This window comes from Clostridium aciditolerans, assembly GCF_016316925.1.
GTDB classification, from domain to species: Bacteria; Bacillota; Clostridia; order Clostridiales; family Clostridiaceae; genus Clostridium_AM; species Clostridium_AM aciditolerans.
This window is the reverse complement of the sequence record NZ_JAEEGB010000039.1, coordinates 1-57,671: the sequence shown is the minus strand read 5'-3', so window position 1 is coordinate 57,671 and position 57,671 is coordinate 1. Positions and strand designations below refer to the sequence as shown.

The window sequence follows — 57,671 nt, the reverse complement described above, 5'->3', positions numbered from 1 at the left end:
CTAAACCTGATGGAAGTCCCTTATCCTCTGACATAATATCAAAAGCCATCGTAGCTAATGTAGACTGAATAGAAATGTACCCGAATCCTAAAAAAATTGCAGCTATTAAAGCAACTTGCCAATAATGAAAAAAATATAAAAGCAAAGTTGTAATTAAAGCAAATACTTGCCCTGCTAATATTACATTTTTTTGACCAAACCTCTTACTAAACTTACCAACTTGTGAACCTCCAATTAAACAAGCGAATCCATAGAACATAATTATAATCCCACATTGGGAATAATCTAAGCCTATATTTTCATGCAAAAATGAGCCTAAATAAGAATATAACCCTAATAATAAAAAACCAGTACTTAAAGCAAACGGGAAAACTATCTTTCCCCCAGATGAATTTAATGCTAACTTAGCTTGAGTAAAAAAATTTTGTTTTTTGCTTTCTATAATTTTAGAGTCTCTAGGTAAACTTCTAAACAGAATTGCCTCTGAACATATAGCCACTAAACTAAAGAAAATAAATGCCCCACGCCAACTGAGGTGTTGGGTAATTAACCCTCCTAAGCCTGCGCTTAAACCTTGCCCTAAAAAAACTATCCCCATAAATCTACCAACATAAGCCTGCCTATTTGAAGCAGGAACAGTATCACCAATCAAAGCTAGAGATACTGCTATAATACCCGCAGCGAAGAATCCTGTAATAACACGAAAAATACATAATATTAATAATGAACTAGCAACTGCACTTCCTATTGTTCCTAAGGCAAGTCCACATACTATAAGCTTTAATACATTAGCCTTACTCCAGCGGTCGCTAAAAAAGCCATAAATAGGTTGCATAATTCCATATGGTATCATATACGCAGTTAATACAGAGCCAGCAATAGAAACTGATACACTAAACTCTGAAGCAATTGGAGAAAGAGACGGTGAAACAAACCAATTATCCGCTGCTGAAACAAATCCAGCTAATCCTAATATCAAAACTAAAGTATTATATTTATGAGTATTATTAATAGTATCAATCATAATTATTTGATAACTCCTTTTTAATATATACTTCTATAATTATAGCCTCAAAACCTTCATAGAAATTTTCTTTTGTAATTTTTATTGATTTTTTCCCTTCAAAATAAATATCTCCTTTAAATTCACGCAACAAAAAAAGTGCTGCATTTCCTAACTTTTCACAACACTAATAAACCCAAAAGATCAATATCATCTATATATTTTAAATAATCAAATTTATACAAAAAAATTAATAGATGGTAAAATTCAATTTTGCCATCTATCACTTTACCAGTTCATTTAATAGCTATAGTTCTTTAAGTAGTTATTGTTTTTAAAACTTTATCTAACGGATCTTCTGGATATTCTACCTCAATGTCTGGTTGTAGTACTCTTTCACTATCCTTACTTTTATCTGGTCTAGCCCATTTTTTAAATGAAGTATGAACTTCTAATTTAGAATTATCCAATTGAAATTTTAATACATCTCCAAATGAAGACGGCATATTACTGCTTGGTTGACCAACTATAGTACCTAAGTTTCCATCCTTAACCAGTGTAGCAAGCAATTGAGCTGAACTAAAACTTTCTTCATTTGTGATGACATATAAGTTTATATCTTTATTTTTTACAACCTCATTACTTCTATCATAAGCCATATATCCACTTTTTCTTAAGAATCCATGTTGTTCTTGTGCTAATGGAGAAAACCTTATTATAGCTCCAAAATGCCCTGTCTTTATTTTAAGTACATCCAGTATCATATCACAGGCTTGGTAGGTTCCTCCTTGATTGTCCCTAACATCTACTATTACATTCTTTACGTTATTACTAATGCCTTCTTTTAAGTCTGCTACAACTTTATTTAAGTTTTCATTAACTTCACAAACACCTAATTTTACATATATTGTTTTATCATTAATTTTTTTGCTTGAAATTTCGTTGTTTACATTTTGAAATCTATCATATATGTCAAATTCTACTTTGATATTTTCTTCTCCTGCTTCACTTTTTACTGTTACAAACATATCCTTTGAACAATCAACACCGGAATTCATAAGCACCATCTTTCCCTTTGAATAGGTGGAATTATTAATGACTTCAGCTGCATAATTTTCTGCTGGAAATAGATCTTTAATTGTATCCATAACCTTATTTATTTCTACACCATTAATTTTTTTCACTATTTTATTTGTTGGTTTATTATTTTTATCAAGTAAAACCAAGTTGCCCTTTAAATATCTCCAATTAATATTTAAGTACTGATCCTCTTCAAACCAAACTCTAGTATGTCCATCTTGTATTGATGATAAATATCTACTAACAGCAAGTTGAAACTCAGCAGTAGTCATATCCCTATCTGTCTCTTTTAAAAATCTTTCCTTTGCTTTTTTATATTTTTCTGTTTTTCCTTCCAAAAAAATTGGATGTGTACTTTCAATTGTATTTACCAGCTTTTCTACATCTTCTTTTACCTCTAATTTAGCCAATTTTTTATCTAATACTACATTGCCAGTAGACACATAAGTTTTTCCTTCATGTATAGTTATAGGACACTTAGCATATACATAAACACATCCCCCTAATAATAAAATAGCTATACATCCTAATATTATCCCAATAACTTTAAGTTTTTTTCTCCCCATAACTTCCCCTTCTTTATTACTTCAATAGTAGAGACTTACTCTTAATAATTTATCTTATTATTGAATATTTCATAGTATTTTAATTGCAATCCAAAGTATTCCTTAATTCCAACAAATTTAAGCCCAATCTTTTCTATAACATTACTTGATTTTATGTTAAGAGGCTTTGCTAAGGCGATTATCCTATCTAACTTTGCTTTTTCAAATGCATATTCAAGAGCCGCTCTTGCAGATTCTGTTGCATAACCATAATTCCAAAACTTAGGATCAAAAGCATATAATATTTCAATCTCTGAGGTTTCCTTAAGAAAGTTCAAGCCACAATGTCCTAGCAATTCCCCTGACTTTTTATCTACCACTGCCCATACTCCATAACCCTTTTCTTCCCACTGCTTTGAGAATTTATCAATTAATAACTTTGTCTCCTCATAGGTTTTTCCTCTGGAAGTCCCAAGCCATTTACCTACTTCATCTTTTTTCATAATTTCAAAATAATCATGTAAATCCTCCTCCCTTAATTTTCTCATGTAAAGTCTTTCAGTGTAAATCTCACAATCTTTAATGTAATTCATTTAAAACCCTCCAAACTATCTAAAATTGATTTTTATAAACAGAATTCTTGGCTTCAGGTGGAGTTTGTCTACGACCACTGGGCAATTCTGCCCATTAAATGCCATTTAGGCATTTAACCTCNNAAATCTTTGATTTGGTGCGAATCGCTTTCACAGAGTGCAAGCAGAGAGCCCAAATCTTCGATTTGGTGCGAATCGCTTTCACAGAGTGCGATGGGAGTATTAGAGCGGATAAGTCATCGGATAAACTTATTACTGGAGCTTTCATAATCATTACTAAATTTTAATATATCAATATAATAATGATTATTCTATAACTGTATTAATAACATTATTTTTCCATTTACATAACTGATTATAACTTATCATATCTATTGTTTATGGGCAACTACTACATATCCCACACTTTGATAATATTAAGGAATTATTCATATTAGGCTAAATTTACTTCTATTTTAACAAAAAAATTGAAATATATAGAAACTTCATTATATTGATAGTATACTAAAAACATAAAATTCAATTGTTTTTGGGGGGTATACTAATGAAAAGAGTTGATGAAAGAGATGCAATGTTTTCTAGATCAAATTATCAAAAAGGTACTGATGCTTATGAAGATTATTATAAAAGAAATCCTGATAAAAAAGCTATCGATGACAGCATAAGAACTAGACCTCGTCTCTGCGATGAAGACACTATGACTTATAGTCCATTAAACTCTCCTATGGCAAGCTGTGCCTTTGATTTTTTAGGTGATATAAGACATCTGTGTGAAGGTGATGTTAATCCAGTAAAAGTTGAAGGTAATAAAAAAATTATAACTAAAAGAATAAAAGGTTTTGCTAAGCACTATGGAGCAAAATTAGTGGGGATTACAGAGCTTAAGGATTATCATTTTTACACTCATAGAGGTAGACATGCTGAAGTTTATGGTGAAAAAGTGAAATCGGACCATAAATATGGTATAGTTTTTGCAGTTGAAATGGATAAAGATATGATAAATAGAGGGCCAATGATTGCAGAGGTTATAGAAACATCTAAATGCTATGTAGATGCAGCTGTAATAGGTATGGTTCTTGGCTATTACATAAGAAGTTTAGGCTATGAAGCCAGAAACCATATGGATGCAAACTATTTACTTATGCCTGTTCTAGTAGCTAAAGATGCTGGGCTTGGGGAAATAGGAAGAAACAGTCTGCTTACAAATAAAGAACTCGGCTCTAGACTTAGACTAGGAGTTGTAACTACAAATTTAGAACTCGAAGTAGATAAACCTACGTCCTTTGGTCTTGAAGACTTTTGTGAACTATGTAAAAATTGTTCATTAACCTGTCCTTCTCACTCTATATCAACTGAAACTAAAAAAGAATCTAATGGTAATTTCAATTGGAAAACAGAACAGGAAACTTGTTACATTAAGTGGACATACACCGGCACTGATTGTGGCATGTGTATATCGAGTTGTCCTTTCAGTCAAAACATGGAGGTTATAAAAGATATAGATACTTTTAAAGACAAGCCTGAGCTTATAGCAAATGTTCTTGGCGAGTTTAGGAAAAAGTATGGTAATAAACCTTTCGTACCAGGTAATCCTGATTGGCTCCGTTAGATTTAATAGACTTGTGTAAAGTAAAAATGCTAGGTGTAATTCCTAGCATTCTTTATCTGATGACTACCAGCCCTTGGCTACCTTAAGCACTTCGTCTGGAATATCTCCCCTTAAATATTCCACTATTGAATTCTCAATAATATTAAGTGCTTTATCAATTTGCTCTTTAGTTATTACAAGTGGCGGTTGAACGCGTAATACATTATTTGCAAAAAAGGTAAGCAATACTCCCTTTTCCCAGCATCTATAACAAATTTTTGCTGCAGCTTCTTGTGCTCTTTCTTTTGTATTTCTATCTTTAACTAGGTCAACACCTATATTCAGTCCTATACCTCTAACATCTCCGATTAGAGAATATTTATCCTTCATCTTATTAAAACGTTCTTTGGTATATTCACCTAGATTTTTAGAATGTTCTAGAAGCTTTTCTTCTTTTATTACATTAATTGTAGCAAGGGCAGCTTTGCAGCATATAGGGTTTGCCATAGTTGTAAAGGCATGTGCAGGAGGTCCTACTGCATCCATAATCTCCGCTCTTGCAACTATTGCACTCATCGGCATACCAGAGGCTATTGATTTTCCCATAACAATTATGTCTGGCTCAATTCCAAAGTTTTCTATACTAAACCACTTGCCTGTTCTTCCAAAGCCCTGCTGTACCTCGTCAACAGCAAATAAAATCCCATTTTTCTTGCACAAATCATATAGTTTTTTAACATACTTTTGTGGAGGCACAATAAGTCCTGCATCTCCTTGTATAGGCTCCATTATTACTGCAGCTACTTCTTCTGGTGGCAAGTAACTCTTAAATTTATCTTCAAAATCTTGAAGGCATTCTAAGTTGCAGCTTTCTTCCTTTTTACCAAATTTACAACGATAGCAATGAGGATAGTTTATATGATAAATATCTGGAACTAGTGGCCCAATTTTTCTGCGCATATTTAAACTTATAGCAGAAAGTGAAATTGAACCGTATGTGGAGCCATGATAAGCACCTATAAAGGAAATTATTTTACTTCTTCCTGTATAAGCTCTGGCTAATTTAATCATTCCATCATTTGAATCTGATCCTGTAAGACCAAATACTACTTTCTTTTTAAAGTTTCCCGGTGTAATTTCTGTTAGCTCTTTTGCCAATTTAACTAAAGGTTCATGGTATGTGTAGACTGGTGTATAGTGAATAACTTCTCTTGCTTGCTCTATAATTGCATCTACAACCTTAGGATGTGAATGTCCAACATTAGTTGCTGCTGCACTAGATAGCATATCTATATATTCATTTCCATCAGCATCTTCAATTATCGCCCCTCGTCCAGATTTTACAACTAATGGATAATAAGGTACTCTACAAGCAGCCCCAACTACTTCACCATCTTGGGCAACAATATTTTCACAACGTTTTGCATTTACAGCCAATACGCTCCCCTCCCCAAACCAAATAATTATTTATTAATTTTTTAAGTATTTATTAACCTACTTCTTATTAACATTCTATTATACATTAAAAGCAAATTCAACCATTTTTTAATTATTTATTAAAAAATTAAGTTATACTTATTTAATTGTGTGTAAATGTAATAATTTATCAATCTTCAAATGCTTATTTTTCTCGAAAATAGGTCTAAATTAAACACAGTTGTTATTTCCAGTGATGAAATTAGAAAAGAACTCATGGACACTTATGAGTTCTTTGAAAAAACTAACAATTTAGTATTTGACAATGCCAAATATATGATAAAAAATGCTCTCTTAGAAGGGGTTGATGTAGTTTTTGATGCTACTAATACCAATAGCAAAAATAGAAAGTCCACTTTAAAAATAGCAAAAGAAATTGGTTGTAAAACTGCAGCTATAGTGTTTTTAACACAAATGCAGATATGTATAAATAAAAATTTAAGAAGAGGTAAAGAACGACAATTACCTTTAGAAATGATTTTAAGAATGGCAAAATTTAATTCTGATAAAATTAACATGGAAGGTTTCGATGAAGTGAAATATACGAAATTGCAGAGATGCTAAAAAAACAAGAGGATGTTACATTAATTGAAGAGAAGTAGAGAAACTAAAATAAATTTAATGGAGGTTTATTCTTATATCAATAATATACTAACAGAAAAAATATCAATAAATTAAACTAATAATTAGTAGTTAAGTTAAAGAATGTATTCTTCATTTATGGAGGCAATGAGCCTTGCCTCCATAAATGAAACCCACAAATATATAATGATCGTATTGGAGAAATTTATCTACTAACACCTTATATACATTTAATTTACATAAATTCATGTATAATCTAATTAAAATTTATTTCATTTTATAAAAAAATACTATATTAATAAAATCATTAGGATATTGGTCGTATAATTGCTGTAATAAATTTAAATTAGCATTTCCACTATTTGCAATAGTCCACATGACATCATAAGCTTCAGATTGTTTTTCCATTAAAATAGTTCCAAGGTAAGTGTTATTAAGATACGCTCTTTTTAAGTTTTTTTGAACTTTAGTCATATAGAAAGATTTATCATGATTTTGATTAGCTTGTCCTTTAGCAAAATCAATTCTTTCATCTAGCCATTTTGTATGAGCAGCTTCAATCTCAGCTTTTCTTTCTTCTTCTTGTCTTTTTATTTCTGCACTTATTTTTTCAGCTTCGGCAGCTATTTGCTGTTGTGTAACTAATTTTTGCTGATCTTTTAAGAATTTTTCATATTCCTCCATAGAATTAAAGCCTTTATCTTCTAAAAATTGACGTTCTGCAGCCTTTGCTGCTTCCACATCTTGATCTACCTTGTATTGAAGAGTTGAATTCTTTTGTTCTAAATTTGTAAGTTCAGCTTTTAATTCATCTAATTTTGTTTTAAATGTACTAAATTTTTCTTTGAAAATTTTATCGCTGCCTTTATCTCCAGTCATAACATCAATGTTATATCTTTCTAATGCATTATAAGCTTCTTTAGCAGAATTAGCTGCGACCACTATTTTACTTACAATGGTTTGATTAGAAGTAAAACCATCGAAATAACCAGGCTTAGTAATGTTTTTATTTGCTGATTCCAATAAATCATATTGAACTTTGCCTTTTTCAAGACCTTTATATGCTGAATCTAAATCATCATAGCACTTCATTAAATTCTCTGTATATTTTTTCGTAAATTCGTACAGATCTGAATTAGCCATATTTACTTCTGTAGCATTAAATCCGTTATTTTGTGTTATAAAAGAATAATTATAACAGTTTGAAAAATATTCTGTAAAAGTTTTTATTGCATCATCCAATTCTGTAGTAGCTTTTTTAATTTCTTCTATTTCACCAGCTTTAACACATTTATAAAAGCTGTACCATCCTAATTTTTCTGCTACAGTACTTAATTGAGTACAACTTTTCTCTAAATATAATTTGCTATTACCAGATTTTTCTCCAAGTGAAATTTCAGATATTTCTTTATTCATTTCAGAAATCTGATATTTTAATGCATCTACATCATCATTAATTAATTTGCTGGGATCTGCATCAACCATTGCTCTTAGAAGTGTAATTTTTTTGTTATACTCAGCAATTTTATCAACGTATTTTTTATAGGTTCTATTATATTTTTGGTCAGCGCTATAAGAGTCCCAAAGCTTACGTTCTTTTTGTGCTTCTTTATCTCGAATGTTTAGGGTAGCTTGGTTTATAATCCAATCGTCATATTTAGGCGGCTCTGCTGCTAATACAGTTATAGGAGTAGCTAATAAAGAGCCACCTAAAATTACTACAGATAAGTTTTTCATAAACCTATTCATTTTATTACCTCCAATGGAATTTTTTATTATAGTATACCATATAAAAATTATATTTCAAAATGAAAGACTAGTACTTTAATTGTAAGTATGGAACCTACAGGCCACTATTGGTTTTATTTAGCAAAATTTCTCATACAAAATAGAATTAAGATAGATATTCTTAATTCTATGCATGTTAAGAAGAGTAAAGAGCTTGATGATAACTCTCCATCTAAAATTGTTAGTTCAAATACAGATGAAGGAATTATAGGAATTGGTGAAGTAGAAGTATGGGGATTTCTTGATGCTGCTGAAGAAGTACTAAAAAAATTAAAAAGTTATTTAATTTGGAAAGGATCCCTTTCAATAAAACATTACTGTCAGGATCTGTAATTATGAGTGCAATATCTGCAATAAGATATAGAATTATGAGATATTAAAGGTAAAGCACTTGGTGTACCAGTAATATGAGTTACTAGGAGGAAAATCCTCCACAATTGTTAACTCTTAATTCTTAACTAATATATAGGTGGACATATATTGCTTATACCAATAACTTTTTCGGAAGTTGGGTTATAAAACCTATGTGGAATGTTTTCTTGTATGTAAATGCTATCACCTTTATTTAAGGTATGCTTTTCTTCCGATAGATATACTTCAACAGTACCTTCAATTATAAATATACATTCGTCTGCCGGATGTATCATTAATTCATCATTGCTCCAGCTGCAGGGGTCCAATTGAAAATATATAATCTCCATTTTAGAATTTACTTCTTTATCTGAAGCCATAGGAGTAACAAATTCGTATACAATACTGGAATTAGGAAGCTCAAGCTTTTTTCGTTTATCTGCTTGAATAACCACATTTTGCTTCCTTTCATCAGTTAAAAATGTATAAATAGGTACTTCTAACTCAACAGAAATTTTCCTTAGCGATGAGATGGAAGGATCAATAAGATTACGCTCAATTTGTGAAAGGTAACTAGCCGTTAATCCTGTTTTATCAGCTAATTCATTTAATTTTAACCCTTTCTCCTGTCTTATCTCTCTAATTTTAGGTCCTAGCAAAAGTAACACATCCTTATCACCATATAAAATATTATAATGTCTAAATTATCTTAATTATTATTTTACATTATTTATCTATAATGTCAATTTTCAAATCTAGCCCTATTTCCATGGGATAAAAAAATTCACATTTATGGTATAATTAAAAATGCTGACACAAAAATTATATATATAGTACTAGTAACAAAAGAAAGCGGTGATTATTATAAATAGCAAACAGGAATTAAAAGCTAATGAATATGAAGTAAAGGGAGATACTGCATATATAAAACTAAGAAAAAAAGATGGTAAAATTATTGATACTAAAATAGATACTGATGATTTAAAAATGGTATTAGACAAAGGTCTGTGGTTTCCAGAGTGGAACAAAGATTTTAATAGCTATCTGGTGCAGAGCCTAGTTTATTCCCCTGGTGGTAAAAAGTCTAAAGAGAAACAATCTTTACATTCATTTATTTTAGGTGTACACACTAAAACTCCTATTAGACATATTAATGGAGATACTTTAGACAACAGAAGATGTAATATAGAAGTATATAATCAAAATGCAGTAGTTAATGATTATGAAGATGTGGACTCGGAAACTATCGCTATAATACTTAGAGATAAACATGGAATAAAAAAAGAGAAAACCTTAATTGATAAGGAAGATTTAGATAAAGTAATAAACAGTGGTTATTCTTGGGTTTATTATGTAAGTGGCGGAAAACATCATGCTGTAGCCAATTCTCCAGAAGGCAGAATTTTTTTAGAAAAGTTCTTAATGAATCCATCTGAAGATATGATTACAAAACATATAAATCATAACACTTTAGATAACAGAAAATCTAATTTAAATAATGTATTGATAGTTGAGGAACCAGAGGAATTACAAGATAGTGGTTTGGATATTACCGAATAAATCTATATGCAATAAATTCAATCCAAAAGTGGCAAAGGAATCATTCCTTTGCCACTCTGATTTGCTGAGGATTAAATTGTCTCATAACAATAAAACCAATGATAACTTTAGGTTAACTTTTCTTTTTTATTTCTACAAAAGTATCATAATAAGCTATTTGTTTGCCCATATCAGAAACTGCCCCTTCTGTTAAGAAGTTTGGATTTGAGCTTTTTTCCCACCAGCCTATTTCCATGTGAACTATGTTATCCATAAGTTTATTATTTATATTTATCTGCACATCTATTTCTCCATTGACAGACTTTAATGTAACAATTTCTCCGTTAAGTAAATTATAATTTTTAGCGGTATTCTGACTTATATTAGCTACAGCCATTGTGTCTATATCTTTAAAGCTTTGAGACATTAAAGATCTTTTAGGATGAGTAGTTATAAGTCTAAGCTTAGAGCTTTTCTCATTAATATAAATTGGTATTGGACTTACATTATTCTTTTTTGCACTTTCAGAATACATCTCTATTTTCTTTGATGGTGTTTTAAATATTAAATCCTTCCATGCAACATCATCTTCTTGTATAGTTACATACTCATTTTTTATCTTTTCAAGAGTTATTCCCTTCTCTTCCAAAGGCTTTATAATTTGTGCTAAATATTCCTTCTTAGGTACATAAGGATATTCTTTCATTTCCATCTTTTTTGCAAGTTCCCTGAAGAAATAGTATTCGTCCATTAATTTGTGCTTTGGCTCTACACATTTTTCATTATATATTATATATGGATTGCTCATTGAGGTGTATAACAAATCCTCGGTTTCTAAGGTATTTGTACATGGAATAACCAAATCACAATGCTTTGCTGTATCAGTTAAAAACATGTCTATGCATACCTTAAATTCTATGCTTTTAAATGCCTTTGTAAATTCATTTAAATTGGGCCACTGATTAAGAGGATTTGCCTTGCTTATAAATATAGCCTTTAGGTTATCCTTTGCAAAACCTGGAAACTCATTTAAATCAACTTCTCTTTCCTTTGAGGCATATTTATAACTATTGTAAGGATCTAAGTTTAACACGTCAGGATATACCTTGTTACTGTAATTTACTCCCCCGCCCTTTTTACCTATACTTCCAGTTATAGCTCCTAAAGCATCTATTGCTCTTATAGAGTTGCCTCCATTTTTATATCTTTGAACTCCATACCCAATATATATAGAGCTGTATTTTTCTTTAGCATAAAGATAAGTAATTTCTTTTATTGTATTTATATCTACACCACATTCATCACATAGATAATTCATATCTAAAGTATCTAAATAAGCTTTGTATTCTTCAAAACCTATCACATTTTCTTTTATAAATTCTGTATCCTGCAGATTTTCTTCTATTATTATTTTTGCCATTGCCATAGCAAGAGCAGCATCTGTTGATGGATTTATTTTTATATGAATATCAGCAATATTAGCAGTGTCCGTACAAAGAGGATCTATTACTATTACTTTTATTCCCTTTTCCTTTGCCTGCTTTATTCTATGAAACAACTGTATGTGAGAATTTGCCGGATTCTTACTCCAAAGTATTATATTCTTTGAGTTAAAAACGTCATCTATAAAATGTGATTTATTATATCCAAAATCATACTTTTGTGCTTTAGAGCCGGCACTCCAACAAGTTCCTCCATCCGCTTTAGTTATGCCCCCATAGAAGTTAAAAAATATGTCTTCTATTCCTTTTAATATAGAACCTGAACCAGATTCACTGTAATGCATTATGGAGTTTGAAGAATACTTTTCTTTATAATACTTTAATTTATCTACAATTATATCTATAGCTTCTTCAAAGCTTATGTTTACCCATTTTCCATCTTCTTTTTTCATAGGAGAGTATAGCCTGTCTTTATCATTTAATCTTTTTAAATGATTTCTCCCCTTTTCGCACATTATCCCCTTAGTATAAGGATGGTTTTTATCTGCTTCTATTTTTATTACCTTATTATCTTCAACATGAACATTTAATTTGCAGCATCCAAAACAATCAAGAGTACATCCATGACTTTTCATAATTTGCAATACCTCCTATAAGCTTATACTAGTTTTAAATACACTATCCTTCTTGTATATTTTTAAAATTATAGCATATTTTTTTAAAATTGATAATAGAACAAAAACTCTTTCACTAAATATTAAAAATCAGCTTTCTAATAGCAGCCTCACCAAAATTATACTAAATTTGGAATTCTTCTCTCCTATTAATAAGTGAGAGGTAATATGCAATAAAACAGGCCGCTAGCGATAATTGCTAACAGCCTGTGATATATAGTATTATTGAAGATTTTCAATACTTACTAAATACAAAAACAAATTTTAAATTTAAATTAGTTATATAAAATTATTTTTTTGCTAATTGTGCTGCGTTATCACCAGCGATTCTACCAAATACTGTGATATCAGCTACAGCGTTTCCTCCAAGTCTGTTTGCTCCGTGAACTCCACCTGTAACTTCTCCAGCAGCAAATAATCCTTCAACTACTTGTCCAAATTTATTTATAACTTGAGTATTTGTGTTTATCTTTAATCCACCCATAGTGTGGTGTATAGCTGGTTGAACTGGAATTGCGTAGTACTTAGGTTTGTTAAGTTCAAACTTCATATCGGCTCTTCCAAACTCTGCATCTTTTTTAGCTTGTACTGATGCATTGTATGTATTAATTGTTTTCTCGAATTCAGCAGAATTGAACTTCATCTTATCAGCTAATTCTTTAACTGAGTTAGCTTCAGTTACAACGCCTTCTTTAATGTATCCTTCAATAGCACTTAAGCTCTTCCTAACGTTTTCATCAAATACTACATAGCCTGTCTTGTCTTCTTGGCTTAATATAGCTGCTGATACAGCATCTCTTGTTCCTAATTCATTTACAAATCTCTTACCTTGTTTATTAACTAATATAGCACCATTACCTCTAACTGCTTCTGTAATTAGCTTACTTTTACCTGGTACTACAGATGGGTGTATTTGTATTTGATCCATATCTACTAAAGCTACATTTAATGGTTCTACCATTTTGAAAGCATCTCCTGTAGCACCTGCTGCGTTAGTAGTAGGGAATCCTTTTAATTTTGGATCATATTGAGCAACCATATCTAAGTTAGCTCCGAAACCGCCTGTTGTAAGTACAACTGCCTTAGCTTTTATGTCATATTTGCTGCTTCCCTTTTGTGCTTTGACACCAACAACTTTATTTCCTTCAACTATTAATTCTGTTGCTTTTGTTTCAGTTCTTATATCAATTTTAAGATCTTTTGCCTTCTTTGATAGAACTTCTACTATGTGATTTCCTACAGGCGCTCCACCTTTTGGTCTGTGAGTTCTTTCAACACTTAATCCACCCATTATTCCTACATCGCTTAGGTCAGCACCTCTTTCAGTTAACCAATTAACTGTATCTGCTGATTTTTCTGCTAATACTTTTACTAAATCAGGGTTGTTTTTGTTTTTTCCACCCTTCATAGTGTCATCAATATATAATTGAGGACTATCTTTAATTCCTTTTGCTTCTTGATATTTTGTTCCAGCCGCATTTAACCCGCCTGTAGCAAAATTAGTATTTCCTCCAAGAACTGCTGTTTTTTCTATAAGTATAACATTAGCACCTTTTTCTTTTGCTGAAATAGCTGCTGTAAGACCTGCCCCACCAGCTCCTACTATTACTACATCTGTTGATGTATTTTCTACTTTTGCTGAAGATTTATCAACATTTTTTGCAGTTAACTCAATACCTGAGTTCTTAACAGCATCTGCAACTGCCGCAATTATTGCTGAACTTGTTATAGTTGCTCCAGAAATAGCATCTATATCTGTACTATTTGCTGCAATAATGTTGTCGATAACCTTTTTAAATGTTTCCTTTGTAAATTCTGATTCATGATTTTCAACTACATCAATCTTTGTGATTTTTTTGTCTTTAATTGTAACCTTTACTTTAATTGTTCCATTCTTACCCTTAGCCTGTCCCTCAAATGTTTTCGCTGAACTTCCACATGCTGTGAATGATAGCGTAAAAATACCAACTAATAAGAATACTAATACTTTTCTTAAATGCTTCATAGAAACCTCCTAAATTTTTTAATACTTTGTAAAATTTTTAACTATCTTCAACTAAATTATATTTAATTTATATCTCAGGTTCAATTTTTGTAAATTTATTCGTTTTTTTGGTCATATTGTAACCGGTTTAATTTCATTGCCTTTTTAAATTATCCTCAGACTTAAGTTTTATAATTTCTTATATAATGAAAAAAACTACCCTATAGGTAGTTTTTACTCTAGTCTTCTTTTATAACGTATCTGTTTAATGGTCTTCCAACTTTGCCATATTCCATATGAAGAAGCAGCTTGCCTTCTCTTTCTAATAAATCTAAATAACGCCTTGCAGTAATCCTTGAAACTCCTGTTAACTTAGCTAACTCTTGTGCTGTAACGAATTCCCCATCCATATTCTTGATAATATCCAAAATTTTCTCACAAGTATGTGAACTAAATCCTTTTATACTATCTACATAACTATGTTCTGTTTCTTTCTCTTTAAATAGCATTTTGTCTATAAGTTCTTGCTCAGCACTTTCTGTATCTTTAAAATCATTTCTTCTAGACTTATACTGCAGCAGTGCCTCCTTAAATCTATTAAATGTAAAAGGTTTTATTATATAGTCAACCGCTCCATATCTAAATGCTTCTTCAACACTTGTCATACTTTTGTCAGCAGTAATCAATATCACATCACACTTTAAATTATTTATTCTTGTCCACTTTAAAAGGTCTATACCTAGGCCCTGTGGAAAAAACATATCTAACAAAATTAGATCTGGTTTTTCTTTTAATATTTCTTCTTTAGCTTTCTCTATAGCGTTTACAGATCTAAGTAAAGTATAGCCTTCAATTTTTCCTAAAAAGGCCTCATTTATCTCTGCAACCATTGGATCATCTTCTATTATAATTACTTTAATCACATCTAGAACCTCCTTCTAGTGGTATACAAATATCCCATGTTACACCATTGTCCTCATGGAGCTTTATTTGTCCTTCTGCCCTATCTATAATTTGCTTAATAATATAAAGTCCAAATCCTCTTTTTCCTTCCTTGGTAGTAACTCCTCTTTCGAATATCCTTTGTCTTATATTTTCGTCCATACCCATTCCATTGTCTTTTATTAAGATTTTTAAATTTTCATCATCACAATTAATCTTAACTACTATTTTTCCATTTTCCTTCTTTACTAATTCATCTATAGCATTTTCAATTAAGTTTCCAATGATTGAACAAAGTTCTCCATCAGTAATATTTTTAGAACTTTTGTCCAAATAAGATGAAGAGTCGATTTCTAAAGATATTTTAGCTTCTTCTGCTTTGTAATACTTTGCTAACAAGATACCTGCCACATGAGAATTTTTTATACTTTTATTAAGAACCTCAATAATTTCTTGATTTTGATGTGATATTCCTTCTATATATTCTACAACTTTATTATATCTCTCTAATTGAACCAAGCCTGATATTGTATGAAGTTTATTCATAAATTCATGATTTTGAGCCCTTAATTCATTAGTCATTTTCTTTATACCTATTAGCTCTTCTGCCATTTGTCTAACTTCAGTTAAATCCTGTAAACTAGAAACTACTCCTATAATATCATCCTTATGATTTTTTAGCAAAGTATGGTTGCATAATAAAACCATATCAGCAGCAACTTTTATCTCCTGATTATAGACAGCTTCTTTAGTTTCTAATGCTTTCGCTATTTGTTTTGCAAAAGTTGGATTAAAATTAGATATATTTTTTAACCTATCTTCATCTTTAAATCCGAATATAAATTTAGCACTTTTATTAAAAAATATAATTTCACCATTTTCATTGGTAGCCAGTATTGCATACTTTAAACCTTCTAGTACTAACTCTTTTTGACCTAGCAACAAGGCTATTTCCTTAGGTTCTAACCCAAATATAGCTTTTCTAATATTATAAGATAAAAACACAGCCCCTATTGTCCCTAATAAAAGTCCCATTAAAAAAATTAACTTGAAATTGAATATATGTGTAGCAATTTCCTTATTTACAGTATCATTTAAAAGACCTACCAGTACTACCCCTACTTGTTTACCTTCATAATAAATAGGTACAACCGCTCTTATAGCTGAAATTAAAACATTCCTATCAGCAGATATATATGTTTCACCATATTTTAAACATCTTTCTGCTCCGCCATTCTTATAAACTTTACCTAAACCATCTTTATATGGATAAGAATATGTTATACCATCCATGTCCATAACTATAATATATTGAAACCTAGTTTTATTTCTAAAATTCTCCACCGTGTCTTGAATAATCTTATTATCCTTTTTTTCTGCTAGTGTTTTCTTTATAATATCCATAGAAGCTACTGTTTGAGCTAAATCCATTGCATTATTTCCCATTTGCGTTTCAACAGTTTTTTCAACTTGCTTTAAAGTTAAAACACCAATACTTCCTACAACAATTGTTAGCATAACTGTTACAAATAAAATTATCTTATAATTTAATTTCAAAATATCCCGCCTTTACTAGTAATGTTCATTGGCCCTTTCTTCTTTTCTAGCTTAGCTTTATTTACTGCATCTTTTATTGCATCTATTAACCCTTGGCTTGTATAAGATGCTCCTGATACAACCTCTACATCTGCACTGTTTTTCTTTAAAACACTTTTGGGAATTTTGTCATAAACTATATCGCAAAGACCAGGAGTCTCCTCCTGTTCTAAAATCTTTATTCCTTTAATTTTATATTGATTTGTAGTAACTTCAACTTTTATCTCTCCATGATTACCTTGTCCTAAACCTGTATATGTACCCTCTTTATATAATACTTCTTTCTCTCTAATGAAAGTCATTGTTCCTATTAATGATATAATCAATATAATTAGCACTATTGCCTGTTTTTTCATTACATCCTCCCCCTAAAATCCTATAGAGAATTAATTTCAGGATTTATCCTTCCATGGACATAAAAATGATTCAAATATATCTGTTATAATAAAAAACATTAATCCAATAAAACTCAATATTAATATGGCTGAGTACATTTGTATATAACTAACTCGCATCCAAGAGTCCATAATATAATATCCCATGCCATACTCTGTACCAAAGTTTTCTGTAAAAAATAGTATTGATATGGCAGTTCCTATACCTATTCTTACAGATGTAAGGATAACAGGCAAGGTGGCTGGCAGGACTATTTCATATATAATTTGAAAATCACTTGCCCCTAGTGAATACATTGGATAGTATATTTCTTCAGATATACTTTTCACCTTGTCTCTAATATTTACAACAACAGGGAAAAACGTTATTAAAAATATCATAATATATTTAGGCATTTCCCCTAATCCGAAAAATAGCATAACGATTGGAAGTAATGCTATTTTAGGAACTGGATAATTAAAATATAGTATGGGCGATAATATAGAATCTACTCTCTTGTAATATCCCATAATAATTCCAAATGGAACTCCTACAATTACTGTAGCTAATAATCCAATTAATATTCTTTTAAAGCTATATGATATATGCAGCATTATTTCCTTTGATAAATTTTTAAATATATATTCTATAACACTTAAAGGCGTTGGTAGTATTTCTTTATTCACCAAAACCGAAGCAGCTTGCCACAGTGCAAAAATTAATAATAATGCATATAAAAAGTTAATCTTTTTATATTCACTTAACTTCATAATCTTTTTCCCCTCTTAGTAATTTTCGTATTTTCAGCTCCATATCTTTAAATAAATAACTATTCTCATAGGGGTCTTTTCCAAATAAATCATTTTTTATAATACTCTCAACTTTTCCCGGTGATGGTGACATTACAATAATTTTTTGACCTAGATAAATTGCTTCATTTATGTGGTGGGTAACTAATAGGGTGGTAACTTTATGCTGTTCCCATACCTCAAGAAAAAGTTTCTGAGCATCCTCCCTTGTAAGCAAATCCAAAGCTGAAAAAGGCTCGTCCATCAAAAGTAAATTCGGTTTTAACAAAAGAGCCCTAGCTATAGCAGCTCTCTGTTTTTCTCCACCACTTAAGTTTTTAGGATAAGATTTTAAATGCTTTTCTATGTTTAATTGTTCTAGAAGCTTTTTATAAAATTCTTTATCTATATTTTTCTTACCATATTTTATTTTAGAAGACAGAATAATATTTTGCTCAACGGTTTTCCAATCAACTAATCCATAGTTTTGAGGTATATACCCTATGCAATGTGTTCTAGGGTCAAGTTTATTTTCATTAAAATATATACTACCTTCATAATCCTTATTTATTCCAGCTAAAGCTTTTAACACCGTTGATTTGCCTGTCCCGGATTGACCAATAACTGTGTATATACTGCCTTTTTCTATATTAAGATTTATATTTTCTACAGCTTTAACATTGTTATAGTAAACAGTTAAATTTTCTATTTTAATCATAGTATCACGTTAATCTATTTATTTCCTTTCCATTTGTAATACAAGTTATTCTCAATTTCTAATGACTCTAAAATTCTACCTACTGTGCCATTTACAATATCCTCAATGCTGCTAGGATGATTATAGAAAGCTGGCATAGGAGGAATAATTGTTACATTAAGTTCACTTAATGTAAGCATATTTTTTAAATGGATAGAACTTAAAGGCGTCTCCCTTGGAACTAATATCAATTTTCTTTTTTCCTTTAGCATTACATCCCCAGCTCTTATAAGCAAATTGTCTGCTATTCCTGCAGCTAATTTAGCGATTGTTGCCATAGAACAAGGAAGTATAATCATTCCATCAGTTTTGAAGGAACCACTGGCTATAGAAAAAAACATATCATCTATATTGCATATTTTTATTCTGTTATTCTTACTATTTAAATTATCAACCCAATCATTAAATTGATATTTCAATTCATATTCAAACACTTTCTTTCCATTATCCGTGGCAACTAAGTAAACTTCACAATTTCTTTTTATCAATTCCTCTATTAAACGTACTGCATAAATACTTCCACTTGCTCCTGTTATTCCGATTATATACTTCTTCAAAAAATCACCTCTTTTACATACTTGAACCTTATGCTAAAAATGTATCTAATACAGTAAAAAGCAAAATTAAAGGACTTATAATTTGATTTATATTATATGAAGCTATTTTCATCTTTTTTTCATTTGATGGAGATACAATGTAATGTTCAATAGTTAAAAGTATAACACTTATACATATACCTATCAAATAAATCCAAGTCAAATTTAGAATATAGTATAAAGCTATTAATAAAATTATCATTACAAAATGAAATACTGCTGAAATAATAAGTGCGCCTTTTAATCCAAATACTGCTGGAATTGAAAACAGACCATTTTCTCTATCAAAATTTATATCTTGAGTTCCATAAATTATATCAAAGCCTGCAACCCATAAAGCTACTACTGCCCCTAAAATAAATGGAATAAAATCAAACTTACCAGTAACAGCAAACCAAGCCCCCACAGGCGCTCCAGCGCATGCAACTCCTAAAACAATATGGCAGGCCCATGTAAATCTTTTCGTATATGAATAAATAAAAAATAAAAACAAAGCTATAGGAGTTAACTTAAAACATAGTGGATTTAATTTATAGGCTGCAAACAGGAAAATTCCGAAACAGACTACAACTATTCCCCATACTTCATAACTATTTACTAATCCCTTTGGCATATGACGACTAGCCGTTCTAGGATTTTTCTTATCTATATCTTTATCAACCCATCTATTTAATGCATTAGCTCCATTTCGTGCTCCTGTTAGAGCAACTAAAATCCAAAATATTGTTTCTAAATTAGGTAATCCTTTAGCTGCCCAAATCATTCCTATTAATGCGAAAGGAAGTGAAAATAATGTATGGGAGAACATAACCAGTTCCCCATAGGTCTTAATTTTATTCAATGCCATATTTATGCCACCTACTGTCTACTAAAGCTTTAATTTCTTCTGTCATTTCTATATCATCTGGCCAAGGTCTAGTATGTCCTTCACTTTCCCATTTTTTTGTTGCATCAATACCTAATCTATGTCCATAAAAAGCTGTATTAGAAGCATGATCTAAGGCATCTAGCGGACCTTCAGATATTACTAAGTCTCTTTTAGCATCTATATTATTAAAGACCTTCCATGCCACTGTTGATATATCATGAGGATTAACATTTTCATCAACAACTATTACCATTTTTGTGTACATCATTTGCCCCATTCCCCAAAGAGCACTCATGATTTTATGTGCATGCTTAGGGTAAGACTTTTTAATAGATACTATAACGCAATTATGAAAAACACCTTCTAAAGGGAAGTTCATATCTATAATCTCAGGACATTGGATTTTTATCAAAGGAAGAAAAATCCTTTCTGTAGCTTTTCCTATATAACAATCTTCCATAGGAGGTTTACCTACAATAGTTGTAGGATATACTGGATTTTTTCTTCTTGTAATTTTCTCTATATGAAATACTGGATACATATCTGCTAATGAATAATATCCCGTGTGATCTCCAAAAGGCCCCTCTAATCTCATCTCATCTAAATCTACATATCCCTCTAATACAAACTCTGCATTAGCTGGTACATATATGTCATTAGTTACGCATTTCACCAATTCAACAGGTGACTTTCTTAAAAAGCCTGCAAAAATCATCTCATCAATCATTTTAGGAAGAGGTGCTGTAGCTGAATAAATTATAGCTGGGTCACATCCTATAGCTACAGACACAGGCATTCTTTTTCCTAATTTTCTATACTTTTCATATATTTCTCTGCCATCTTTATGTAAGTGCCAATGCATTCCAGTAGTTTTCTTGTCATAAACCTGCAGTCTATACATACCCATATTCTGCTGATTAGTTTCTGGGTCTTTTGTTATAACTAAAGGCAGTGTTATGTATTTCCCCCCATCCTGAGGCCAGCATTTTAATATTGGTAGTTTATCTAAATCCGGTTCTTCTATAACTTCTTGACAAGCTGCATTCTTTACTTTTTTAGGAAAAACTCTAGCCAATCTTGCTAGCTTTGGAACAGATTTTATTTTATTCATAAGGGTAGCATAACTAGCCACATCCATAAAACTCAGTATATCCTCAGCTATTTCATCTAAATTTTCAACTTCTAATCCTAAATTCATTCTCTCATAAGTTCCTAGAGAATTTATTAATACAGGATATGGAGAATTTTTCACTTTTTTAAACAAAAGTGCTTTCCCATATTTTTTTGAAACTCTATCTGTAATTTCTGTAATTTCCAAATCACTATCTACTTCTACTTCTATTTCCTGTAATAACTTTTTTTGTTTAAGTACATCTATAAAATCTTGTAAATCCTTATAAGCCATTTAATCAACTCCTTAGAATACTCTTAATATTTTCTATGAATTAAAGTTTGCAGCACCTCTGACAGTATCATTTTGCTTTCACAGTCCGGCAACTTTTTAATGTTTTCAAAAGCTTTTTTAGAATATCTTTCTACTAACGCCTTAGATTTTTCTATTCCATTAAATTTTTTAACCAATTCAAATATTGCTTTAATATCATCTTTCTCAAAACTAGAACTATCTAAAATACTTGCCAACTCACCCTTCTTATCTTCTTCCAGTGCAAATATTATTGGTAATGTATAATATCCCTGTTTTAAATCATTTTGAGTAGCTTTACCTAGTTTTTCTATATCTCCTGTATAATCAAGCAAGTCATCAATAATCTGAAATGCCATTCCAATATTATATCCCACTTTTCCTAAAGTTCTTACTAAAGGTAAATCACATTTTGCTTCACTTGCCCCTAACATAAAACTTAATGAGAATAAAGCTGCTGTTTTTCCTGAAATAATTCTTATATATTTATTAAAATTAATTTTGCTTGTATATCTAAAATAATTTTGTCTAATTTCTCCTATACATATTTTCTTAATAGCTTTAGAGACATTCCTCAAATTTTCCATTGAATAATCATGTTTTGAAAGCATGTCAAAACAGTGACAAAATAAATAATCTCCAGCATAAACTGCAAAATCCTTTCCATATTTAGACTGAATAGTATCACAGCCTCTTCTAAGTTTAGAGTTATCAATTATATCATCATGAATCAATGTTGCCAAGTGAAGCATTTCTACTACAGCTGCAATATTGCGTATTTTCTCGCCATTGTACTCTCCAAATTTTCCCGATAACAAAACAAAAGCAGGTCTCAACATTTTGCCGCCCTGTTCAACTAAAGGTATAATGGAATTATTTAAATAAGCATCTGAACCTTTTATGCTCTTTTTCATTATATTTTTTACATCATTTAATTCTTCAAAAATCTCAGGATAATTTTTCCAAAACTCACTCATTTCAATCACCTTTGCTACCTAACTAAAGTATTTTAATCTTTTTAAATATGATAATAAATATTTAACACATAGACCTACGAACATTCCTGTAACTACCCCTGTTAACATTAATAGAGGTAAATAATAAAATATTTTTGCATTTTCTATAATAATCATTGCAACAATTAATTGCCCTATATTATGAAAAACTCCGCCTACTATACTTACTCCCATAGTACTTACTTTCTCTCTACTTATAGAAATCAATATATACATGACAAAAAAACTTACCACCGCGCCAGCTATACTATATAAGAAGGTTGATGGAGAGCCTCCAATGAAAGAAGTCATTATTGTTCTTAAAATTATAATCGCTAAAGTTTCTTTAAAAGAAAAAAGATATATACAAGTTAATGTTATAATGTTTGCTAAGCCAAGTTTTGCACCGGGTATGGCAAAATTTAAAGGCAGCATTTTCTCTATAATGCTAAGAACCATTGCTTGAGAAACTAACATGGTAATAAAAATCATTTTCTGTGTTCTTGTCATACTTACCGCTGATTTACTTTGACGTTCCATCCACATCAGCCTCCTGAGTTCCTTTTATCTCTATAAATAGTTGATTTGGAAGACAAACTATAAGGTCACCTACCTTATTTTTAAATCCTGCTTTTTCACATATATGGTCATCACATTCTGCCTCTACTACTTCTACTCCGTTGTCATGAATTTTAACAACATTCTTTCCAAAATCACCTTTAATCTCAATACTTTCTGAATGGTTATCTCCAATATTAACCGCCTTATATAATTTGTTTTGTGAATATATGTAAGCATATAATTCATTACTATTCTTTTTTGTATAAAGTTCTTTGTATTTAGTTATTCCAAAAAAAACTCCAGCTACCACTAAAATACTTGCTATTATGATTACATCAAACTTTTTCATCTAATCACCTTCATATCGTTGATTTTACTATAAATATAATTGTTCCCTTAAAATAACTCAATTCAAAATTATTAACTTATAATTTAATATTTGGTAACTATCTATATAATCACAAATGTCCTTTTAAAGCACTCTTTAAAAGGACATTTGATTATAGTTGCCAATTGACAGTGGACCGTGAATGAGGATTTTTTGACCTTACACTACGGAAAATCTTTAATCTATAATATAAGTCTATGTTTAGCATTACAAAAACACATACTTAAAATAAGTTAGTTTTCTGACGTAAGGAAGAAAACTCACCTTCTCTGTCCTCTGTCAATTGTCCTCTATCCTCTAAAAAATGCATCGCATTTTTTTAATCCGTATATAAATAGTATTTCTTTACAATTCTTATCTTTTTCCAATATTTCTTTAATACTGGTAATACATAACAATCTAATCCAAAGACACTTCCTGAACCTCCAATTAGAGCCACCCCAGCACCTAGATACCATAACATTTCATATGGTGCCATTCCCGAAGACCAAACCATAGTACCCATAACAATGGAAGCAATTGATGCAAGTGCTGAAAATAATCCAGCTATTAATAATATTCCAACTACTACTTCCCCTACTACCATGCATGTCTGGAAAATTTTCGCTAAAACTGTAAAACCACCATCTCCTGTGTAAAAGAAAGTATTCATAGACCAATCAACGATATTTTTCAAAAATTCTGGTACTGGTAAAGTTGCTACTTGAGTTGCAGCTTCTGCAACACTTTTAGCTGCTGATGCCGCACTGTTACCATCTACTGATGGTGGTGCTGGTATTAAGAAAATATTTGAAGGATCTTCTATAATCTTAGGAAGCTTATGCAATCCTTGCTCTAACCACTTGTATCCAACAAAAATTCTTAATGGTACTAACCAAAAGTTAGGTGATGATTTAGCAAAATGTCCTCCAACAAAACTTCTTTTATCTTTAACATGGAAAAATTCATGAATTAAATAAGACCAGCACTTATTAAATCCAGCAACTTGGAAAAAGTATACCATGTTAATAAAATGTTTAACGAACATTGCTAAAAAACCTGATAATCCAATGAACTTTCCAGGCATACCGATATGTGCTACACCATAACGTCCACCTATACATACCATAGCACCATGGAAACCTGGCTTGTATGATTTCTTTTGTCCACCTCTTATATCTGTATAAATGTTGTTAGCAATTACTGGAGCTGCTTGCTCTGCATTTTCCACCATCTGAGGAACAGGTCTTTTTTCTCCTTCTGGAATATAGAAAATATTATCTCCAACAACATAAACATTTTCATAATCTACAGCTTGCAATTTATCATTTGTAACAATTCTTTTTCTACCCTGCTGCTGTAACTCCATATTGCCAACAAGGTCTGCTCCTTCAACACCAGCTGCCCATACTACAGTTTTAGTCTTTATACTTCCCTTATCTTTCATTGTTACGGAATCTTTTGTAACTTCTGTAATACCTGCACCTGTTATAATTTCAATATCTAATTTTTCAAGTCTTTTCTCAGCTTTTTTAATTAAATTATCTGGGAAAATCGGTAAAATCTTTGGCATTGCATCTACTACATAAAGTTTTACTTCTTCTTTATCTATATAAAATTCTTTACATAATCTGTTCTTCCATTCTCCTAATTCACCGATCATTTCAATACCAGTAAATCCACCGCCAACTACAACAAAAGTTAAAAGACTTTGTCTTTTTTCTTTATTAGGCTCTTTTACTGCTTGTCTAAACATATTAAGAATATGCTCTTTTAAATTAACTGCATCTTCATATGACCATAGCTTTTGAGTATATTCCTCAGCTCCTGGTATACCAAAGTAAGTTGGTTTAGATCCAGTTCCTATAACTAAATAGTCATAATCATATGAATTGTTTTCTGATTTTAAAGTCTTTTCTTTAAAATCAAAATTAACGATTTCATCGAGTACAACGTTAACATTTCTTTTTGCAAATATTTTTTTCAAATCAATTCTGATAGACTCTTCAGGAGCTCTATTTGCTGCAACTTCATGAAGCTCAGTCAGCAGTGTATGATATGGTTTTTTATCAATAAGTGTTATTTCTACACTTTTATCTTTGCCAAACTTTTTTGCAAGTTTTTTAGCAGTTAGAACTCCACCGTATCCACCACCAATAATTACTATTTTCTTTTTGGTACTCATTAACCTACCTCCTAAAACTGTTAAATACATAAATAATTCCACATTGATAACAATTCAACAATCATGTTATTTTAAACACAATCTTCATACAAATTTTATCATATTCATGGAAATTTTCTACTTTTTCACGGAATTTGTTCATAAAAAATAATTTAGTAATTATTGTTCACAGTTAGGCCATTTACTTAATTTACTTAATCTGTTTAAGCTCTATTACTTCTTTACTATAAAAACCATTAATGTTATAATCTACGTCGTTATATGTTGTCAATAAAAACTTTGATAAAATATTAACCATATTTATCGAACATCTAATATATTAGGAGGAAGCTATGAAATTAACTAAAAAAAAAATTGCTGTTACATTATTTTTTATTGCAACTTTTTCAATTCTTATATTCGGCTTTAAATACCTAGACTTAGATAAAAAATCAAAAACAACTTCCCCACAAAGTAAATCTGGCTATTTTCTAGGAACATATATAAATATCAAAATATATGATAATCCTTCCGACGAAGTATTTAATAATGTATTTGATATACTAAAAGATATAGAAAATAAGATGAGTATAAACATTTCTAATAGTGAAGTATCTAGAATCAATCAAAACTCAGGTCAAGTGGCAGTAAAAGTTTCTCCTGAAACCTTTGAGGTTATTAAAAAGGGAAAATACTATTCAGATTTATCAAAAGGAAATTTTGATATCAGCATAGGTCCTTTAGTAGAGCTTTGGGGCATAGGTTCAAATCATGCTAGAGTACCATCATCTGCAGAAATTGAAGATGCCAAAAACAAGATAAATTATAATGATATTTTATTAGATGAAGACAACAGCACAGTGAAATTAAAAAACAAGAATATGATAATTGATTTAGGTGGCATTGCTAAAGGGTATTCTGCTGACAAAATAGTTGAATACCTTAAATCAAAAGGTATAAAAACTGCAATAATAGACCTTGGTGGAAATATATATGCCCTTGGTAAAAGTCCTACTAAAGACGCCTGGAGTATTGGAATTCAAAATCCTATTGAATCCCGTGGAGAGCACCTTGGAGTACTTAATATTAACAATAAATCCGTTGTTACTTCTGGTGTTTATGAACGTTTCCTTGAAAAGGATGGTAAAAAATATCACCATATACTAAATCCCTTTACTGGATATCCAGTAGAAAATCAGCTAGTAAGTACTACAATTGTTTCAGACAAATCAATTGACGGCGATGCTCTTTCAACAACTCTTTTCACATTGGGAGTAAAGGATGGATTAAAGTTCATTGAATCTATTGAAGATGTAGATGCTATTCTAGTTAACAGTAATAAAGAAGTTTATATAACTTCCGGATTAAAAGACAAATTTAAAGTTACAAATAATGAATATAAAATAGTAAATTAAAAAATTTGCTGTTAAATGGAGGAGATATAATATGAAGAAAAAAATTTTTTTACCCTTATTAATAATTGTTTTTGTTGTTTCTCTCTTAGGCTGTTCCAATAACAAAAATAAAACTGAAGAAAAGCCTGCCAAAGATATGAAACCTATAACAATAGGCGTTATGCCAGACTTAGATTCTGTTCCTTTTATAATTGCTAAAAATAATCGATACTTTGAAGAAGAAGGCATTAAAGTTGATATTAAACACTTCAAAAGTGCAGTTGATAGAGATTCTGCTCTTCAAACTGGAAATCTAGATGGCGCTGTATCTGATATGATTTCTGTTGCTTTACTAAATGATAAAAAATTTAATATTAAAATGACTTCACAAACAGATGGAGGTTTTAAGTTATTATCAGGTAAGAATTCAAATATTGAAAAAATGGACGAAATTAAAGGTAAAAGTATAGGGATTTCTAAAAATACAATAATTGAATATTTAACAGATAGGATGACAAGCTCTTCAAATATTAACCCAGACAGCATAAACAAGGTTTCAGTGCCTCAAATTCCTACAAGATTAGAAATGCTTAAAAACGAAAAAATTGATATGGCTGCTTTACCAGAACCATTGGCAAGCCTTGCCGCTTTAGAGGGTAATAAAGTATTAAGTAGTTCTGATGCATTAAATATCAATGCTGGAGTATTAATATTTACTCAAAATTCTATAGATACAAAAAAAGATGAGATTAAAGCATTTTATAGAGCTTACAATAAAGCTGTAGATTATATAGGCAAAGAGAAAAAAGAAAAATATATTGATTTAGTAATAAAAGAGGCAGGTTTTCCTCCTACAGTTAAGGATTCTTTAACTTTGCCAAAATACACAAAAGCCACTACACCTTCTAAAAGTGAATTTGAAGAAGTTCTAAAGTGGGTTAAAGCTAAAAATCTTATTAAAACTGATTTAAAATTTGATGATGTATCAGATAGCAGCTTAATAAAATAAAATATTATCATTAAGAAAGGTGTATAAATTTATGGCTAGATTTTTTAATAATCGAGAAGTAGAATTACTTGCACCTGCTGGCACATTTGAAATATTTGAAAAAGTTATTCATAGTGGCGCAGATGCAGTATATTTAGGTGGTAAAATCTTAAATATGCGTATGCATAGAAAAGATTATAATCTTACAAATGAAGAACTAAGTAGTGCTGTTAAGATTGCTCATTCATTAAACAAAAAGGTTTATGTAGTAGTAAATAATCTCTTTAATCAAAAGGATTTAAAGGATGCTAAAGAATACTTGAAATTTTTAGAAAGCATACAACCTGATGCTTTAATTATTCAAGATTTAAGTATATTAGAATTAATTAAAGAACTAAACTTAAATCTTAATATACATTCCTCAGTAATGATGAATGTTCATAATTTAGAAAGCATTAAAGCATTAAAAAATTTAGGAATAACTAGAATTGTTGCATCTCGTGAAATGGATTTAAAAACAATTAAAGCTCTATATGCTCAAACTAACATGGAATTTGAGTATTTTGTACATGGTGATATGTGTATATCACATGGTGGACAATGCTTATATAGTGGTATGCTTTTCGGTAAAAGCAGTAATAGAGGTCTTTGCATGAAACCATGCCGCTGGGATTTCAAAATAAAAAAAGATGGTTTAGTTTATCTAACAGAATATCCTATGGCAGTAAAGGATATGTGTATGTACGAACATATACCTGAATTAATCGAAGCAGGTATTATATCTTTTAAGATAGAAGGCAGAATGAGAGATTCTGATTACTTAATTCGCCTTATAAACTTTTACAGTGATGCTATTGATAGATATATTGATGATCCTATATGCTTTGATAGAAAAAAAGATTCTATGAGCATATTTGAAAGCCGTAAAAGAGATTTATCTACAGCATACGCTTTTGAAAAACCTGGTCTTAAAAATATAAATAGGCGCTACGAGGGTACTGGTGTATTTTACAGCCATGGTAAAGTTTTCAGCAATCCAGTAGAAGAGTTTGAAATAACTGAAGATAGAGTACATACCATAAAACAAACTTTACTTGAAAACTTAACTTCAAATAAAAAGCCAATTCTTAGTGTAAGAGTTAATTCTTTTGAACAAGCTAAAATTGCTCTAGAACAAAATGTTGATGCTATTTATCTTTCTGGTGAAGTTTTTGAGCCTAATAAGCCATTTAGTAAAAAAGAAATACTTGAGCTGACCCAAAATAAAAAGCAAAGAAAAATATACCTTGGTCTCCCAAGAATGATGTTTGAAGATGATTTTTCTAAATATACTCATCTACTTAATGAAAATAATCTTGGCTTAGATGGTTTGTTAGTAACTAACTTAGGAGCTATACATAAATTTAAAAATATAAATCTGGAGCTTATTGGTGATTACTGCTTAAATATTTATAATGAATTATCTGCTAACTTCTATAAAAAACAAGGGTTGTCTGTAGCTGCAGTATCCGTAGAAACTCCTTTAAAAGATTTAATTGAAATGGTAAAAAAAGCTCCTATGCCTTTGGAGTTAATTGTTCAGGGTTCACCTGCAGTATTATATTTAGAACATGATTTATACGAAAATATAAAAGTCCATACTCCTTCTAAAAAAGAAGATAATAAATACACGGATAATAATGTATTAGTGCTAGTAGATGATAAAGGCTTTGAACATCCAGTTTACCGTGATAATAACGGAAAAAATTATTTATTGCTTTATAAAGATTTATGTTATCTTCCATTCTTAAAAGAGCTTAATAGTATTGGATTAAGCCGTTTTAGAATTGAAGCTTGTCACTACAACTTAGAGGATTTAACTAGAGTTCTATATTCTTATAGAAAAGCTCTTGATAACTTAGATATATGTAATGAACTATATTCTTCACTAAAACCTATGAAAGCCGGTTATACTCTAGGAGCTTTACAGTTTGATTAAGGAGGTATAAGCTTTGAATAATTTTATAGGACCTGAAAAAATAATTAAAAAGAAAAAAGATTATTTATTCCCATGTTCAAATCATTTTTATAAAAATCCTCCTCAAATAGTTAGAGGTGAAATGCAGTATTTATTTGATTCTGAAGGTAAAAAATATCTAGATTTTTTTGCAGGAGTTTCAGTAATGAATTGTGGTCACTGTAATCCTGAAATACTTGGCGCTGCAATTGAACAAATGCAGAAGCTGCAGCATACTACAACAATATATTTAACTCAGCCTATGGTGGACTTAGCAGAAAAGTTATCTTATTTATTGCCCGGAGATATAAATCATTCCTTCTTCTGCTGTTCCGGTTCTGAGGCAAATGAAGGGGCTCTTTTATTAGCTCGTTTATATACAGGTAAACATAAGTTTATTGCATTAAAAAACAGCCTTCACGGGCGTACCTATTTAACAATGAGCGCAACAGCAATTCCAATGTGGAGAACTGATCCAAACCTAGATGATTGTTTTACTTTTGTACAAAATGCATATAGCAAAGATAAACCCCTCGATATAGCTGCTGCTGAATCATTAAATGCAGTAGAAGAAGCTATAAAAAATATAGGTTCTGAAAATATTGCCGCATTGATAGCTGAACCTATTCAAGGTAATGGCGGCATAATAACTCCACCTCAGTGGTATTTTAAAGACTTAAAGAAGCTTTTAGAAAAACATAATATACTTTTAATCATTGATGAAATTCAAACAGGTTTTGCAAGAACAGGAAAAATGTTTGCAATAGAAAACTATGATGTTGTTCCAGATATTATTACTGTTGCAAAAGCTCTAGGAAATGGTGTGCCTATTGGAGCCTTCTGCACAAATGATAAATTAGCAGCGACCTTTAACAAACCCTCAGCTTCTACCTTAGGCGGTAATCCTGTTTCCAGTGCAACAGCGATTGCTGTACTGGATTATATAGAGAATAATAATCTATGTGAAAGAGCCTCAAATTTAGGTGAAAAGCTAAAAAATAAATTAATTAAGCTTAAAAATAAATATTCAATTATTAAAGATGTTAGAGGCATTGGACTTATGCTGGGCGTTGAACTAATAGACCAAGATGGAGATCCAGCTTCATATCAAACAGATATTATTCTTGAAGCATTGAAGGATAAAGGTATAATTATAGGTAAGAATGGTTTAGATAGAAACGTTTTAGCCTTTCAACCACCTCTTGTTATCACTGAGGATAATATAAACTTTTTGATAGCCGAATTAGATAATGTATTAAGTGAACTTTAATCCTTATATCTTATTAAGCAGTATCAGTTATTATTTTAAAATGGTTATAAAAAATCTGACATAATAAATATATATGTCAGATTTTTATAATTAAAATATATTTCTAAATGGAATATTACTTTTCAGGTTTTATAAATACTAATTTATAGATTTGAACTACAATTAATGGAATAAAGGACAATCCATATATATATCCATGTTGGCTAGCATTTAATGCTGTGACTTCGAATATTCCCATAAGTGGTCTAAAGGTTAGGACTGCTGTTAGAAGCAAATAACCAACTATAGTCGCAATCCATATATACTTATTTGAAAATACTCCTATTTTAAATATTGATTCTTTAGATCTTGAATTAAATCCATGTATCAGTCTTGCTAAACACAAAGTAGCAAAAGCCATTGTGCTTGCAACTGAAGCATCCCCTGTTGATAATCCTATATGAAAGGCTATAATAGTACTTAATGCTATTAGCATCCCTTCTAAAATAACTTCTAATGCAAAGGACTTGTTGAGGATTGGAACATTTACATCCCTTGGTTTTTCTTTCATAATGTTTTGATTATAGGGCTCAAGTCCTATAGCTATAGCTGGAAGACTATCTGTAACTAAATTGATAAATAAAAGTTGAACTGGAGCAAAAGGAACAGGTAATGCTCCTAAGGAGGCATAAAGTACAGATAGTATTCCTGCAGTATTTCCCGATAGTAAAAACTTTATAGAATTTTTGATGTTTTCATATATGCTTCTTCCGTTTGATATAGCCTTCACAATAGTTGAAAAGTTATCATCTGTTAGTACCATAGATGCAGCATCCTTTGCAACTTCTGTACCTGTTATTCCCATGGCAATTCCTATATCAGCCTGCTTCAAAGCTGGTGCATCATTTACACCATCTCCTGTCATTGCAACTATGTTGCCTCTCTCCTGCCAAGCTCTTACTATTCTTATTTTGTGCTCAGGTGATACTCTAGCATAGACGGAAATATCCTGAACCTTTTGCTTCAATTCTTCATCACTTATATTTTCTAATTCAAAACCCTCCATAGCTTCTTTTTCATCTTTTAGTATACCTATTTGTTTTGCTATGGCGGATGCAGTTATCTTATGGTCACCTGTTATCATTACTGGTTTAATGCCAGCTCTGATGCAGTTTGCCACTGCTTCTGCAGACTCAAGCCTTGGTGGGTCCATCATAGCTACAAGTCCTACAAAGGTTAAGTCCTTTTCATCTTCTAGACTAATATCTTTGCCTTCTTCTATATCTTTATATGCAAAAGCTAGTACTCTAAGTCCATTCTTTGAAAAATCTTTATTTATCTTTTCTATTTCCTTTTTATCTTCTTCAGTAAGTTCTTTTATTCCATTTGAGGTTTCTATCTTTACAGCTCTCAATAAAAGTACATCCAGTGCACCCTTCGTAATTATAATTGGCCTATCTTTAAGCTTACTAACAGTACTCATCAATTTTCTATCAGAATCAAAGGGTATCTCTCCTAATCTTGGATAGTCCTTTCTGATAGATAGCTCGTCCATGTCATATATTTCACCCAAGTTAACTAGTGCAACTTCAGTTGGATCACCAATTTCCTTTTTTTCGGTAGTAATAGCATCATTACATAATAATGCCATTAGTATAAGCTTCTTCTCTATAACCTTATTTTTATCCAAATCATCATGGTTCAGTACCTTGTTGTCAACGTAGATCTTTTGAACTGTCATCTTATTTTGTGTCAAGGTTCCTGTTTTATCTGAACAGATTACAGAAATACTACCAAGGCTTTCAACTGCGTGAAGCTTTCTCACTATGGCATTTTTCTTAGCCATCTTTTGAGTTCCAAGAGCAAGCACTATAGTTACTATAGAGCTTAATGCCTCTGGAATAGCTGCTACCGCAAGGGATACTGCAAACATAAAGGAATCAATTATTTCACGTCCTCTAAATATATCCAAGGCAAAGATAAACGCTGATATAGCAAGTATAACAATAGCAAGTTTTCTTCCAAAGCTATCTAAGCTTGCTTGAAGAGGTGTTTTCTTTTCCTTTGCATTCTCAAGCAAATTAGCTATCTTACCAATCTCAGTATTCATACCTATACCAGTAACTAGTACAACTGCTCTACCATAGGTCACAAAACTCCCAGAGAACACCATATTCTTCCTGTCTCCAATTGATATGTTGTCCACATCTATTGGTTCACTCACCTTTAACACACTTTCAGATTCTCCTGTTAGAGAACTTTCATTTACCTGAAGGCTGTAAGTTTCTAGTATTCTACCATCTGCACTTACATAATCTCCAGCATCAAAATATAAAATATCTCCTACTACTAGCTCCCGTGAAGGAATTTCTACCTTTTGTCCATTTCTTAGAACTTTAGCCGTTGGTGACGAAAGAGCCTTAAGACTTTTCAAGGACTGCTCAGCCTTAATATGCTGTATAGTTCCAAGAATCGCATTGATTGTTATTACTACCATAATTACAAGCGTGCTTTCAAGTTTTCCAAGAAAAGCAGATATAAGTGCCGCAGCTAATAATATAATAACCAAAAAGTCTTTAAACTGATCGATAAATACCTGTAAGTGACTCTTCCTTGCAGCTTCTTCTAATTCATTAAAGCCATATTGCTCTCTTCTCTTTTTTATCTCTTCATCATTTAAACCTTTATCTGTAACACCTAACGTTTCTATAACTTCATTTGACGATTTCTTGTAAAATTCATTCATTATACATCCCCCTTAAAACTTCTATCAAATTTTATTATCATAAATTCATAAGAACTCTGCCCTGCTACTTACTGCACACCTTGTATTTTTTTCTTTTATAAATAGCTGTTATAATCACTATTCCAATAATAACTGAAGCAAATATACTATATTGCTTCATGATAAATTCAATGTAACTCCAATTATGGCCTATAAAATATCCTAGTGTAATAAGTATTGAATTCCATATCATTATTCCTATCATTGAAAATAAGATAAATGTTGTCATACCTAATTTAGTTGTCCCGGCTATGATTGAAATGTATGTACGAGTCAGTGGAACTAATCTTGTAAAAAGCACTGCTAGCTTGCCATATTTTTCAAACCACTTATTTATTACTTCAATACTTCCTTTTATCTTTGGAAATTTTACTTTCATTTTTTCTATTAGAGGATTTCCACCATAATATCCTAAAAGGTAGCATAAAAGAGAACCAATTAATCCTCCAATAATACTTGAAAATATTGCTCCAAAGTATGTAATCTTTTCCTGCGCTGCAGTAACCCCGATGAAAGGCAATATAACTTCACTAGGCATCATAGGAAAACAAGCATATTCTAAAGCAGTAATTGCTATTACTGCAGCATAGCCTACTTCATTAACTATGTACATAAGCTGATTTGCCAAAGTATTTACAAAGTCTATAATAATCACCTCCTCACTTTGCTCATTTTTACTTTACAAACTAAAAATTTAGCTAAAATAAAAGACTCTATAGCTAGAAAAATTCCTAGCTATAGAGTCTCACTAAACATTAAATGTTATCAAAGCCGGGATTTTATCCGAAATGACGACTTTGAATCCTGTTAAATTACAGGCAGTTACTCCCTCTATAAATATGGTTTTTATTATTATATATTATATATTTATTAACTATATTATCATCAAATTAAAATCATGTCAACTATTTATATATGTATTTGCTATCATAATTATAAGATTTCTGAATAAATTCTCAGAACCATAACTCTATATAAACTTAATTAATAAAATTAATTATTGGAAGCTAATGTTGAAAATATGTTTTTATGAAGCTATAATAAATAATTGTAGTAAAAAAGAAATGAATTTAACATAACACACTAAGGAGATTGTAATTTTATGAAAAAGATTTTTATAGATACAGAAACTACAGGCTTAGAACCTGGTGAAATTCTACAACTTACATATTGCGTATGTGATATAAATGATTCTGGAGAAGAAAAAGTTTCTTTTGCGAAAAATTTCTTTTTTGCCGTAGATTATATTGATCCTTCAGCAGAAGCAGTTCATGGCTTTGATATAAAGACATTAAAAGTTCTATCTAATGGACGCAAATTCAAAGATGTAGCTAAAGAAGTAGCTGAAGATTTAAATGGTGGTATATTTATTGCCCACAATGTAAGATTTGATCAGAAGTTTATCACTGCAGAATTTAATAGATTAAACAATATAAATTGGTCGCCAAAAGGATTTTTTTGTACTATGGAATTCTTCAAATCAATAGTAAAGGCAACAACAAAAACCGGTAGATTAAAGAATCCTAGATTGGAAGAAACCATGACCTTTCTTGAGGTGAATGAGTCTACAGTTCTTAAAGGAGCAAAGAGGCTTTTTAACTGCAAAGAGGTTGGTTTTCATGATGCCAGATATGATGTGGCAGGTCTTGTATCTTGTTATTACAGAGCTAAAAAACTAGGATATGATTTAGATAAGGCTATATAATAAAATTCCTTTACTCTTTATCATCACCTGCTGGTTTAATGGTTAAACTATGGCTTCATCTTATTTTCTTAACAAATAAGTATAAAGTTATAAGGTAAAAAGTTGACTTATATAGAGATATAAGTCAACTTTTTTGTTTGGAGTTTTATATTTCTTTTAAGTCTATATTAAACCTTATCTATCATATCCAAACACTTACCTGCACCAAGCACAACACATTCAAGAGGATTTTCTGCAATACAAGTAGGTATATGTATTTCACTATGTATAAGCTTGTCTAATCCTTTTAAAAGTGCGCCACCACCGGAAAGCACTATTCCTTTGTCCATTATATCTGCTGCAAGCTCTGGCGGAGTTTGTTCAAGAGTGGCTTTAATTGCTTCAATTACTAAAGCTACTGGCTCTTTCAAAGCTTCTCGTATTTGACTTTCTGTTATAGTAATAACCTTTGGAAGCCCTGTCATTAAATCTTGTCCTCTTATTTGCATATCTTTTTCTACTTCATCCTCATCTTCATAGGCGGAACCTAGTTCAATTTTAACATCTTCCGCTGTTCTTTCTCCTATCATTACATTAAACTCTCTTTTAATATAATTAATAATTGTATCGTCTAATTCATCTCCTGCAACTTTTACAGTATTACTTGTAACAATTCCTCCTAGAGAGACAACTGCCACCTCAGTAGTACCTCCACCTATATCGATGATCATGCTTCCAACTGGTTCATCTACAGGCAGACCTGCTCCTATAGCTGCAGCTACAGGCTCCTCAATTAGCATAATCTTACGTGCTCCAACCTGGCTTGCTGCCTCATTAATTGACCTTTTCTCAACCTCGGTAACTTCTGAAGGATGACAAATTACAATTCTAGAATTTTTGAAAGCACCTTTGCCACTAGCCTTTTCAATAAATTTTTTAAGCATTTGCTGAGCAATATCAAAGTTGGCAATTACTCCATCTCTTAATGGTCTAATAGTTGCAATATTTTCAGGCGTTCTACCTATCATATTCTTAGCCTCTAAACCAACGGCTAGTACTTGTCTATTTGTAGTATTTATAGCTACAACGGAAGGCTCTCTTAATAAAATACCCTTTCCTTTTGCATATACTAAAGTATTTGACGTCCCTAAATCTATCCCTATATCTCTAGACGTTACAAAAAATCCCATCAAAATTTCTCCTTTCAAATTTACAATATATCTTTAAGATAATATTGAGGATAATGTATGGAAAAGTAGATTTGTATTTTTCATAAAGTCCCCTACATACTTGTTTTACAGTATATATTTAATTAAGCCGTTTTTCAACACATAAACATTTCCTATGATTCCATAAATTATTATAATGATGAGATTTTTGGGATATATGATTACCAACTCCAAAACCTATAGAAACCAAATAAATCACTAATTTCTTATATTCTCAGATACTTTTCCTTCTCTAATATTAATATAAAACTAAGCATGTATCTTTCTGCTTTTTTTATCGCCGTACATCTTTTTATCTGCAACTTTTATTAACTCTTCAAGAGCATCTCCATCATAAGGAAATAATGAGTATCCCAAACTTATTCCAGTGTTTTTTTCAGTAAAAATTTCATATACCAACTGTTTTATTTTTAATAAGACCTGCTGCACTTGTTGTGTATCTTGATATTCTAAAATTATAACAAACTCATCTCCTCCAATTCTTCCAACATATCCTTTTTCTCCTATTGCATCAGTTATAATTTTAGCAGTACTTATAATATACTTATCTCCCTGAAGATGACCATATTTATCATTAATTTTCTTCATTCCATCAAGATCGCAAACAATAACGAAAAAAGGATTGTTTGATTCGCAAATTGTTTTATATACTCTTTCTATTCCTGTTCTATTAAATAAACCTGTCATTGCATCTTTTAAAGTCATTTCCTCAAGCTTTTCAATTACTTTTTTTGTATAATGACTCCACAGTATTACACCTGATGTATAAATAATCGCTCCCAATGTAAAGAGTATTCTTATAAGTATGTGCACATGTTGAGTCTTAATCATAGGTGATACCATATCAAGAAATGTAGCAATTGTAAATAACAATAGTCCTAAAAATAAAATAATAAATGTGTATGTTCTAAATTGCCATTTTCGCCTTGTAAAAATTGATAATCTTATCATATAAAGGAGTAGGATTAAAACAAATAAAAACACAATTATTTTTTTAATATCAAACATAGAAATCTCCTAAAAATGCATATTTATTTATAATTTTTAATATTTTATTCTTATTTCAGTATATCAAATTATTTTTATTTATAGTATTAATATAATTCTGTTTCATAATAAAATTATCAATAATATTTTACTCAACAAAAAACCTAAGGATATATTAATATCCTTAGGCTGGGAATGAGAGTTTTTTGAAGACTATGAATAACTAAATTTTAGTTATCAACAACTAAAGTGCCAGTTTTTCCTTCTATACCTTCTTTAGCTTTTTCAAGAGAAGTAATTAAGGACTTTCTACCTTTTTTGCTTTCAGCAAATTTTAATGCTGCCTCAACCTTTGGAAGCATAGAAACTGGCGCAAAGTGGCCTTCTTTAATGTACTGTTTTGTTTCTTCAACATTTAATTCTATCAACCACTTCTGATTTTATTAAAGACTCTATAACGTCTTTCTCAACTATATCTAATTGTTTATCCTTATTATAAACACTTTGAGTCTTCCTGGAATAAAATATTTTTATAACCATGAGCTAAATAATTATAATTTTACAAAGTATTTTTTAAGGAGTGATCTTTATGGGTTTTATGAATATTCCTACCAAAACTTTGGGAGGTAAAGTATTTTGGTATACTTTAAAATCGAAAAATGGATGGAAGCTTCAACAAAATAAATTTACTTTTCACTATAGAATTCTAGATCCAGAAAATGTTAGGCGTGATTGGGGAACAGATTTAGATGATATTAATAAAGCTTTTGATTTATTTACAGGTAGTTATTAAATATTAATTTCCCCTAGCATTAAACTAGGGGATAAAATTCTATTTTCATATAATTATTAATATACTCTATCGCAGATCTCAGTTCATCATAATCTTCTAAGTTTATCTTACCATTTTATGCAATATATTAATAACTATCTTTATTTACAAATAATAATTATTAATATATACTATTATTATACTATTAAAGATTGCTTATTATATAAAGAATAATAAGATATGAAAGAGGTGTTATAGATGCTTCCATCGTTATTTATAGGACATGGTGCTCCAAATATCATATTTCAAAACAATGAATATACAGAATTTTTAAGAAACTATGCTAAAACCATAAACAAACCTAAGGCCATAGTTATATTCTCGGCTCACTGGGAGTCTAATATTCAATCCATAGGCTCTTCTGAAAACTATGACATGATATATGATTTCTATGGATTTGAAGAAGAATTATATACTATACAATATAAAAATAGATCTGATAAGGATTTGGCACTTAAGGTTCAAGAGCTACTTAAAACAAATGGAATTTCCAGCAATTTAGACATTAAAAGAGGAATTGATCATGGTGCATGGACGGTACTTAAACTTATTTATCCTAACATAGATATACCTGTTATAAATATGTCAGTAAATATTAAGTTATCAAATGAGGAACAATATAACATAGGAAAAGCATTAGAAGCTTTGAAAAAAGAGGATGTACTTATTATTTGCAGCGGTGGAATAGTTCATAATCTTTCTATGTTAAATTATACTTCTGAGAATAATATAAATTCATGGGCCTATGATTTTAATACTTGGATTAAAGACAAATTATATAAATGGGATTTGACTCAATTGTTCAATTATGAAAAAATAGCTCCTTATTCAAAGCTTGCAGTCCCAAGGAGTGAGCATTTTATACCTTTATTAATTGCAATGGGTGCTGGTGACACTAATAAATCTCCAAACTTATTGAAGAGCATATATCAATATGGAAACCTGAGCCTTGATTTTTGGGAATTTAAATAAGAGGATACAAATTCACTGAACACATTTTACCAAAAGATATAATGTGTTCAGTGAATTTGCTTCAAGTTAGAATAATTTTTTAACACCACCTGATAATCAAACAGTTTTGAATTTATTAACCAAATTGTTCAACTCTTCAGCTAAATTGTTTAATTTTGAAGACATTTCACTAGACTCTGAAATATTTTCTGTTTGAATATCTATGCTATTTGCTATTTTATCTATGACTAAAGATATCTGAGAATTACTATTATTTATCGATTCCATATTTGTTGAAAGTTCTTCAATAGAAGCACTTTGTTCTTGAGAACCAGATGCTATATTTTCAATTCTACTATTTATATTCTGAATTCCATTTATTATATCTTGGAGTTGATTATATACATCCCCTACCATAATATCTCCCTGCTTAATATTTTCTACTACATCCATAGTAGAACTAATAGTGTCATTAATTATTTCTTGAATACTACTTACAATCTCTGAAATCACTCTTGTAGAATTAATGTTGTTATCAGCTAACTTTCTAATTTCTTCTGCAACCACGCTAAAGCCTTTACCATTTTCTCCAGCTCTAGCAGCTTCTATAGAAGCATTTAAAGCTAATAAATTTGTCTGATCCGTAATCTGCTTAATGGTATCAACTATTCTTTCTATTTCTTTAGCCTTGATTCCTAAATTTTTGTTTAATTCTACAGTATTAGATGATATTTTTTTTATTTTGTCCATTTCCATTTTAGCTTCTAATGCAACTTTACCACTTTGAAATGCAATATCATTTATTTGTTCCGACATACTAGATATCTCCTGTGTGCCTTCAGCTGTATTATATGATGCCTGTGCTATATTATCTACAGTTGCTGTGACCTCTTCTACAGAACTAGCTATACTTTCAATATCATTTTTCACATTTGTAACACTATTATTTATTTCCATTGCTCTATCTTCTATCTTAATGCTACTTTTATTCAAAGTTTTAGAACTATTAGCAACGGTAACTGAATTATTTTTAATATTTCCTATCATTTGAGATAGTTTGTCCATAAAATTATTAAAAGAATGTGCCATAATACCTATTTCATCTCTCGATTTTATGCTTATTCTTTCTCTTAAATCCCCTTCTCCCATTTCTAGATCTTTAAGAATTACTAGCATACTATTAATTGGTTTTGTTATGCCTTTAGTAAGCCTTAAAATTATGAAGATAGATACTACTAATGAAACAGTACCTAATGCTAAAGATATTATTAAACTATTATTCATTCTATTGGTAATATTCTCAAGCTCTATATCCATAGAATTTTTACTATCTTCACTTAATTGCTTAGTTTCATTTGATAATTTTATGGCCATTGGATCAAACTGTTCCATCAATATATTTCCTTGTTCATAGCCTTTATCTATATACGTATGACTCATATTAACTCCAAGCTCATAAAACTTATCAAAATCACTGTTTATATTTTCAATTCTATCTTTCATTTTTGGATTAACTTCTTCTAATTTCTTTATTGAATCTTTAAATTCTTTTTTGTATTTATCAGCTTCATTAAAGCCATCTGTATTTTTTGTCGCCGATGCATCAGAGAGAAACTGCTGCACTTGAATAATGGATTCATTAATATGAGTTGAATACTCTACCTGTTTATAAGTGAGTTCTCTAACGTTTGTAATGCCATCCTTATTTTTTTGAATTATATTTATACTTATTATAATATTTATAAAAAAGGTTATTAAAATGATACTAAATACAATTGCTAATTTATGTCCTATCTTAAGATTCATCAATATTCCTCCTTAGTATGAAATTACTCTTATTATACGCTAATTACTAAAAATATTAAATAATTGTCTTTATAAAGTTTTATTTATTAATTAATAACAAACTGCCGAAAAAATAAGATGACAAGAGAAAAATACTCTTGCCATCTTATTTTTTCATCAATTCAATTCATTTTTAATTACAATATTGTCACCATCAGTATCAATGTTTATAATACATCCATCATAGATTTCACCAGCTATTATCTTTCTAGCTATGCTTGTTTCTAATGTATTTTCAATGTATCTTTTTAGCGGTCTAGCTCCATAAACAGGATCGTAGCCTTCCTTAGCTAAAAGTTCCTTAGCGGCTTCTGTAATTTTCATAGTAATATTTCTATTCTGAAGTCTCTTTCTCACATCTTGCAGGAATATATCTATTATCTTCTTAATTCCTTCATTACTTAACGGTTTGAATAATATTATGTCATCTAATCTATTTAGGAATTCAGGCTTGAATCTTCCCTTCATCTCATTCATTACAGCAGCTCTAATATTCTCATCTATAGAGTTTTCACCCTTGTTTTCTAAAAGATAGCTACTTCCTATATTAGAGGTCATTATTATTATAGTATTCTTAAAGTCTATAGTTTTTCCTTTGTTATCTGTAAGTCTTCCATCATCTAAAATTTGAAGGAATACATTAAACACATCTTCATGAGCCTTCTCAATTTCATCAAATAAAATTACTGAATAAGGCCTTCTTCTAACCGCTTCTGTTAGCTGACCACCTTCTTCATAGCCTACGTATCCTGGAGGAGCTCCTATAAGTCTTGATACTGAATACTTTTCCATATACTCGGACATGTCTATTCTTATGATGTTTTCTTCACTGTCAAATAAATTTCTAGCTAAAGTCTTTGCAAGCTCTGTTTTACCTACTCCAGTTGGTCCTAGGAATATAAAGGAACCAATTGGTCTTTTTTCATCCTTCATCCCCGCTCTTGCTCTAATAACTGCATTTGATACACTTCTAACTGCCTCTTCTTGACCTATAACTCTCTTTTGTAAATCCTCTTCTAATTTTAATAGTTTTTCACGTTCTCCCTCTACTAATTTAGACACAGGAATTCCAGTCCATTTAGCTACTACATCGGATATTTCATTATCCGTTACCTCTTCTTTTAGCAGCGCTCCTTCATAATTTTCCTTCATAGACTCTTCTTTTTCCTTTATTTCTGCTTCAAGATTTGGAATAAGTCCATATCTTAATTCTGCCACCTTATTTAAGTCATATTCTCTTTCGTATTTTTCAATATTTCCTCTTGCTTCATCTAATTGAGCTTTTAAATTTCTTATTTCTAGGATATGACCTTTTTCCTTTTCGTACTTAGCAGTCATTTCATCATTTTTTCCCTTAAGCTCTGCAAGTTCTTTACTTAATATTTGAAGTCGTGCTTTTGATGCCTTATCATTTTCTTTTGATAGAGCCTCTCTTTCAGTTTCTAATTGGAATAGCTTTCTTCTAACCATATCTAGTTCCGTTGGAAGAGAATCTATTTCGCTTCTTATCATAGCGCCAGCTTCATCTATTAAATCAATTGCCTTATCTGGTAAAAATCTTCCTTGAATATATCTATCTGAAAGTTTTGCTGCCGCTACAATAGCAGAATCATGAATTCTAATACCATGATGTATTTCAAATCTTTCCTTTAAACCTCTAAGTATAGAAATGGTGTCTTCTACAGTAGGCTCATCAACAGAAACCTTCTGGAACCTTCTCTCCAGGGCCTTATCCTTTTCAATATATTGTCTATATTCATCAAAGGTGGTTGCACCTATACAATGAAGTTCTCCTCTTGCAAGTAAAGGCTTAATAAGGTTACCTGCATCCATGGCTCCATCAGTTTTTCCAGCTCCCACTATAGTATGAATTTCATCTATAAATAATATTATTCTTCCGTTTGAGCCTTGTACTTCCTTAAGTACAGCTTTTAATCTCTCTTCAAACTCTCCCCTGTATTTAGCACCAGCAATTAAAGCTCCCATATCTAAAGAGAATATTATCTTATCCTTTAACCCTTCTGGTACATCACCTCTTATAATTCTTTCAGCTAATCCCTCTACTATGGCAGTTTTACCTACACCAGGCTCTCCAATTAGTACTGGGTTGTTTTTAGTTCTTCTTGAAAGAATTCTAACAGTTCTTCTTATTTCTTCATCTCTCCCTATAACAGGATCTAACTTATGCTTTTTAGCTAATTCCACTAAATTTGTTCCATACTTAGCTAGTGCATCATAAGTTCCCTCAGGATCTTGCGTATCAACTCTTTGACTTCCTCTAACTTGTGATAATACCTTCATAAAATCTGATTTTTGTATATTGAATTTATTCAGTATGTTTCCAACCACACCTTTATTGTCTATATCCATAATAGCTATCATAACATGTTCTACGCTTATATAAGAGTCTTTAAACTTTTCAGCTATAGAGCCTGCTTTAACTAAGACTTCTTCTATTCTTCTAGTTGCATAAACTCCTGAGCTTTGTGCACCCTCTCCTAAAACCTTAGGCATTTTATCTAATTGAAGATGTGTATCTTTCTTTAGCTCTTTTAAATTTATACCCATTTTTTCAAATATATTAGGTACTAATCCGTCCTCTTGATTTAGCAAAGCTGAAAATAGATGAATTGCATCCACTTGTTGATGATTATACTTAACCGCCATTAGCTGAGCCTCATTTAAGCTTTGTTGTACTCTTATAGTCATTTTTTCTATATTCATGATTAATTTTCACCTCGACCTGTTATTATATTGCTCTTTAATAAAAGAATAATACAAAAGTCAAAGAAAGTCAAAGTATATTTTAAATTATCTATGAAATATTTAGCAAACTGTAACTAAATTGTAACAAAAGAGTTATATGATATATTTATACCAAGTAATAAAGGAATGAATGTAAAATAAAATTATATAAAAGGAGAGTATAAAAATGAACAGAAAAAAATTAGTAAGTAAAATAATGACTGCAGTAATAGCTGGAGGTGTACTTCTATCGACAGGAGGTTATGTTTTTGCTAAAAGCAATGTAAGTGGAACAACTGGAGCACATAAAAAGGCTCAAGAAACTAGAATGAATAAGAAAAATCCAACAGATAATATGAAGTCAGAACTTGATAAGCTAGTTACCGCTGGAACTATTACACAGAAGCAAGAAACTAACATAATAAATGCCATGAAACAAGAACAAGCTGACAGGAAGACTGAAATGGATAAAATTAAAAACATGACCGAAGCTGAACGTAAATCTTATTTTGAAAACCAAAAAACTGCAGAAAAAACTAATTTCTTAAGTAAACTTGTAACTGCTGGAACTTTAACTCAAGATCAAGCTAATGCTGTACGAAATGCAATTCATCAAGGACCTGGTAGAAGAGAAGGTGAAGCTAATCCACAGAGACTTAAAACTCAGCTTGATAAGCTAGTTACAACTGGAACTATTACACAAACTGAAGAAAATAATATTCTAAAATATTTAACAGATAAGTATACTGAAAAAAAAGCTGAAATGGATAAGGTTAAAAATATGACTGAAACTGAACGTAAATCTTATTTTGAAAGCAAAAAAAGCACAGAGAAAACTGACTTCTTAAGTGAACTTGTAACGACAGGAATTATATCACAAGATAAAGCTGACGCTATTAAGGCCACTATGCCTACTCCAAAAGATCATAGTACAAAAGATCATAGTACAAAAACTAACTAGAAATTTGCTCAAAAAAGCTCAGAAATTAGATTCTGAGCTTTTAACATTATTTTATCCGATCGCTACCATTGCTAACACCCCCATCTTCTATCAAAGTGGGGGATAAGCACTGCTACGCGCCTGGATAAGTTCTTCTAAGGTTCAGATGGAGAAAGTCATCCTTATAAGCAAACTCCATCTGAACCTAAGAATCACTTGATATCATACTTCTCCAATTTCCTATAGAAAGACATTCTAGGTATTTTTAATTTTTTAGCCGCTTTACTTTTGTTATTATTGCACTCCGCCAGAGCATTTAAAACCATTTCTTTCTCCATATGCATCAAAAATGCATCTAATCCTAACTCATTTACATCATATTTACTCTTAACTGCAGTTTTTAATATATATTCTGGAATATCTGCTTCTACAATATTAGTATCTTCAGCGTTAACACAAATTCTATCAATTACGTTCTTCAATTCCCTAACGTTTCCAGGCCATTCATAGTTTACTAGTATGTTAATACCAGATTTAGAAATTTTTCTGAACATTCCGGAGTTCTTATAAAAGGAATTTAAAAATTTATCTATGAGCACCTCAATATCGCCTTTTCTTTTTCTTAGGGGAGGTATTTCTATAATCAATACATTAAGCCTATAATATAAATCTTCTCTGAATTTTTCTTCTTTAATTAACTGCTCTAAATTTCTATTTGTGGCACAGCACACTCTTACATCTATAGGAATGGTAGTTTTACCTCCTACCCTAACTATCTCTTTTTCTTGGAGAACTCTTAAAATTTTAACCTGCATGTAATAAGGCATATCCCCTATTTCGTCTAAAAATATAGTTCCTCCATTGGCAACTTCAAACTTACCTATACTTCCACCTTTCTTAGCTCCAGTAAAGGCTCCTTCTTCATATCCAAATAGTTCAGATTCTAGAAGATTCCCTGGAATGGCAGAACAATTTATGCTTATAAAGGGTTTATTCTTTCTTAAACTTTCATTATGCAAGGCATGAGCAAAAAGTTCTTTACCGACACCACTTTCCCCTGTGATTAGCACATCTAAATCTACTTTCGCAAATTTTTCAACTTTCTTTTTACACTGTATCATATCCCTACTTTTTCCTATAATATCATCTAGTGTATACTTTGCTGTATTGAATTTTGCTATATGATTTTTATACAGTTTCAATTCTTTATCAAGCGCGTCACATTTTTCTATAATTGACTTCATTTCAGTTATGCCTTCAAAAAGAACCATACCAAATCCTCCAACTACTTGTCCTTCATCATCTAGGATTGGAATTCTATGAACAATAGCATCTTTACCATTAGGAAATTTGTGCTTTATTGCAATATCAGCTTTTTTATTTTTTAAAGTATCCATGAATTTTGAAGTTGGATTTATATCCGTTACCAACTTTCCTATCATTTCTTCTCTAGGGATCTTTAGAAAATCAGCAAAAGCTTTGTTTATATAAATCATTTTCCCATCCTTGTCCAAAAAATCTACCGTAATTGGTATGTTTTCAAAGGCCTGATAGCAAAAATGTAAAAACTCTTTGGAATGTATAAAATTTGACATTCATATCCCCCTTAAAATTCTATCATTTATATGTATCTTTAGGTGACATGCCTTTTATCTACAATTTTTCATTAAGTATAGCAAAAAAATTTTCACATAACAATAAATCTTATTAATTATGTGAAAATTTTATATTCTAATCTAATTTATACAGAAAGATTATTAGTTTTCTTAACATCTATTAAACGTCCTAATATTACTGTAAAAATTACTGCTAATATTAACCCTGCTATACCAGAGTACCAAATTATATTATAACTCTTAGTAACATCGTATATATATGCTCCAAGGTAAATTGCAACGGCTGCTCCAAGGGATCCAAAGGTTGCCATAACTCCGCTAACTGTTCCTAATCCTTTACGTCCAAATAAATCCGCGGCTAGAGCACTAAAAAGTCCATAACATCCTGTATATGAAAGCCCTGCTACAAAAACAAAAGCATAAGTCATTCCCATAGAAGTAGCATTTATTAGCATAAAACCACCAACAATTTGAAGTGATAAAGCAATAATTATTGCTTTTTTACGTTCTATATAGTCTGAAATTGCAGGCCATGCTAACATAGATATAACATTTAAGAACATAGTAGCTGCCAGTGCATTAGTTGCATCGCCTTTACTTATGCCGTTATTAACTAGATGTGGAACTTGGTGTACAGCCTGTGCCCATCCGTTTCCTGCCATAAAAAAGTATGCCAAAAACAGCGCCCAAGCTTTTGGTGATTTTAAGACTTTTACTAAAGTCCACTCTTCTTCATAATTATCTATAGGCTTTGAGGCTGTATTTGCAGCAGCTTCTGCAATAACTTCTCCATCAGGAGTTAACCCTAAATCTTCAGGTTTATTTCTCATTAATAACAATGCAGGTATTATTACAAGCACCCAAGACATAATGGCCATAATCCTAAAAGTACCTCTCCATCCAATTGTATTAAGCCAATCTTTGGATAGAACAGTGAACAAAGCACTACCTAGTGGAGATGCTGCTAATGCTATAGCAAGAGCACGACCTCTTTTTTTAACAAACCAGCGACTTACTGCAGTTGGCCCTGGAACCATGCCCATACATGTACCAGCTACTCCTAAAATAACACCATAGCATAAATAAAATTGAAATGGAGTTTTTATTACAGTCAAAAGATAATATGCTGTACCTGTTAGAAAGCCTCCAAAAGCTAGTGTAGCTTTTACACCTATTTTATCCATTATACGTCCAGTAAAAGGAACTACAATAGCATATATAAACATATTAGCTGATAAAGCACCAGCAACCTGCGCTCTTGTCCATCCTAGATCCTTAAGCATAGATAGCTGTATAACTCCAAAAGCTCCCTTTGTACCGTAAGTGATTCCTACAGAAAGGAAAGCTACAAGGACAATCCACCACCCATAGAAAATTCCTGATTTTTTATCCATAATCAAATCCCCCAATCCTTTAAATAATGTACTACCAAATCATATTCTTTTTTGCTTCAAATCTTAGCCAATCTCTGAAATCTGGGTGGGCAATATTAATTAAAGCAGTTACCCTATCCTTTACAGATAGCCCTCTAAGCCATGCCACTCCATTTTCTGTAACAACATAGTCTACATCATTTCTAGATAAGCTTACAATTGACCCAAGCTTTAAAAAAGGAACTATCTTTGAAATTGTTTCTTTTTTACCTTCAGCATTGGTTATTGTAGTAGTTGAATGCATAGCTATAACAGATTTCCCACCTTTAGATCTCTGTGATCCTAGTACAGTGTCAGCTTGTCCTCCAGTTCCTGTATATTGTATGTTTCCTATGGATTCTGAACAGCACTGCCCAGTAAGGTCAACTTCTAAAGTAGCATTTATAGAAACAAATTTGTTGTTCTTTCCAATTATATAAGGATCGTTAACCCAGGAGCCTGATTTAAATAAAACCGTTGGATTGTCATCTAAATAATCATAAAGTTTTTTATTACCAAAAGCAAAGGCGCATACTGATCTACCATTATAAAATCCTTTCTGTGAATTATCTACAGCCCCACATTCTATAAGCCCTGCCATAGATTCCGTAAACATTTCTGTGTGAATTCCAAGATGTTTTTTACTTCTTAATTCTGCTGCTACTGCATTTGGAATGTTTCCTATTCCAAGCTGAATAGTAGATCCATCTTCAACAAGCTCTGCAATATTTTCTCCTATTTTTCTGTCCACATCTGTGTAAGGTACCAGCTGCACCTCTGGAATAGGACGGTTTGTTTCAACAAGTGCTTCTACTTCACTAATATGCACAATATTATCTCCAAAGGTTCTAGGATAATTTGGATTAACCTCACATATCAGTACTGCGCCATTTTCTATTAATTCTCTTTCATATATATTGCTTATGGAAAGTGATAAGTATCCATGTTTATCCATAGGTGAACATGTTGTAAATAGCACTTTCCTCCTTCCTTGTATTCCATATAATTTTTTCCATACTGCTATATGAGCATGTTGTGGGGTACAAGTGGCATTCCCTCTTTTTTGAGCATCTCTTAAGGCTTTAGTAAAATACCAGCCATGAACAAATATGTTATCTTTATATTGAGGATTATTTATAAACTCATAATTTTTCATTGGCAGGCAATTTTGGAGCTCAACTCCAGTTATACCATTAGCGCTTATAGTATGCAGTTCATCTAGCAATGCCATAGGCTCCGCTCCCGCCTGAGCAACAAATATCACATCCTTAGACTGAATCAAGTTTAATGCTCCCGCTATACTCTTTACCTTACTGTTATAAATTTTCTGAACATCTTTCATTTTAAATACCTTCCTCTCTATAATCTAATCATTACTTATAAATCATTAAACTATTTTGAACTCTTCATTGCAGCAGCTTAAAAATCCAAGAACCAATGAAGAAAATTCATAAGGTTTCTCATACATAGATGCATGACCTGCCCCTTTTATTACTGCCATTTTTGCACTCTCGATTTTTTTATATATTTCTTCTTGAAATCTTACAGGCAAAAGTGAATCATACTCTGCACCAATAACCAAGGTTGGTACCTTTATTTTATGCAGATTGTCTCTTACGTCGTATTCTAATGAGCTGTTATTAAGTCTTCTAAATCCCTCATACCATTCAGCAGTGAGAGCTTTTTGAAATAACTTTTCCCTATCCTTCAACCACTGTATATTGTCTTGGTAGAATTCTGGGGAATATATATGAGGCATAGTAGCATTAAAAAAAATGGAACCATCATGAGTAGCTGCTGCCATATCCCAACTTGCTCCTATATCTTTCAATCCATTAAAGGTATAGCTAGTGGTATTAGCAAGTATAAGGCTATTTAATCTTTCTCCATATTTTATTGCAAACTGTATAGCTACCTCTCCTCCATATGACACACCTACCATGTTAACCTTTTCAAAGTTCAGCTTATCAAATACTTCTTTGAGAAACTCAACATGCATATTTTGAGTATAGTTTTCTTCAGCCTTATCAGATTGACCCATATCAATAAAGTCTATTAGAAAAAGCTTATAATTTTTTGAAAAAGCCTTTATAAATGGAATCCAACTTGCAGTACTCATCATTATGCCATTTAATAGTACAAGAGGCTCCCCTTCTCCATAGGTTTCATAATAAACATTCTTATTACGAATTGAAATTTTGGTCATATTACCTTCCCTCCCTTGTTATTTTTCATATATAATTAATAAGCAAAATGCGTGCCACTGTCTATTCTAGATATATCAAGGCTTCTGAAGGATTTTTGCAACAAAATGGTACACGTAAAATTATTGTATTCTGCAAAACCATCTATAAATCACATGTATAATTTTCTTTACAGCCATACTATCTCAATAAACATGCTAATATAACTTTAATATGTACCAACAGGATACAGATTGCTCGTTACTGGTACATCTACATATATAATTCATATACGTACTTGAATCTTATCTGCTGCAATTTCAATACCCTCCATAGCACTGGCTCCAATAACGAACAGTGAAATGAAAAACCCTATGGTAGAACTAAGCTTAATCTTCCATAGGGATAAGAATATGAAACAATATACAAATTTAAAGAAAAGCATAGTATTTATTATAATAATTAGCTAATATATTTCACTATATTTTGCAAACCAAGAAATTTATCCTTTGATTAGATTATACATATTTCTAAATTAGCAGTATAATAATTATTATCAATTGATTTTAAGTGAGCTTATAAAATTACATTTTCATAGAAAGGGGTTATTCGAATCTTGCTTACTAACTATATAGGTAGACTTTACAAGAATAAAACAAAAATACATCTAAATAATTCTACTGCTGAATCTGTTCATCTTGGAATACTTCTTGCATTGGTTGGAGGATTTTTAGATGCTTACACCTTTATTGAAAGAGGTGGCGTTTTCGCTAATGCCCAAACGGGAAATATAGTGTTATTTGGAGTAGAAGCTTCAAGAGGAAATTGGAGACAAGCTCTTATAGCTCTTCCTCCTATCTTTGCATTTGTATTAGGAGTAATAATTTCTGAATGGACAAAAAAAAGGTCTTCCTTACCTTTCATAAAGGATCCAGCAAAGGCTATTTTGATTCTTGAGATTGTAATTCTTTTTATTATAGGTTTTATACCTAGGAATTTTCCAGACGAAGTTGTAACTGTTACAATTTCCTTTGTTTCTTCACTACAAATTTCCTCATTTAGGACGCTGGTTGATTCTCCATATAGTACAACCATGTCCACTGGTAATTTACGCTCAGCATCCTATGCAGCTTATATTGCTTTCACAGAAAAAGACACTAAGGCAGCTATTCGAGCTCTTCGCTACTTTACAATCATATTTTCATTCTTATTAGGAGCTTTTTTAGGTGGCTTACTAATATTTTCTATTGGAATTAAATCAATATGGGCAGCATCGTTGACATTGATTTTTTCGGTTATTTTATTTGATATAGATGAACGACTTGCTAAAGAACCCTTACCTGATAAGTAAGGGTTCGAATTTTATCCTTGCTATTTCTCATTATACCGATAAATTTTTAATATATGACTTTAAAAGATTTTTCATTATATCTAAATCCAACACCCTGAACTCTTCCAAAAACTTGAATAAAATACCTATGCACAAAATTCACCTTTTCCCATAATTTATACTCTTCAATCTATTTTATTATATAAGTAAAATACCATTTCACATATTATACAAATATAAGCTAATCTTTACAATATTATAAATATGTTAAATAGTATTTTTTAGTTTACTTTAGATTCAAGTTTACGTAATATTGCAATTGTTGACCAAATAATTATTCTTATCCAAATAATTTTGTAGACATATATTACCTCAAACCTTAGAATATAATAGTGAGTTTAAGTTACAACAAGAACAGAAGACGGAGGTTAAAGTCCTAAATGGACTTTAACGGGTAATTTTGGTAACTCTTGAACGGGAGCGAAAATCTTAAGTTACTCAGTGCTCGAAGGGGAACGAGCAAAATTACCCAGTGTTCCGACTAAAAGGAGGAATATTTTGTGTTACAATCACATTTAGGAGTATTAGCTGCACTTGCAACAGCGTTATGTTGGACAGTTACTGCAGTCGCCTTTGAATCCGCTGGGAAAAAAGTTGGTTCTTTGTGTGTAAATCTAATAAGACTTCTTATAGCCTTTATATTACTTTCAATATTTAATTTTTTTACTAGAGGAATGATTTTACCTATAGATGCATCAGGCTATACATGGCTATGGCTTCTTTTATCAGGCTTAATCGGCTTTGTTTTGGGAGATTTGTTTCTGTTCCAAGCTTATGTGGAAATTGGTTCACGTATATCCCAGTTAATAATGTCCATAGTGCCGCCAATAACTGCAGTGACAGGTTACATACTAATGGGAGAAAAAATAACACTACTGGGTTTTTTAGGAATGACTATAACAATTATAGGTATTGCTCTTGTAATACTAACCAAAGGTTCCGATGATAAGAAAATTACCTTTTCTCATCCTATAAAAGGATTAACCTATGCTTTTTTAGGTGCATTAGGACAAGCTTTTGGCCTTGTTTTCAGCAAATTTGGAATGGGATCCTACAATCCTTTTGCTGCTACTCAAATTAGAATTATAGCAGCAATCTTTGGCTTTTGCATTGTTGTTACAGTAAAAAAACATTGGAGAAATATCTATACATCCTTAAAGGATAAGAAAACTATGAAAAATATAACCATTGGTTCATTTTTCGGTCCCTTTATTGGTGTATCTTTATCTTTATTAGCTGTCCAGCATGCGCCTACAGCTATTGTTTCAACAATAACTTCTATAACACCTATATTGATCATACCCGCATCAATCTTTGTGTTTAAAGAGAAAATAGTTCCAAAAGAAATATTTGGCTCTGTTATTGCTCTAATAGGTGTTGCATTACTATTTTTATAAACAGAATTCTTAGCTTTAGATGGAGTTTATATTTCTACCAAAATAACTATAAATATAAAGGACTATTTCTAAATTTATGTTTTAGAAATAGTCCTTTATATTTATAGAATTTATATTAATTCAAAATTGACAGCTATCTAAAGGATTAAGCTCATCATAACTGTATTATAATAAACTCCATTTATATAGTTTTCTTTCTTTAATATACCTTCTTCTTCAAATCCTACTTTCTTATATAAAGCTATTGCACGGTCATTATCTTCTCTAGTTACAAGACTTATTTTTTTAGTTACACCATTTGAATTTGCCCACTCTATAAGATAGTCCATAATTTTTCTGCCTAAACCTAATCCACAGAATTGCTCTGATATCACTATTCCAAAAGTTCCTACGTGCTTGTATCTAGCTTTTTGATTAGAAGTAATAGATGCTATACTTATTATTTTATCCTCAATTGTTGCTACCAATATTATTGAATTATTTTCTGTTGCTGTAGATTCTATAAGCTTTTCATAATCTTTTAAAGGCATTTTAAACTCATTTTTTCCGAATGAAAGAAAATCAGTTTCTCCTCCTACCAAATTATAAAAGTCTATCATAGATTGAGCATCTTCCTTTTTAGCTTCTCTTAAAATAACTTCTTGTTTATTTTTTAAAGACAATTTTTTCATATTTCTTAATCCCCTTAAAATTAGTATTATTATAATTTTACTATCACTTAATAAATTTCACAATAGCTGTAATTTGTTAAGTAAAAATAATTTTATTTGTGGATATTATGCACTTAAAAATTCGATAATGTGGCATAACAAAAAGTATTAATCTTATGGAGTGCGCAAAAAAATTACTATAAAAATCATATAGTGAAGCAAACAAACGTTCTCTTTCTCCTCTTTATATGATATAATTAGGTTTATATGAATTTGAACCACTTTATTTTTAGAGGTTAAAGTCCTAAATGAACTTTTACGGGTAACTTGTGAGCGGAAGCGAAAATTTTAAGTTACCTAGTTCCCGAAGTGAAACGAGCAAAATTACCCGATGTTCCGACTAAAAGGAGGAAAATACGGATGGAAAGAGTTATTCTACATGTAGATATGGATGCTTTTTTTGCTTCTGTTGAAGTTATAGATAATCCGAAATTAAAGGGAAAACCTGTTATAGTCGGAGGTATTTCAGAAAGAGGAGTAGTTGCAACCTGCTCCTATGAAGCTAGAAAATATGGTGTAAGAAGTGCCATGCCGGTATATATAGCTAAGGCACTTTGCCCTAATGGAATTTATCTTCCTACAAGAATGGCTAGGTATAAAGAAATATCTGAAAAAATATTTCAGATATTTTATAAAATAACTCCCTATGTAGAACCACTGAGTATCGATGAAGCTTATCTTGATATTACTGAATTAAAAAAAGATCCTGTTTCAGTAGCTATGTATATAAAAGAAAAAGTTAAAAACACTACAGGCCTTACTATCTCTGTAGGAGTTTCTTACAATAAGTTTCTTGCAAAACTTGCTTCTGATTGGAATAAGCCAAATGGTTTAAAAATTATAAGGTCAGATATGATACCAAAGATTCTCTTACCTTTACCTGTAAGTAAAATCTACGGATTAGGCAAAAAATCCGCTGAAAAGCTTAATGCCATAGGTATATTTACCATTGAGGAATTACATCACCTTCCAGAAGAACTTTTAACTGAATTCTTTGGTAAATATGGTGTTGAAATATATAAACGAATTAGAGGGATTGACAATAGAAAAGTAGTAATATCCAGAGAAAGAAAATCTATTGGCAGAGAAACTACCCTTAGAAGTGATACTAATGATAAAAAAGAATTAGAAGCTTATATAAAAAGCTTTTGCAGCTCTATATCCAAAACTCTAATAACTAAAGGCTTAAGCGGAAAAACTATAACTTTAAAAATAAAGACCTCAACCTTTGAAAATCATACTAAGAACAAGACCTTACCAATGCATATATCAAAGGAAGAGGATATTCTAAGAGAGGCTTTAGAAATATTATATTCCATAGACTTTCAAGAAAAAATTAGACTTATAGGGGTGTCTGTTTCTTCATTAGAAGAAACAAAACTTCAGCAGCTTACTTTATTTAATTCTGATTTTTAGTGACAAAGATCGTAAGAATCATTTATGTCTATTCCAGTAGATCATGATTTAAAATTAACTAGTATTTCTAAAAAGCTCAGAAATTAAATTCTGGGCTTTTAAATATTTTTATTAAACTACTATTTATCTAAATCTTCATTTTTCTTATATTCTACGCATAAGCTATAAATGTAAATTAAAATTTGGAGGTTATAGATGCTTATTCATGTAGTAAAGCCAGGTGATTCACTCTGGAAAATTTCAAATTACTATTATGTATCTATAGAAAAAGTAATAGCTGTTAACGAACTTCAGAATATAAATCAGTTAGTCATTGGTCAGGCATTAGTAATTCCAACAGAAGACTTTTTGTATACTGTAAAATCAGGTGAATCTTTATGGAGAATTGCACAAACCTACGGGATCACTGTTCAGGAAATTATAAAAGCAAATCCAAATGTTAATCCTAATTCTATCTACCCTGGCATGAAACTATATATACCTGCACACAGACATACAATTAGTCCAGGAGAGACTCTATGGGAAATTGCACAAGATTATGGAGTTTCTCTCGAAGCTTTGTTACAAGCAAACGAAATTAGTAATCCCGCTATGGTATCTCCAGGCACAACAATAGTTATTCCTCGCACCCAAAAGCCTAGTATATATGTAAATGGATATGTATATGATTTTAGTAATCAAAATATCTCAACTATAGAAAAAGAAGCTAGGCATTTAACATATCTAAGTCCTTTTGCATATAGAATACGAGAAGATGGAAGTCTTGAGACAATCGAAGATGACGCAATTATAAGACTAGCTTATTCTGTAAATGCGGTACCAATGATGTCTATCACAAACTTTACTTCCACTGATCTTGGTCAAAATCTTGCTCATATTGTTCTATCTAGTGTTTATATTCAACAGAATTTATTTACAAACATAATTAATATAATGAAAACAAAAGGATATAGAGGCATAAATATTGATTTTGAAGGTGTACTACCTGCTGATCGTGAGCTCTACAATCAGTTGCTTCAACGCCTGGTAACTCGCATGCATAGAGAAGGCTTCTTTGTTTCAACTGCCTTAGCACCAAAAGTTAGTGCAGAGCAGCAAGGCACACTATATACAGCTCATGATTATGCTGCACATGGAAAAATTGCTGACTTTGTTATACTTATGACCTATGAATGGGGATATCGACTAGGGCCACCTCAACCAATTTCACCATTAAATGAAATAATACGTGTTCTAGATTATGCAGTTTCTGTTATTCCAAGAGAAAAAATTTATTTTGGTTTTCAATTATACGCTAGGGATTGGCTCCTTCCTCATGTACCTGGTCAAGAAGCTGAAACTTTCAGTATGCAAGAAGCTGTATCAAGAGCAATAAAATATAATGCTGCTATAAAGTATGATTCGCTATCACAAACACCATATTATAACTATACAGATTCTCAAGGAAGACAGCATGAAGTATGGTTTGAAGATGCCCGTAGCGCTCAAGCAAAATTCGATACAGTAAAGAGTTATAATTTAGGAGGTATAAGTTATTGGGCACTAGGCTTTCCATTCCCACAAAATTGGGCTTTGCTTAGAGATAACTTTAATATTCGCAAACTAATTTAGAATTCAATTTATGGGTTGTCATTCCAGACTGAGCTAATAGTAAGATTTTTTTCTAAAATAAAAGCCTCTAAAAGGTTAAGAAATATAGGAATGACACCTATTTATACCTCCCTATGTAAATTTTATAAATTAATTTTTATTTGTATCGTACTTAAGGGTTACTCTATAAGCAGAATATATAAATTTATAAATTAAAATAAAAAAGAAGCACCTTATAAGATGCTTCTTGGTGGC

General features: G+C 31.1%; 48 protein-coding genes and 1 pseudogene (1 of these 49 running past the window's edge). 16 read left to right on the top strand and 33 right to left on the bottom strand.

All coding sequences use genetic code 11. The features are described 5' to 3' along the window. The 4 genes from I6U51_RS21355 to I6U51_RS21340 form a co-directional block, all read right to left on the bottom strand. Positions 1-1,024: the 5' portion of an MFS transporter gene (locus tag I6U51_RS21355; RefSeq protein WP_211144583.1), read on the bottom strand. The gene continues 149 nt to the left of window position 1, outside the view; only the first 1,024 of its 1,173 coding nucleotides appear in the window; it begins with the start codon at positions 1,022-1,024; its stop codon lies beyond the left edge, outside the window. Continuing rightward, on the bottom strand, positions 1,017-1,154 hold the full coding sequence (locus I6U51_RS21350; RefSeq protein WP_211144582.1) for a hypothetical protein: 138 nt from the start codon (positions 1,152-1,154) through the stop codon (positions 1,017-1,019). Before I6U51_RS21350 ends, I6U51_RS21355 begins: the two co-directional genes overlap by 8 nt. A gap of 166 nt (positions 1,155-1,320) precedes the next feature. After that, entirely contained in the window at positions 1,321-2,649 is a 1,329-nt protein-coding gene (locus I6U51_RS21345) for a S41 family peptidase (RefSeq protein WP_211144581.1), read from the bottom strand. Between the two features lie 41 nt (positions 2,650-2,690). Beyond that, the gene (locus I6U51_RS21340; protein WP_246517584.1) at positions 2,691-3,221 is read right to left on the bottom strand and encodes a GNAT family N-acetyltransferase; all 531 of its coding nucleotides are present in this window, start codon (positions 3,219-3,221) and stop codon (positions 2,691-2,693) included. A 544-nt stretch (positions 3,222-3,765) separates the two neighbouring features. Between I6U51_RS21340 and I6U51_RS21335 the strand changes: the two genes are divergently transcribed. Continuing rightward, positions 3,766-4,830, top strand: coding sequence for a 4Fe-4S dicluster domain-containing protein (locus I6U51_RS21335; protein ID WP_211144580.1), 1,065 nt, complete (start codon positions 3,766-3,768; stop codon positions 4,828-4,830). 63 nt (positions 4,831-4,893) lie between these two features. Here the strand turns inward: I6U51_RS21335 and I6U51_RS21330 are convergent, their stop codons facing one another. Further along, positions 4,894-6,246, bottom strand: coding sequence for an aspartate aminotransferase family protein (locus tag I6U51_RS21330; protein WP_211144579.1), 1,353 nt, complete (start codon positions 6,244-6,246; stop codon positions 4,894-4,896). Between the two features lie 180 nt (positions 6,247-6,426). Between I6U51_RS21330 and I6U51_RS21325 the strand changes: the two genes are divergently transcribed. After that, a complete protein-coding gene (locus I6U51_RS21325) occupies positions 6,427-6,849 on the top strand; it encodes an AAA family ATPase (protein ID WP_211144578.1) in 423 nt (140 codons plus the stop codon). A 285-nt stretch (positions 6,850-7,134) separates the two neighbouring features. On the opposite strand, the gene I6U51_RS21320 is transcribed toward I6U51_RS21325, so the two are convergent. Beyond that, positions 7,135-8,616 carry a hypothetical protein gene (locus I6U51_RS21320; RefSeq protein WP_211144577.1) on the bottom strand — a complete coding sequence of 494 codons (1,482 nt, stop codon included), beginning with the start codon at positions 8,614-8,616 and terminating at the stop codon, positions 7,135-7,137. Positions 8,617-8,703: 87 nt separating this feature from the next. On the opposite strand from I6U51_RS21320, the gene I6U51_RS25380 reads away from it, so the two are divergent. Next, positions 8,704-8,988 (top strand): hypothetical protein, encoded by a 285-nt coding sequence (locus I6U51_RS25380; RefSeq protein ID WP_211144576.1) that lies wholly within the window; start codon positions 8,704-8,706, stop codon positions 8,986-8,988. A 125-nt stretch (positions 8,989-9,113) separates the two neighbouring features. Here I6U51_RS25380 and I6U51_RS21310 read toward each other — a convergent pair whose 3' ends face one another. Further along, the gene (locus I6U51_RS21310; protein WP_178907952.1) at positions 9,114-9,665 is read right to left on the bottom strand and encodes a helix-turn-helix domain-containing protein; all 552 of its coding nucleotides are present in this window, start codon (positions 9,663-9,665) and stop codon (positions 9,114-9,116) included. A 196-nt stretch (positions 9,666-9,861) separates the two neighbouring features. Here I6U51_RS21310 and I6U51_RS21305 point away from each other — a divergent pair, with 196 nt between their 5' ends. Then, positions 9,862-10,566 (top strand): hypothetical protein, encoded by a 705-nt coding sequence (locus I6U51_RS21305; protein WP_343069794.1) that lies wholly within the window; start codon positions 9,862-9,864, stop codon positions 10,564-10,566. A gap of 112 nt (positions 10,567-10,678) precedes the next feature. Here I6U51_RS21305 and I6U51_RS21300 read toward each other — a convergent pair whose 3' ends face one another. The 14 genes from I6U51_RS21300 to I6U51_RS21235 all read right to left on the bottom strand — a co-directional run bounded on the left by I6U51_RS21300 (position 10,679) and on the right by I6U51_RS21235 (position 26,098). Next, complete coding sequence (locus tag I6U51_RS21300; protein ID WP_211144575.1) at positions 10,679-12,622, bottom strand: molybdopterin-dependent oxidoreductase; 1,944 nt, start codon at positions 12,620-12,622, stop codon at positions 10,679-10,681. Between the two features lie 328 nt (positions 12,623-12,950). Beyond that, complete coding sequence (locus I6U51_RS21295; protein WP_211144574.1) at positions 12,951-14,666, bottom strand: flavocytochrome c; 1,716 nt, start codon at positions 14,664-14,666, stop codon at positions 12,951-12,953. 218 nt (positions 14,667-14,884) lie between these two features. Continuing rightward, a complete protein-coding gene (locus tag I6U51_RS25375; protein WP_211144573.1) occupies positions 14,885-15,568 on the bottom strand; it encodes a response regulator in 684 nt (227 codons plus the stop codon). Beyond that, positions 15,561-17,144: an ATP-binding protein gene (locus I6U51_RS21285; protein WP_211144572.1), complete on the bottom strand. Its 1,584-nt coding sequence runs from the start codon at positions 17,142-17,144 to the stop codon at positions 15,561-15,563. The genes I6U51_RS25375 and I6U51_RS21285 overlap by 8 nt, the downstream gene beginning before the upstream one ends. Beyond that, positions 17,141-17,539 (bottom strand): FMN-binding protein, encoded by a 399-nt coding sequence (locus I6U51_RS21280; RefSeq protein ID WP_211144571.1) that lies wholly within the window; start codon positions 17,537-17,539, stop codon positions 17,141-17,143. The genes I6U51_RS21285 and I6U51_RS21280 overlap by 4 nt, the downstream gene beginning before the upstream one ends. A gap of 36 nt (positions 17,540-17,575) precedes the next feature. Further along, entirely contained in the window at positions 17,576-18,328 is a 753-nt protein-coding gene (locus tag I6U51_RS21275; protein ID WP_211144570.1) for an ABC transporter permease, read from the bottom strand. Continuing rightward, a complete protein-coding gene (locus tag I6U51_RS21270) occupies positions 18,315-19,064 on the bottom strand; it encodes an ATP-binding cassette domain-containing protein (protein ID WP_211144569.1) in 750 nt (249 codons plus the stop codon). Before I6U51_RS21270 ends, I6U51_RS21275 begins: the two co-directional genes overlap by 14 nt. A 14-nt stretch (positions 19,065-19,078) precedes the next feature. After that, a complete protein-coding gene (locus I6U51_RS21265) occupies positions 19,079-19,660 on the bottom strand; it encodes a UbiX family flavin prenyltransferase (RefSeq protein ID WP_211144568.1) in 582 nt (193 codons plus the stop codon). 28 nt (positions 19,661-19,688) lie between these two features. Continuing rightward, on the bottom strand, positions 19,689-20,546 hold the full coding sequence (locus I6U51_RS21260) for a UbiA-like polyprenyltransferase (RefSeq protein WP_211144567.1): 858 nt from the start codon (positions 20,544-20,546) through the stop codon (positions 19,689-19,691). Further along, entirely contained in the window at positions 20,533-21,972 is a 1,440-nt protein-coding gene (locus I6U51_RS21255) for a menaquinone biosynthesis decarboxylase (RefSeq protein ID WP_211144566.1), read from the bottom strand. The genes I6U51_RS21260 and I6U51_RS21255 overlap by 14 nt, the downstream gene beginning before the upstream one ends. Before the next feature lie 23 nt (positions 21,973-21,995). Continuing rightward, positions 21,996-22,967 carry a polyprenyl synthetase family protein gene (locus I6U51_RS21250; protein WP_211144565.1) on the bottom strand — a complete coding sequence of 324 codons (972 nt, stop codon included), beginning with the start codon at positions 22,965-22,967 and terminating at the stop codon, positions 21,996-21,998. A gap of 18 nt (positions 22,968-22,985) precedes the next feature. Next, positions 22,986-23,525: a Gx transporter family protein gene (locus I6U51_RS21245; protein WP_246517579.1), complete on the bottom strand. Its 540-nt coding sequence runs from the start codon at positions 23,523-23,525 to the stop codon at positions 22,986-22,988. Continuing rightward, a complete protein-coding gene (locus I6U51_RS21240) occupies positions 23,509-23,895 on the bottom strand; it encodes a NusG domain II-containing protein (RefSeq protein ID WP_211144564.1) in 387 nt (128 codons plus the stop codon). Before I6U51_RS21240 ends, I6U51_RS21245 begins: the two co-directional genes overlap by 17 nt. Positions 23,896-24,253: 358 nt before the next feature. Further along, a complete protein-coding gene (locus I6U51_RS21235; RefSeq protein ID WP_211144563.1) occupies positions 24,254-26,098 on the bottom strand; it encodes an NAD(P)/FAD-dependent oxidoreductase in 1,845 nt (614 codons plus the stop codon). Positions 26,099-26,430: 332 nt separating this feature from the next. Here I6U51_RS21235 and I6U51_RS21230 point away from each other — a divergent pair, with 332 nt between their 5' ends. Genes I6U51_RS21230 through I6U51_RS21215 form a run of 4 tightly spaced genes read left to right on the top strand, consistent with a single transcriptional unit; the run spans position 26,431 to position 31,725 of the window. Next, on the top strand, positions 26,431-27,492 hold the full coding sequence (locus I6U51_RS21230) for an FAD:protein FMN transferase (RefSeq protein ID WP_211144562.1): 1,062 nt from the start codon (positions 26,431-26,433) through the stop codon (positions 27,490-27,492). 31 nt (positions 27,493-27,523) lie between these two features. Further along, the gene (locus I6U51_RS21225) at positions 27,524-28,480 is read left to right on the top strand and encodes an ABC transporter substrate-binding protein (protein WP_211144561.1); all 957 of its coding nucleotides are present in this window, start codon (positions 27,524-27,526) and stop codon (positions 28,478-28,480) included. Positions 28,481-28,511: 31 nt separating this feature from the next. Continuing rightward, positions 28,512-30,437, top strand: coding sequence for a peptidase U32 family protein (locus I6U51_RS21220; RefSeq protein WP_211144560.1), 1,926 nt, complete (start codon positions 28,512-28,514; stop codon positions 30,435-30,437). A 13-nt stretch (positions 30,438-30,450) separates the two neighbouring features. Further along, positions 30,451-31,725: an aspartate aminotransferase family protein gene (locus I6U51_RS21215; protein ID WP_246517578.1), complete on the top strand. Its 1,275-nt coding sequence runs from the start codon at positions 30,451-30,453 to the stop codon at positions 31,723-31,725. A gap of 115 nt (positions 31,726-31,840) precedes the next feature. On the opposite strand, the gene I6U51_RS21210 is transcribed toward I6U51_RS21215, so the two are convergent. Continuing rightward, positions 31,841-34,450 carry a cation-translocating P-type ATPase gene (locus I6U51_RS21210; RefSeq protein WP_211144559.1) on the bottom strand — a complete coding sequence of 870 codons (2,610 nt, stop codon included), beginning with the start codon at positions 34,448-34,450 and terminating at the stop codon, positions 31,841-31,843. 64 nt (positions 34,451-34,514) lie between these two features. Continuing rightward, positions 34,515-35,117, bottom strand: coding sequence for a DedA family protein (locus tag I6U51_RS21205; protein WP_246517577.1), 603 nt, complete (start codon positions 35,115-35,117; stop codon positions 34,515-34,517). 474 nt (positions 35,118-35,591) lie between these two features. Between I6U51_RS21205 and I6U51_RS21200 the strand changes: the two genes are divergently transcribed. Further along, entirely contained in the window at positions 35,592-36,194 is a 603-nt protein-coding gene (locus I6U51_RS21200) for a 3'-5' exonuclease (RefSeq protein ID WP_211144558.1), read from the top strand. Between the two features lie 167 nt (positions 36,195-36,361). On the opposite strand, the gene I6U51_RS21195 is transcribed toward I6U51_RS21200, so the two are convergent. The 3 genes and pseudogenes from I6U51_RS21195 to I6U51_RS21185 all read right to left on the bottom strand — a co-directional run. Further along, the gene (locus I6U51_RS21195) at positions 36,362-37,363 is read right to left on the bottom strand and encodes a rod shape-determining protein (protein ID WP_211144557.1); all 1,002 of its coding nucleotides are present in this window, start codon (positions 37,361-37,363) and stop codon (positions 36,362-36,364) included. Positions 37,364-37,651: 288 nt separating this feature from the next. Continuing rightward, a complete protein-coding gene (locus tag I6U51_RS21190; RefSeq protein WP_211144556.1) occupies positions 37,652-38,410 on the bottom strand; it encodes a GGDEF domain-containing protein in 759 nt (252 codons plus the stop codon). 209 nt (positions 38,411-38,619) lie between these two features. Next, positions 38,620-38,784: pseudogene (locus tag I6U51_RS21185) on the bottom strand (carbamate kinase); the annotation flags it as partial. A 194-nt stretch (positions 38,785-38,978) separates the two neighbouring features. Here I6U51_RS21185 and I6U51_RS21180 point away from each other — a divergent pair. Together I6U51_RS21180 and I6U51_RS21175 are read left to right on the top strand one after the other, a co-directional pair. Further along, positions 38,979-39,182, top strand: coding sequence for a hypothetical protein (locus tag I6U51_RS21180; protein ID WP_211144555.1), 204 nt, complete (start codon positions 38,979-38,981; stop codon positions 39,180-39,182). Positions 39,183-39,419: 237 nt separating this feature from the next. Then, positions 39,420-40,193: a DODA-type extradiol aromatic ring-opening family dioxygenase gene (locus I6U51_RS21175; protein WP_211144554.1), complete on the top strand. Its 774-nt coding sequence runs from the start codon at positions 39,420-39,422 to the stop codon at positions 40,191-40,193. Positions 40,194-40,289: 96 nt separating this feature from the next. Here the strand turns inward: I6U51_RS21175 and I6U51_RS21170 are convergent, their stop codons facing one another. Together I6U51_RS21170 and clpB are read right to left on the bottom strand one after the other, a co-directional pair. Then, complete coding sequence (locus I6U51_RS21170; protein WP_211144553.1) at positions 40,290-41,978, bottom strand: methyl-accepting chemotaxis protein; 1,689 nt, start codon at positions 41,976-41,978, stop codon at positions 40,290-40,292. 156 nt (positions 41,979-42,134) lie between these two features. Continuing rightward, the gene (gene clpB, locus I6U51_RS21165) at positions 42,135-44,741 is read right to left on the bottom strand and encodes an ATP-dependent chaperone ClpB (RefSeq protein ID WP_211144552.1); all 2,607 of its coding nucleotides are present in this window, start codon (positions 44,739-44,741) and stop codon (positions 42,135-42,137) included. Positions 44,742-44,949: 208 nt separating this feature from the next. Here clpB and I6U51_RS21160 point away from each other — a divergent pair, with 208 nt between their 5' ends. After that, complete coding sequence (locus I6U51_RS21160; RefSeq protein WP_211144551.1) at positions 44,950-45,723, top strand: hypothetical protein; 774 nt, start codon at positions 44,950-44,952, stop codon at positions 45,721-45,723. A gap of 191 nt (positions 45,724-45,914) precedes the next feature. On the opposite strand, the gene I6U51_RS21155 is transcribed toward I6U51_RS21160, so the two are convergent. The 4 genes from I6U51_RS21155 to I6U51_RS21140 form a co-directional block, all read right to left on the bottom strand. Then, positions 45,915-47,297, bottom strand: coding sequence for a sigma-54 interaction domain-containing protein (locus I6U51_RS21155; RefSeq protein ID WP_211144550.1), 1,383 nt, complete (start codon positions 47,295-47,297; stop codon positions 45,915-45,917). Positions 47,298-47,443: 146 nt separating this feature from the next. Further along, the gene (locus I6U51_RS21150; RefSeq protein ID WP_211144549.1) at positions 47,444-48,712 is read right to left on the bottom strand and encodes an MFS transporter; all 1,269 of its coding nucleotides are present in this window, start codon (positions 48,710-48,712) and stop codon (positions 47,444-47,446) included. Positions 48,713-48,743: 31 nt separating this feature from the next. Continuing rightward, complete coding sequence (locus I6U51_RS21145; protein ID WP_211144548.1) at positions 48,744-50,072, bottom strand: acetyl-CoA hydrolase/transferase family protein; 1,329 nt, start codon at positions 50,070-50,072, stop codon at positions 48,744-48,746. A gap of 45 nt (positions 50,073-50,117) precedes the next feature. Beyond that, positions 50,118-50,936 carry an alpha/beta fold hydrolase gene (locus I6U51_RS21140; protein WP_211144547.1) on the bottom strand — a complete coding sequence of 273 codons (819 nt, stop codon included), beginning with the start codon at positions 50,934-50,936 and terminating at the stop codon, positions 50,118-50,120. Positions 50,937-51,529: 593 nt separating this feature from the next. Here I6U51_RS21140 and I6U51_RS21135 point away from each other — a divergent pair. Beyond that, on the top strand, positions 51,530-52,264 hold the full coding sequence (locus tag I6U51_RS21135; RefSeq protein WP_211144546.1) for a YoaK family protein: 735 nt from the start codon (positions 51,530-51,532) through the stop codon (positions 52,262-52,264). A gap of 539 nt (positions 52,265-52,803) precedes the next feature. Then, a complete protein-coding gene (locus tag I6U51_RS25370; RefSeq protein WP_211144545.1) occupies positions 52,804-53,700 on the top strand; it encodes an EamA family transporter in 897 nt (298 codons plus the stop codon). Positions 53,701-53,837: 137 nt separating this feature from the next. Here the strand turns inward: I6U51_RS25370 and I6U51_RS21125 are convergent, their stop codons facing one another. Continuing rightward, positions 53,838-54,371: a GNAT family N-acetyltransferase gene (locus I6U51_RS21125; protein ID WP_211144544.1), complete on the bottom strand. Its 534-nt coding sequence runs from the start codon at positions 54,369-54,371 to the stop codon at positions 53,838-53,840. A gap of 399 nt (positions 54,372-54,770) precedes the next feature. Here I6U51_RS21125 and I6U51_RS21120 point away from each other — a divergent pair, with 399 nt between their 5' ends. Next, positions 54,771-55,826 carry a DNA polymerase IV gene (locus I6U51_RS21120; RefSeq protein ID WP_211144543.1) on the top strand — a complete coding sequence of 352 codons (1,056 nt, stop codon included), beginning with the start codon at positions 54,771-54,773 and terminating at the stop codon, positions 55,824-55,826. A 195-nt stretch (positions 55,827-56,021) separates the two neighbouring features. Then, positions 56,022-57,437: a LysM peptidoglycan-binding domain-containing protein gene (locus I6U51_RS21115; RefSeq protein WP_211144542.1), complete on the top strand. Its 1,416-nt coding sequence runs from the start codon at positions 56,022-56,024 to the stop codon at positions 57,435-57,437. The last annotated feature ends 234 nt before the right edge of the window (positions 57,438-57,671 follow it).

What these genes read in the sequence shown, in the direction of transcription:
- I6U51_RS21340 (WP_246517584.1), bottom strand. Translation starts at nt 3,221, where the DNA reads ATGAATTACATTAAAGATTGTGAGATTTACACTGAAAGACTTTACATG.
- I6U51_RS21155 (WP_211144550.1), bottom strand. Translation starts at nt 47,297, where the DNA reads ATGTCAAATTTTATACATTCCAAAGAGTTTTTACATTTTTGCTATCAG.
- I6U51_RS21270 (WP_211144569.1), bottom strand. Translation starts at nt 19,064, where the DNA reads ATGATTAAAATAGAAAATTTAACTGTTTACTATAACAATGTTAAAGCT.
- I6U51_RS21280 (WP_211144571.1), bottom strand. Translation starts at nt 17,539, where the DNA reads ATGAAAAAACAGGCAATAGTGCTAATTATATTGATTATATCATTAATA.
- I6U51_RS21245 (WP_246517579.1), bottom strand. Translation starts at nt 23,525, where the DNA reads ATGGAACGTCAAAGTAAATCAGCGGTAAGTATGACAAGAACACAGAAA.
- I6U51_RS21195 (WP_211144557.1), bottom strand. Translation starts at nt 37,363, where the DNA reads ATGGGATTTTTTGTAACGTCTAGAGATATAGGGATAGATTTAGGGACG.
- I6U51_RS21125 (WP_211144544.1), bottom strand. Translation starts at nt 54,371, where the DNA reads ATGAAAAAATTGTCTTTAAAAAATAAACAAGAAGTTATTTTAAGAGAA.
- I6U51_RS21260 (WP_211144567.1), bottom strand. Translation starts at nt 20,546, where the DNA reads ATGGCATTGAATAAAATTAAGACCTATGGGGAACTGGTTATGTTCTCC.
- I6U51_RS21140 (WP_211144547.1), bottom strand. Translation starts at nt 50,936, where the DNA reads ATGACCAAAATTTCAATTCGTAATAAGAATGTTTATTATGAAACCTAT.
- I6U51_RS21170 (WP_211144553.1), bottom strand. Translation starts at nt 41,978, where the DNA reads ATGAATCTTAAGATAGGACATAAATTAGCAATTGTATTTAGTATCATT.
- I6U51_RS21160 (WP_211144551.1), top strand. Translation starts at nt 44,950, where the DNA reads ATGAACAGAAAAAAATTAGTAAGTAAAATAATGACTGCAGTAATAGCT.
- I6U51_RS21240 (WP_211144564.1), bottom strand. Translation starts at nt 23,895, where the DNA reads ATGAAAAAGTTTGATGTAATCATAATAGCAAGTATTTTAGTGGTAGCT.
- I6U51_RS21300 (WP_211144575.1), bottom strand. Translation starts at nt 12,622, where the DNA reads ATGAAAAGTCATGGATGTACTCTTGATTGTTTTGGATGCTGCAAATTA.
- I6U51_RS21345 (WP_211144581.1), bottom strand. Translation starts at nt 2,649, where the DNA reads ATGGGGAGAAAAAAACTTAAAGTTATTGGGATAATATTAGGATGTATA.
- I6U51_RS21235 (WP_211144563.1), bottom strand. Translation starts at nt 26,098, where the DNA reads ATGAGTACCAAAAAGAAAATAGTAATTATTGGTGGTGGATACGGTGGA.
- I6U51_RS21325 (WP_211144578.1), top strand. Translation starts at nt 6,427, where the DNA reads ATGCTTATTTTTCTCGAAAATAGGTCTAAATTAAACACAGTTGTTATT.
- I6U51_RS21255 (WP_211144566.1), bottom strand. Translation starts at nt 21,972, where the DNA reads ATGGCTTATAAGGATTTACAAGATTTTATAGATGTACTTAAACAAAAA.
- I6U51_RS21320 (WP_211144577.1), bottom strand. Translation starts at nt 8,616, where the DNA reads ATGAATAGGTTTATGAAAAACTTATCTGTAGTAATTTTAGGTGGCTCT.
- clpB (WP_211144552.1), bottom strand. Translation starts at nt 44,741, where the DNA reads ATGAATATAGAAAAAATGACTATAAGAGTACAACAAAGCTTAAATGAG.
- I6U51_RS21295 (WP_211144574.1), bottom strand. Translation starts at nt 14,666, where the DNA reads ATGAAGCATTTAAGAAAAGTATTAGTATTCTTATTAGTTGGTATTTTT.
- I6U51_RS21175 (WP_211144554.1), top strand. Translation starts at nt 39,420, where the DNA reads ATGCTTCCATCGTTATTTATAGGACATGGTGCTCCAAATATCATATTT.
- I6U51_RS21210 (WP_211144559.1), bottom strand. Translation starts at nt 34,450, where the DNA reads ATGAATGAATTTTACAAGAAATCGTCAAATGAAGTTATAGAAACGTTA.
- I6U51_RS21230 (WP_211144562.1), top strand. Translation starts at nt 26,431, where the DNA reads ATGAAATTAACTAAAAAAAAAATTGCTGTTACATTATTTTTTATTGCA.
- I6U51_RS21275 (WP_211144570.1), bottom strand. Translation starts at nt 18,328, where the DNA reads ATGAAGTTAAGTGAATATAAAAAGATTAACTTTTTATATGCATTATTA.
- I6U51_RS21225 (WP_211144561.1), top strand. Translation starts at nt 27,524, where the DNA reads ATGAAGAAAAAAATTTTTTTACCCTTATTAATAATTGTTTTTGTTGTT.
- I6U51_RS21145 (WP_211144548.1), bottom strand. Translation starts at nt 50,072, where the DNA reads ATGAAAGATGTTCAGAAAATTTATAACAGTAAGGTAAAGAGTATAGCG.
- I6U51_RS21250 (WP_211144565.1), bottom strand. Translation starts at nt 22,967, where the DNA reads ATGAGTGAGTTTTGGAAAAATTATCCTGAGATTTTTGAAGAATTAAAT.
- I6U51_RS21200 (WP_211144558.1), top strand. Translation starts at nt 35,592, where the DNA reads ATGAAAAAGATTTTTATAGATACAGAAACTACAGGCTTAGAACCTGGT.
- I6U51_RS21115 (WP_211144542.1), top strand. Translation starts at nt 56,022, where the DNA reads ATGCTTATTCATGTAGTAAAGCCAGGTGATTCACTCTGGAAAATTTCA.
- I6U51_RS21180 (WP_211144555.1), top strand. Translation starts at nt 38,979, where the DNA reads ATGGGTTTTATGAATATTCCTACCAAAACTTTGGGAGGTAAAGTATTT.
- I6U51_RS21120 (WP_211144543.1), top strand. Translation starts at nt 54,771, where the DNA reads ATGGAAAGAGTTATTCTACATGTAGATATGGATGCTTTTTTTGCTTCT.
- I6U51_RS21335 (WP_211144580.1), top strand. Translation starts at nt 3,766, where the DNA reads ATGAAAAGAGTTGATGAAAGAGATGCAATGTTTTCTAGATCAAATTAT.
- I6U51_RS21190 (WP_211144556.1), bottom strand. Translation starts at nt 38,410, where the DNA reads ATGTTTGATATTAAAAAAATAATTGTGTTTTTATTTGTTTTAATCCTA.
- I6U51_RS25380 (WP_211144576.1), top strand. Translation starts at nt 8,704, where the DNA reads ATGGAACCTACAGGCCACTATTGGTTTTATTTAGCAAAATTTCTCATA.
- I6U51_RS21150 (WP_211144549.1), bottom strand. Translation starts at nt 48,712, where the DNA reads ATGGATAAAAAATCAGGAATTTTCTATGGGTGGTGGATTGTCCTTGTA.
- I6U51_RS21220 (WP_211144560.1), top strand. Translation starts at nt 28,512, where the DNA reads ATGGCTAGATTTTTTAATAATCGAGAAGTAGAATTACTTGCACCTGCT.